This is a genomic window from Halorubrum kocurii JCM 14978 (assembly GCF_000337355.1).
Taxonomy (GTDB): Archaea; Halobacteriota; Halobacteria; order Halobacteriales; family Haloferacaceae; genus Halorubrum; species Halorubrum kocurii.
This window is the reverse complement of the sequence record NZ_AOJH01000061.1, coordinates 1-57671: the sequence shown is the minus strand read 5'-3', so window position 1 is coordinate 57671 and position 57671 is coordinate 1. Positions and strand designations below refer to the sequence as shown.

Sequence of the window (57671 nt, the reverse complement as noted above, 5' to 3'; positions counted from 1 at the left end):
ACGCCGGTTCGAGACGCAAACGGAATCGTGACAAACTACATCGGGGTTCAACACGATATTACCGAGCAACGACGGCGGATCAGAGAGCTCAGAGACCAGACTGAGCGGCTGGAGCTCGTCCTCAGCGGGACGGAGACGGGCATCGGTGAGTGGGACTTCAGCACCAACACAGTCACGTTGGACGCCACTTTACGAGAGACGGTCGGAGCGAGCCCGACGACGATAGACGAATGGCAAGCAGTAGTTTATTCGGTGGACCGCGAACGTGCCGCTGACGCCCTGCGGCGCCCGATCGAGACCGGTGACCCGGCTGCTGAGACGATACGAATCGGGACGGATGACAGCGAAGTCACGTGGATAGATCTACACACCGTTGTGAGTGATGCGGGTGATGGCTCTGCCAGTGTGCTGGCGATGGGGCGAGACGCGACGAAGCGCTCCGAGCGTGTGAAATGGGCGTCGAAACTGTTTGATCAGGGCCCGCTGCTGTTCGTTCAAACTCGGGCCGTTGGCGGCGAAGCAGTCATTGGGGCCTGTGACCGGTCGTTTTCCGACGCGCTGGGGTACGAGCGCGAAGCGGTGGTTGGACAGCCGCTCAGTGAGTTTTATGACGATAGCTCGACTGATTCACTCCAGTCAGACGGCTACGAACGCGCGCTTAGCGGTGATCTCACCGTCGCAGAACGCACGCTCGTGACGACGGACGGCGACACGGTCCCGTGTCTGTTACGGGCGATCCCACGCACCGTTGACGACGAAGTCGTCGGTACCGATGTGTTGTTTATTGATATCTCTGAACGCGAGAAGTACACTCGGCGACTGGAGGCTGTGTTTAACAGCCCACACCAGCTTACCGCGTTAGTCCGCCCCAATAAAACCGTGACTGACGTGAACGATACGCTGGTCGCACGCATCGGTGTTGATCGGTCGACAATTGTTGGTGAACCGATCGACAAATTCCCGTGGCTGAGCCTTGACCCGAACCACGGACTCACGGTTTCTGAGGCGGTCAACCGCGCGGGTGACGGTGAACTCGTCCAGACCGAAGGAGAACTACAGGGTCCAGATGGTCTCGCACGCATCGACGTGTCGTTCAAGCCAATTCGTAACGCCGCTGGTGAAATCACGCTGATCGCCGTTGAGGGGAAGGATATCACCGTGAAGACGCGACAGCGACAGCATTTACAGGTGTTCCAGCGGGTCGTCCGACACAACGTCCGTAACGATTTAAACAAGCTCGTGGGATGGACAACGATGCTCGCCGAGGAACCGGACGCTGACTGTCGTCACGATCACCTCCGCCGACTGACGCGTATATTCGACGGGTGGGAACGACTTACGAACAAAATGCAGGTGATCGATCGCGCGATACGGGAGATACCACACGACGAGTCAACCGTTAACATCGCTGAGGTCACTGAAAAGGCCGCGACGGCGGTACGGGATGACCACTCGGACGCAACGATCGCCGTCTCTGTCGACGCGACCGACGGGACTGTCTCACGATGGCTTACACACCCGCTTACCGAGGTGATAAAGAACGCGGTGGCCGCAGGAGACAGAGAAGACCCGCACGTCAACGTATCGGTGAGACAGGCAGACGACGGCTGGCTCCAGATCGTCGTGACTGACGACGGGCCTGGCATGCCAGATATCGAGCGGGGGGTACTCGTCACCGGCGAAGAGACGCCGTTACAGCACGGTTCCGCGCTCGGGATCTGGCTGATTCGTATGTTAGTTTCGATGCTTGGCGGGGAGGTCGACGTCGACGTGACCGACACAGGTACCGAGGTCGTGCTTCGCGTTCCGACAGCGTCAGCAAACCGCAACCCGGCTTCGGTCGAACCCAGCCGGATGTCCTAAAGAGCGTACTGTACAAACCGCGAGGAGTATGGGGTGGTCGACGAACAAAGCGCGGCCTCACGACGAAGATCAGCGAGCCGAAATCCAGCGAGCGAGGGCGGCTTGTGGCCCGGATTCGCCGGGTGCTATTCCGAGGTAGACTCGCCGCCACCTTCGTCGGCTGTCCCGGAGAGCTGTCGGTCCACCAACCGGACCGACGCCTCGCTATCCGGGCACGGCGCCGAGCCAACCACCTGCCATGTGGGAGCAACGTCCTGCTTCCCAGACACGCGCGCCTCGATCTGGCCATCGCCGGTTCGCATCTCGATGACGTAATCGAGGTGCGCCGCCCCGAACCGGTCGGCGCCGTCGACGTCGGTTGTCGGCGGCAGGTGGACGAGTCCGCCGACGCCCTGATTGCGCCACTGGCCGACCAGCTCGTGGAGGAACTTGTCGAGCGTGCGGGCGTCATGGTGCGCGAGCAGCTGCATCATCGTCGCGATCGCGAAGGTCCCGGGTCGGTCGTCCGTCGCGAGCCGCATCGTCGCGCGCTCGGCGGCGACCCCGAGCGACGTGAGGTCGCCGCACCGGACCGACCCCGCGTCGCTCGTCGCGATGTCGACGCCGCCGTCGGCCTCCGCGCCGGGCGTCGAGTCGATGACGAGCGGGTCCATCGCCGAGAGTCGGCCGTAGACCTCGTGACGCGGGTACTTCGTCGTCAACACCGCGCCCGTTTCCGCCATCGCCTCGTACACGGCGTAGAACAGGTCGTCGTACAGCTGGGAGCTCGGCGCCGCGAAGCCGACGACGTCGTCGTACTGAACGGCGGTGTCGGCGATAAAGGCCGGCGTGACCGTCTCCGGAGAGGGGTTCAACACGGCTTCAAACACCTCTCCGGGGCGTCGCTCGGCGGCGAGCAGCCTCTCGACCAGGTCGTCCCCCCGTTCGTCGACGGAGACGGAGGGGTGGACCCACGACGACCGGTCGTCGCCCGCCGCACTCGCGAGGGGGTCAGTAGAGCGGTTCAGGTACTCGTACACCAGCGTCGGCAACTCGGATCCGTCGGCGCTCACCGATCCTCACCCCCGGTCGACACTGCCCGTGTGAGGGGCGCCACAGGAGTTCGCACCGCGCCGTTTCGAGCGGGGTTCATACCTGCTATTGTCGTAGTATCGCCGATAGTTCTACGTCCGAAAATATGTGGCAGGCCGGGGTGATACCGAATATGTCCGTGTGAGTTGCCGCGGTCGGCTGGCGGCCGTCACTCGAAGAAGCCGCGCATGATCTTCGACTCCGCGGCGCGGAGGTGCTGGTGGAGCGTCGACGAGGACACGTCGAATCGGTTAGCGAGGTCGGTGCCGCTGATGCGGCGCGGATCGTCGTAGTACCCCTCTCGGAGCGCCGTCTCCGCGATCTCTCGCTGGCGGGTGGTCAGGTCCGGCTCCCCGGTCCACCCGTCGGGGCCCCCGGACGGCTCGGAGACGTGCCGCTTCGAGACGAGCCGACACGAGTCGGAGACGGGAACCAGCGCCGCCCGGACCCGCCCGATCACCGTCGGGTCCGTCGTCCGAAACGCCAAGACGTCGGCGTCCGGGCGGGAACGGACGCCGCGCAGCCGCGTGTCCGTCCCGGCGAGCACGTCGCGGACGGCGGCCAGCGAGCGGTCCGGCGTGTCCCGCATCCGCACGGCGACCTCGTGGGTGTCGCGGTCGACGGAGTCGACGCCGTCGAGTTCGATGCCCGGCGTCGCCGCGACGTAGTCGCGGAACGCCGTCTCGGTGTAGCCGTCGACGCGGCCGGTCAGGTGAAAGCTCTCGCCGCCGGTCATCGCGACGTGCTCGACGGCGATCGAGCCGTCCGCCGGGAGGCCGGGGAAGAGCGGCGACGGCCGCCGGCACTCCAGGGCGAAGGCGATAGGCGCGTTCGACGCGGTGGCGGACTCGAGCGTCGACAGGCGCATCCCGGCGGCGTCCGCGACCGCGCCGAGCGCCCGCCGCTCCGGCTCGGCGAAGCACTCGGCGTCCGTGCTGATGAACTCGGCGACGGCGTGGACGGTCCCGTAGTGGCTCACCGGAACCGCGAACGACTCCCGGTAGCCGAAGTGGAGCAGCCGGTTGATCCACTCGCCGTGACCGGCCGCGGTCGCCTGCCCGTCCACGGCGTGCTGCCGCTCGTCGCGCGTGGCGGCGACGACCGCGGGGAACGACTGCTCGTCGGCCTCGTACAGCTTCGCGGGTCCGCCCGGCTCGGTCACCTCGACCGGGTCGACCCGCTTTGCGGCCGGGTCGTACGTGCCGACGAACGCGTACTCCGCCACCCGACCGCCGACATCGACGATCGCTTCGCGCACCGCAGCCGGCGTCTCCGCCGTCGCGATGGTCTCGACGGCGTCGACGACGCCCTCCCGCAGGTCCCTGTGCCGGTTCGCCTGTCGCCGGGTGCTGGCGACGTCGTTCGAGAGGCCCGCTATCGACGTCTCCTGGCGGAGTTGGGTGAGCGCGGCCGAGACCTGCTGGCTCACCGCCCGGATGAACGACTCCAGCGACTCGTTCCGCTCGTCGACGACCACGCTCAGCAGGCTCGTGTCGCCGAGCTGCGTGGCGAGCGCCTGCTTCTCGGCCGCGTCGGCCGAGTCGACGACGGCGTCGGCCGGGAGCCAGCACGTCTCGGGCTCGCTGAACGCTCGCCAGAGGTCCGTCTCGCCCGGCTCGATGCGTCGGCGACTGGGCGGGGCGGCCTCGTCGCCCGCGGTCGCCAGCCGCACCAGCTCCCCCTCCGAGGTGTCGCGGTCGTATATCGCTAGCTCGTCCGCCGTCACCACGTCGGCGACCGCCTCGACGCAGGCGTCGAACGCGTCCTGCGGGTCCGTCGCCTGGAACACGCGGTTGCTCACGGCGTAGAGGTTCGTCAGCCGGCGCTGACGGTCGAGCTCGTCGCGCGCGTCGGTGAGGTCGGTGATGTCGTTGGCGACGCCGAGCACCGCGTCTCCCTCGCCGTCGACCGGAGAGAACGGGATCTTCCACGTCTCCAACACGCGTTCGTTGCCCGCGGCGTCGGTCAGGGCCTCCTCGGTGCGATGGAGCGGCTCGCCGGTCTCGATCACCCGCCTGTCGTCGGCGGCGAACGCGTCCGCCTCGTCCGGGTCGGTCGCGTAGTCGGCGTCGGTCGATCCGATCAGGTCCGAGACCGTGGTGCCGTACGCCTCGGCGACCGCCTCGTTCGCGAGTAGGAACTCGCCGTCGGTGTTCTTCGCGAATATCAGCTGCGGGACCGTGTTGATGACGCGTTCGAGCTGGTTGCGCTCGGCCTCGATGCGGTCGCGTGCGGCGCGCAGCTGTCGGCGCTGCGCGACGAGTTCGATCGCCGTCCGGAGGTACTGCGTGACGATCAGGATGAGCTCGCGCTCGTCCTCGTCGAGGGCGTCCGACTCCCGCGCCCCGACGATGAACACGCCGTCGTCGCCGACGGGGACGATGAACTCCGTGCTGATCGGCGTCGCCGGGTTGTGGACCCCGCGCTCCGCGGCGACGTCCGGATAGTACGCCGGCGTCCCGGCGTCGAACGCGTCCCACGCGAGCGACTCGCCCGGGCGGAATCGCGGCACGTCGTCGACGATCGACGCCCCCTCGTCGGAGACGGACACCGGGACGAGGGCGTCGTCGGGGGCGCTCGGCCCGGCGGAGTCCGTCTCGGCGGCGCCGTCCGCCCAGTAGCCGGAGAACGGTCGGTCGATGATCTCCGCGATCCCCTCGATCGCGGTGTCGATCACGTCCTCGTACTCGTCCGCGGTCATCAGCGTCTCGGCGAGCGACCGCGTCTCACCGAGGCGGCGGAGCCGGCGCTCCTGCTCGGTGAGGTCGAGGTTGACACAGGTGATCCCGCCGTCGGGGAGCTGCGCGAGCGACACGCGTTGCGTGATCGGCGTGCCGTCCCGCTTGACGCCGACCAGCTCCCCGTCCCACGATCCCGTCTCCGCGACGACCGGGAGGATCTCGCGTTCGATCCGCTCGATGACATCGTCCGCGTAGATCTGTCGCCACGTCCCGCCGAGCAGCTCGTCGGCGTCGTCGTAGCCGAACATCGTGACGTGGGCGTCGTTGAGGTACGTGTACGTGCCGTCCGCGTCCAGCAGCGCGATGCCGGATGTCGTGAGGTCCATCGCGGTCGCCTGCCGTTCGACCCGGGTGAGGTGCGCCACCCGCTCGCTCGCGTCCGTGAAGATGCCGAGCACGTACTCCGTGCCGGCGTGCGTGAACGGCGTCGACCGCACGTCGACGGGCACCGTCGACCCGTCCGCACGCAGGATCGTGACCGGCTCCGCCGCCTCGCCGGAAGCGCGTTCCCGTCCCGCGTCTCGGACCGCCTGAAACCCCTCGCGCACGTTCTGCTCGGCCTCCGGCGGGTGAAGCTCGGTCTGGTGCATGCCGACGAGCGACGAGCGGTCGCGACCGAACAGCTCGGTCGCAGCCTCGTTGACCGCGACGACCGTGCCGCTGTCGGCCTCCGCCGCGAGGATCGGAGAGGGAGCTTTTATCGCCAGCCGCGCCAGGAACGGGTCGGCCCCAGAGTCGGCCGAGATGCGATCCAAACTCATCTTGTTACGTAAATCAGTATTCCGAACTGACCTGAGTGTATCGGCTCGGGAGCGCTCCCGAGCGCTCGGTACCGATCACGTGACGTGGGGACGCATAGCACGAAAACCGTTAAGACCGGCTGTCGCTTACGAACGGGCATGAGCGCTGACCGGTCCGCCCTCCGGCGGGCCATCGAGCGCGGCGAGCGCGACGGCGGCGCGATCGAGTTCAAGGAGCGGCTGACTCGCGAGGTCCACTTGGCCGACGGGCGCATGGAGTCGCTCGTCGCCCAGCTCCGCCACCGCGTGCTCTCCGGCGACGGCGAGGCCACCTACGTCCTCGGGGTCACCGACGACGGCGGGTTGGCCGGCGTCTCGCCCGAGTCCTTCTCCGAGACGATGGACGTCCTCTCGCTTCTGGCCGACGAGGCGGACGCCCACATCGCCGACGTGGAGACGTGGAGCGCCGGCTCCGCGGGCAACGGCAGTTCCGAGGGGCTCGTCGGCCTCGCCACGCTCCGCGACGGCGGGATGTTCGAGACGGACGACGACCACCTCGTGATCGGGACGGCCGGCCACGTCGACCACGGGAAGTCGACGCTCGTCGGCACCCTCGTCACCGGCCGGGCCGACGACGGACAGGGCGGCACCCGCGGCTTCCTCGACGTCCAGCCCCACGAGGTCGAGCGGGGGCTCTCCGCCGACCTGTCGTACGCCGTCTACGGCTTCGAGGACGGCGGTGAGGAGCCGGTCCGGATGGACAATCCGCACCGCAAGTCCGACCGCGCGCGGATCGTCGAGGAGGCTGACCGGCTGGTCTCGTTCGTCGACACGGTCGGCCACGAGCCCTGGCTCCGGACGACGATCCGCGGGCTGGTCGGCCAGAAGCTCGACTACGGGCTCCTCGTCGTCGCCGCCGACGACGGCCCGACGAAGACGACCCGCGAGCACCTCGGCATCCTGCTGGCGACGGAGCTGCCGACGATCGTCGCGATCACGAAGGCCGACGCCGTGAGCGACGAACAGCTCGCCGAGGTCGAGCGCGAGGTGGAGTCGACGCTCCGGGACGCCGGCCAGACCCCGCTCCTCGTCGACCGCCACGGGATCGAGACGGCGGTCGCGGAGGTCGGCGACGGGGTCGTCCCGCTCCTCCGCACCAGCGCGGTGACGAAGGAGGGGATCGGGACGCTCGACCGGCTGTTCGAGACGCTCCCGAAGCGGGCGACCCCGGAGCGCGCGGAGTTCCGGCTGTACGTCGATCGGAGCTACAAGGTGACCGGCGTCGGCGCGGTGGCGTCCGGCACGGTCAACTCCGGCACGGTCGAGGCCGGCGACGAGCTCCTCTTGGGGCCGATGGCCGACGGCTCCTTTCGCGAGGTAGAGGTGCGCTCGATCGAGATGCACTACCACCGGGTCGACAAGGCGACCGCCGGTCGGATCGTCGGGATCGCGCTGAAGGGAGTCGACGAGTCGGAGATCGAACGCGGGATGGCCCTGGTGCCCCGCGAGGGCGATCCTGACCCGGTCCGCGAGTTCGAGGCCGAGGTGATGGTCCTGAACCACCCGACCCGGATCCAGGCTGTCTCTTATACACATCTCTGAGCGGGCTGGCANAGGGCGTCGGGACCGTGCGGTCGATCGGAGAGGCTGGCGAAGGCGGAACCGTCGGTCGCGAGGAGTGACGCGGTCGTTAGGCGTCGCCGTTGTCGGTCACGTCGCCGACGTCGGCCACGCCCGCGATCCCGTTCCCGTTCGGGGGCGCGACGAGCGGCTCGAACTCCTCGTACCGGAATCGACCGAGAATCTCGCCGGAGATGGTCTTGAAGTAGCTGTACAGCGCGCCCTCGTCGAGGGCGGACTTCGTCATCCCCTCCGACATCGTCATGTCGTACGTACACGGGACGAAGATCGACCGCTTCGCGTCCGGGTCGATGAGCTCGATGGCGACGTACATCACGCCGTCGATGGCGTCTCCGTACACGAGGTACTCGGTGTACGCCTCCTCATCGTACGCCTCGACGAACGTGTCGGCGTAGTTGTTCGGTACCACGTGCATCAGCCCGAACCGGTCGTGATCCTTCATGTCTCTGCTGACCGTGTCGGTGTGCGGGACCATGACGACGGCGGCGTCCCATCCGTCCTCGCGCCGGTCCTCCGCGAGCATGTCGGTCTCCTCGAGCGTCTGCTCCCACGCAGTGATATGCTCCTCGCCGAGCCGCTGTCGCTGACGGACGAAGGGGTCCTCGTCGGGGTCCATTGTTGTGTGCAACTGGTCGGGGGAGGAGGATAACTCTTTTCGAGGCCTCTCAGGCCACGCCGAAGGCGGCCTCCATCAACAGCGACCCCGCGAGCGTGACGACGCCGGCGAGGAACACTTTTGCGGCGACGCGGACCCGCTCTGGCGGCGCCGGGAGCCGAATCCAACGGATCGGCGGAACAGAACGGACGAGTCCCTCGAAGCGCGTGCCGCGCGCGCTCACCGACGGCCCCTCGAGATCGTCGACAGAAGAGGGCCATAACCGGACCGTGGCGTAGGCGACGAGGAGCCACCCGGCGACGAACGACAGGACCTTTCCTCGGACGAACCCTCCCCCCGTCGCGAGCCCGAGTGCCAGCGCGACGAGCGTCACGGCGGCCGCCACGGCGAGCGCGTAGGCCAGCGCGTCGGCCCACGCGCGGGCACGCAGCGAGACCGCCCGAGGAATGTCCATCGTCAGCTGCGGTCGTCGATTACGGTCGCCGTCTCTCGGTGTTCCTCGTCGTGGCGGTGACAGTAGCTCAGGCGGCCGCTGTCGCTTACCTCGTAGTACTCGGGCTCGATTTCGCCGGCGCCACCGTTGGGGTCGACGCCGTCACAGATGCTGCCGAACTCGGCGTTGAGTCGGTCGATGGCGTCCTGCTCGTCGTGTTCGGACGCGATGTCGGCGACGTCGGTGAGCACGCGATCGACCTCGTCGGGCACCGCGACATCGCCGAACAGCTCGTCGTACGTCTCGTCCATCGTGGCGAAGCGGGTCTCCATGCCGAACCGCTCGCGGACCCGCTCGCGGATCGAGCGGTCGGCTCGCATGCGCTCGCGGATGATCTCGCGGAACCCGTTGATCCCGTCCCAGAGCTCGTCGGACAGGTCCTCGTACTCGTCGGGGCGGATGCGGGCCGGACACCGCGTGCTGAACGGACAACCCGTCGGCGGGTACCGCGGGTTCGGCGGCGTGCCGTGGAGCGTGATCCGGTCGCGGCTCGCGGTTGGGTCCGGCTTGGGGATCGCCGAGAGGAGCGCGTGTGTGTACGGGTTCGCCGGGTCGGTGAACAGCTCCTCGGTCGGCCCGATCTCCATGATGTTGCCGAGGTACATCACCGCGACCCGGTCGCAGATGTGCCGGACCACGGAGAGGTCGTGTGCAATGAACAGGTACGTGAGGTCGAACTCGTCCTGGAGATCCTCGAGCAGGTTGATGATCTCGGCCTGCACCGAGACGTCGAGCGCGCTCACCGGCTCGTCGAGCACGATGAAATCGGGGTTCAACGAGAGCGTCCGAGCGATGCCGATCCGCTGGCGCTGACCGCCTGAGAACTGGTGCGGATACCGGTAGTAGTGCTCCGACGAGAGCCCGACCTCGTCCAACAGCGCCTTGACTCGCTCCCGGCGGTCGGCGGGCGTCTTCCAGTCGTGAACGTCGAGCGGCTCCCTGATTATCTCCCCGATCGTCATCCGGTCGTTCAGGCTCGAGTCGGGGTCCTGGAACACCATCTGGGCGTTCTGGCGCCACTCGTAGAGCTGATCGCCTCGCAGCGACGTGATGTCGGTGCCATCGAACAGGACCTCGCCGCCGGTGGCCGCTTCGAGCTGGATGAGCGTTCGGCCGAGGGTGGTCTTCCCGCAGCCGGACTCGCCGACGAGGCCGAGCGTCTCACCCCTGTAGATGTCGAAGCTGACGCCGTCGACCGCCTTGACGGGGCGGTCGTCGAAGAGCCCGCCGCTGTCGTAGTACGTCTTCAGGTCCCGCACCTTTACCATCGTGTCGGGCGCGGTCTCCGCCTCGGCGCCTGGCGTCGTCGAAACTGTGTTCTGGCTCATTCGCGATCACCTCGTCGGTCCCGCCCCTGATGGCGCGCGACGGCGTCCTCCGTCGAGACGTCGTCCGGGTACAGCAGGCACGCCGCCGTGTGGTCGTCGCTCTCCTCGTCGACGGGCGTCGGGACCGGGTGGACCGACTCGCACTCATCGAACGCCTTCGGACACCGCGGCGCGAACCGGCAGTACGTCGCCGGCTCGTTCGGGGTCGGGACGCTGCCGTCGATCGTCGACAGCTTGTCGCCGACCTGTCCGCCCGGGATCGAGTCGAGGAGCCCGTTAGTGTACGGGTGTTTCGGGTCCGCGAACAGCGGTCCCACGTCCGCGGACTCGACGATCTCGCCGGCGTACATCACGTTGACCCGGTCGGAGACGTCGGCGATCACGCCCATGTCGTGGGTGATGAACATCACGGCCACGTCTCGCGACTCCTGGATGTCCGCGATCAGGTCCAGGATCTGCGCCTGGATCGTCACGTCGAGCGCGGTGGTCGGCTCGTCGCAGATCAGCATATCGGGCTCGCACGCGAGCGCCATCGCGATGACCGCGCGCTGACGCATCCCGCCGGAGAACTGGTGCGGGTACTCGTTGACGCGGCGGCGCGCGTCCGGGATCCCGACCGCTTCGAGCAGGTCCGCGGCCTCCTGTGCGGCCGCTTTCCCGGAGAGGCCCTGATGGAGCTCCAACGCCTCTACGATCTGGTTGCCGACCGTGTAGACCGGATTGAGGCTGGTCAACGGGTCCTGGAACACCATCGCGATCCGGTTCCCGCGGATCTTACGCTGAGCCTTACCGGAGAGGCGAGTGACCTCGACGAACCCGTCACGGATCGATTCGGGCGAACCGCCGTCGCCGTCGAGGACGAAGACGCACTCGTCGCCGTCCGTGATTCCCGCCTCGTCGGTGTATCCCGCCGCGGCCACGTCGACCACGGGCACGTCTTCGGGGTCCGTGTACCCGAACTCCGCCGGGGTCGCGGCGGTCTGGCCGAACACCTCGGCGGGGTCGTACCGCGCGTCGAGGTCCTCGACCGCGACCGTCCGTTTCGGGAACGCGCGGGCGAACTCACGGACTGCGTCGAGGTCGCGATAGCGAACGCTGCTGCCCTGGAGCACGCGTCCGGGAGACTCGATCAGCCCCATCAGCGAGCGGGCCGTGACGCTTTTGCCACTCCCGCTCTCGCCGACGATGCCGACCGTCTGTCCGGAGTCGATCTGGAAGTCGATCCCGTCGACGGCGCGGATCGTCTCCTTGTCGGTGAAGAAGGCGGTCTGGAGGTTCCGAACGTCGATGAGCGGATCGTCGCTCCGACCCTCGTCGGTCGCCGCGGCCGCGTCCGTGGACGCGGACCGCTCCTCGGCGGCCATCACGCACCACCTCCGGTGGCGGCGGCCTCGCTTTCGTCCACGTCGGCCTCCGGATCGATCGCGTCCCGGATCGCGTCACCGAGCGCGTTGAACGCGATCACGACCAAGACGATCGCGATCCCGGGAACGGTCGCGACGTGCCAGGAGTCGGTCGAGACGTACGACTGCCCGCCGTCGATGAGTCGTCCCCACTCGGGGGTCGGTGGGTTGATGCCGAGCCCGAGGAAGGTCAGCGCGGCGGTCGAGATGATCACGCCGCCGATCAGAAGCGATCCGTAGATCAGGATGTACCCGGCGATGTAGGGTGCCATGTGTTTGCGCATCGTCTGTAAGGGCGTCTGGCCGTAGCTCTTCGCGGCGTCGACCCACTCCTGTTCGGAGACCTGTAGCGAGGGGCCACGTATCGAACGCCACATCCCCGGCCAGTAGGCGAACGCGAAGATCAGCGCCAACAGGAGCCCGCCGTCGAGCGGTTGGGCGATCGGGTGGTCCGCCTCTTGGAAGACGACGGAGACGAGCATGATCAGGAGCAGCGCCGGGACGGCCTGAATGGTGTCGCTCGCCATCACGGTCGCGATGTCGGTGACTCCCTTGTAGTACGACGACACGAGAGAGAGGACGACCGCGATGAGCGCCCCGAGGCCGATCGCCGTGATGCCGATCGTGAGCGAGGTCCGGGCGCCGTACGAGAGGTGCGTCATCATGTCTTGACCCCTGTTCGTCGTCCCGAGCGGTGCCCACCTGTCGTAGTCGTCGTAGCTCATCAGCCCGACCGTGTTCTGGCCGTCGGAGCGGCTCTGGAGGTTCGCGAACACGTGCGTGGTCGACGTGACCTCGCCGTTCTCAGTGAGGTACTCGAACTCGTGCGCGTTGGGCTCGTAGATGTTGTGCTGGGCCTCGACCGGGCTCACCGCCGGCGCCCACAGGGCCAACACGACGAACAGGAAGACGATCGCGAAGCCGAACAGCCCCCAGTAGTTGTTCCGGAACCGCCGGACCGTGTCGTCTCTCGGCGTCCAGTCGGCAGCCCGGTAGTGCGTCCGGTAGACGTTGAAACCGCGCCACAGCCAGACGATGAACGTCACGGCGTACGCGAACACGAGTCCAGTCCGGATCGCCCACGCGACCGCGGGCGAGAGGCCGAGGAACGTCCCCTCCCAGCCGCCTTCGGGGAGCCGGTGTCCGGTGTTCGGGATCAGATCGCGGCTCGTGATCGAGGGCAGAGAGGCGGTGAGTGCGTCGACGCCACCCGTGATCGCACCGATCAGCGCGGAGAACGCGCCGCCGACCGGAGTGTACGCGACGAGCCCGGCAGCGGCGACGAGAACGAACGTCAGCTCGACGCGCTTCGCCCAGCGGGTTCCCCGCCGCGAGAGGTCGAGTCCGAGGATGTCGACGGCGCTGTCGGGCAGGCTCGGGGAGACGGGGACCGTGAGCGCGAACGCCATCAGGACGGCCGTGACGGCCGTCGCGACGAACCCGGCCGCGCCGCCGAGCGTCCCGGCGACGTTGTCGCCGACGGAGACCGGGATACCGGCGAGGATCTCGACGACGAAGCCGACGATGCCGAACGCCTGACCGATTCCGGCGAACACGCGACCGATCTCGAGCAGAAGCAGGAACGCGAGCCCGGCGAGCCACACCATCGCCGGCCGCGGGTTCTCCCGGATGCGGTCCCGGAACAGCTTCTCGTCGTCCCGTTCGTCGAACTCGCCCGTGGAATCGCTCTGTCTCGTACTCATTGGTCGTACCCCACGCGGGGATCGATGACGGTGTACAGGAAGTCCTGGAGGATGTTGAGTCCCAGGATGATCACCGTGAAGATGAACAGCAAGGCCCCGGCCATCGGCAGGTCGCCCTGTGTGAGCGACTGGAAGAAGATCCGCCCGAGCCCGTTGATGTTGAAGATCTGTTCGACGATGACGGAGCCGCCGATGAGCAGGAACGCCTCGCTCGTGATGACCGGCAGCAGCGGGATCAGCGCGTTCCGGAAGATGTGCTTCCAGACGATCACGCGGTTGGAGAGGCCCTTCGCTTTCGCGGTCTCGACGAACTTCGAGTTAACCGTCTCCAGCATCGCAGTTCGCCCGATGCGTAGCTCCGCCGCCATCGACGCCGAGCCGAGGATGAGCGCCGGCGGGAGGATGAGCTTGATGTCGATGGCGAGCGCCGTCCAGTCGCTGATGTAGGGGACCGGGAGCATGAGGACGTCGGTGGTCGAGAACCACTCGAGTCGCGGCGTACCGGTGATACTGATGTCCCGGGCCGCGAAGTCCGGACCGAGCGTGTACCAGTTGATCCCGAGCAGCTCGCCGCCCTCACGGGTGCGCCGGAGCAGCGCCAGCGCCATCACGCTCAGCCAGAAGTTCGGGAGCGCCTGCCAGACGATGCCGCCGAGGGAGGCCGTGTAGTCGCCGAGGGTGTTGGGATTCAGTCCGGCGTAGAAGCCCAGGGGGATCCCGATGAAAAGCGGCAGCAGGATCGCCCACGCTCCCAGCCAGAGCGTCGCCGGCGCGGCGCTGACCGCGATGTCGAGGATGTCCCGCTCGGCCTGCACCACCCACGACTGGCCGAAGTTGAACGTGAGGAAGTCGGTGATGAAGTCGACGTACTGTTCCCACAGCGGGTCGTTGAGACCCAGCCGCTCCCGGATCGCCTCCCTGTCCGCCGCGCCCGCTTGGGGACCGAGCCGTGCGGCGACCGGGTCGATCGGCCCCGCCCGGAGCATGATGAACAGGAAGGTCAGGACGGAGAACAACACGGGGATCGTGAGGAGCAGTCGCTTGGCGAAGTACTCCCAGCGGCTCATGGTATCTTACAGTCTCTTGAGGTCGTGGTGGGCATGGATCGACTCGATATGAGAGGGTATCTCGTTCAGTAACTAAATGCTTCGATAATGGGAGGCCGAGCGGGTCTACTCGGCTTCTTCCTCGAGTTGGGTCTGCCAGTCGAGGTAGAACCCGTTGGTCTCGCTGGGCATGGTCGACGTGTCGGTGTTGAGCGGCTCGAGCTGGAACATCCCGTACGGGACGGCGGGCCAGCTCCAGATCCACCCGAGGCTGTACATCTCGAGATCGCCGTCCTCACCGCGGCTCTGCAGGGTGGAGAACTGCGCCGTCTCCAGCGACATGTTGATCCCGGTACCGGAGATCAGGTCGCGGATGAGCTCGCCGGCCGTCTGGAACACCTCGCTCTCGTAGGTGGTGAGCGTCAGGTCGACCGGGTCGTCGGACGTGATGTCGGCCTCTTGCAGGACCGACTGGGCGCCCTGAAGGTCGCTCTCGCCGAGGCTGTACGGGTACTCGTCGAGGAAGGTGTTGTAGCCGTCGTTTCCGGTCGGCCAGATCGCCGGCGGCAGGAAGCTGTATGCCGGCGTCCCGCGGCCGGCGAACACGTCTTGGACGATCTGCTCTTTGTTCATCACGTAGGCGATCGCCTGACGAACCGCCCGCTGCGTGTTCGAGACGTTGAAGCCGAAGTAGAACGTGCTGATCTCCGAGACGCCGAGGTAGTTGACTTCCTCGTTCAGCTCGCCTTCCGGACCGTACGTCCCGACTTCGCGGCCGCGGTCGTCAGTCTCGGCGTCGATCGCGTCCTGCTCGTACGCGAAGGTCGGCACGGCGAAGATGTCGGCGTTCTGTTCGAGGGCGTACGTCCACGCCGCCTGAGTGTCCTCGATGATCTCCCAGTTGACCTCCTCCACGTCGGCGACCTCGCCGTAGTAGTCGTCGTTGCGGACGACGGTGACGTCCTCGTCGACGTTGAACTCGCCGAGTTCGAACGGTCCGGTCCCGTTCGCGACCTCGGTCGAGAACTCCTGGTGGGACACCTCCCCGTCGTACCCGTCGATGTCGCCGACGTACCCCTCCGGAATCACGGCGAAGCTGGAGTACGCGATGACGTCGAGCACGTCGGGGTTCGGACCGGAGAGCTGGATCTCGATGGTGTAGTCGTCGATGACCTCAACCGCGAGCGAGTCAGAGACGACGTTGCCGTCGTCGTCCGTCTCGACGTCGATACCGAGCCCGACGGGCTGATTGGTGGTGAAGCTCGCGCGCTCGGAGTTCTCTGACTCGACGGTTCGGCGCCAGGAGTACTTCACGTCTTGGGCCGTCATCTCCGTGCCGTCGTGGAACTGGACGTCGTCGCGGAGCGTGAACGTCCACGTGGTGCCGTCCTCGGAGACCTCGTACTCCGACATGAGCTGGTTTTCGATCTCCGGGACCCCGTTGGGGAACGCCGTGAGGTTCTCGTAGATCTGCGTGATGACCGCCGACGACGCCGTGTCGGTGGACATGATAGGGTCGAGCTCGTCGAAGGTGCTGTTGACCAAGTTGAGGTCGGTGTCGCCCTCGACGGTCGTCGTGTTGTACTGCTGCCAGTGGGCGCCGAGCGCCCCGGAGAGCGGCACGTCGACGTAGTCGTACCAGAACCGTTCGGTGAGGCCGTGGTACAGGGGGATGAGGCCGGCGTCGTCGCGGAGCGCCTCCTCCATCTCGATGTACGCCTCCTGTCGGAGGTCCTCGTCCTCCGGGAGGGGGTTGCTAGTCGCGCGCTCCCAAGCGGCCTGCGCCTTGTCGGCGTTGGTCCGCTCGGGCTCGTCGCCACCGTCTTCACCGTCTTCACCGTCTTCGCCGTCCATTCCGTCTTCGCCGTCCGAGCCGTCGCTACCGTCGTCACCGTCGGAGGGCTCCTGATCGGAACAGCCGGCGAGGCTTACCGCCGCCCCGCCGCCAAGGAGGCCGAGTAGCCGTCGTCGCTTTGAGCTCTCAACTGCCTCTCCGTTTGCTGGATCGGGCATGGTACACTGATTTCGGTACAATATACTAAAGTCTTCCTCAAAGTTCCGTACAGTCCGGGAGGGAATTCGCGTGCGAGTGAACGCTTAGTTGATCGCGTCGTGTCGAGTGGTCCCGCCCGCCTCGTCGTCGGTCACCTCGACCAGTTCCATCAGCGGGTACCCGTCGTCCATCGCCATCCGGGTGCGAACCGTCACGCCCTCGCGTTCGATCCGCATCTCGACGTCCATCAGCGAGCCGGTCAGCTCGGTGTAACCGTTCTCGTGGTCGATGGCGTCCGCGACGCGGTCGTCGTGGATATCGACGGACACCGACTCGCAGAACGGCTGGTTCTCGATCGCCTCCGCCATCGCGGCCTCCAGGCTCCGCGTGCTCGACGGGCTGACGGGCGTGCCGGCGAACTGGTGGTACAGCGACCCGAACTTGATCCCCGCCTCGAAACACGCCTGTTGGGCGTCGGTTGGCATATGTGAACTCCGGCGGCGACGGGAAAAGAACGTTCGGGGACGAACCGGTCGCCGACGACCCGCGCGGCGCGCCACCGCCGAACGGAAGGCGTTAGGTCCGCCGGCCGGAACCGGAGCCCATGAACACGCTTCGCGTGACGGGCGGGCGGGTGCTCCGACCCGACGGCCGCGTGACCGAGTCGGACGTGACGATCGACCGCGACGCCGGGGCGATCGTCGCGGTGGGCGACGAGACCGCGAGCGGTGGCGGAACGGGCGGGAGCGACGCGGGCGCCGGCGAGACCCTCGACGCCGACGGCGGGCTCGTGATCCCCGGGCTCGTCAACGCCCACACGCACGCCGCGATGACGCTGCTCCGCGGGTACGCCGACGACAAGCCGCTCGACCCGTGGCTGCGCGAGGACATCTGGCCGGCCGAGGCCGAGCTCACGCCGGACGACATCGAGACGGGCGCCGAGCTCGGCGTCTTGGAGATGATCCGGTCGGGGACGACCGCGTTCGCGGACATGTACTTCGCGATGGACCGCGTCGCGGACGTGGTCGACCGCGCCGGCCTGCGCGCACGACTCGGGCACGGCGTGGTCACCGTTGGCAAAGACGACCGGGACGCCCGCGCCGACGTCGAGGAGAGCCTGCGGGTCGCCCGCGAGCTCGACGGCGCCGCAGACGGGCGGGTCCGAACGGCGTTCATGCCGCACTCGCTGACGACGGTCGGGGAGGAGTTCCTCCGCGAGGGCGTCGCGGCGGCGCGCGAGGCGGGCGTCCCGGTCCACCTCCACGCGAACGAGACGGCGGACGAGGTCGACCCGATCGTCGAAGAGCGCGGGGAGCGCCCGATCGCGTACGCGGAGGATCTCGACGCGCTCGGCCCGGACGACTTCTTCGCGCACGGGGTCCACGTCGACGACTCGGAGATCGGCCGGCTCGCCGACGCGGGGACCGCGGTCGTCCACTGCCCGGCCTCGAACATGAAGCTCGCCAGCGGGATGGCCCCGGTCCAGCGGCTCCGCGACGCGGGCGTGACGGTCGCGCTCGGCACCGACGGGGCGGCCTCGAACAACGACCTCGACGTGTTCGACGAGATGCGCGACGCCGCGATGCTCGGGAAGCTCGCCGCGGACGACGCGAGCGCGGTCCCCGCCGAAGCGGTCGTGGAGATGGCGACCGCCGGCGGGGCCGAGGCCCTCGGCCTGCCCGGCGGGCGGATCGAGCCGGGAGCGGCCGCCGACCTCGCGGTCGTCGACCTCGACGCGCCGCACCTGACCCCGGTCCACGACCCCGTTTCCCACCTCGCGTACGCGGCGCGCGGGAGCGACGTGCGACACACGGTCTGCGACGGCGAGGTGCTGATGCGCGACCGGGAAGTCCTGACGCTCGACGCCGACGCGGTTCAGGAGCGGGCCGCAGAAGCAGCGAGCGACCTCGTCGATCGGGTCGAGGAATAGGAATGAGGCGAATTCGGCGCTCGTGCTCGACAGCGGGAGTATGTGTGTCAATTCGATTGATCGGCTGTTTATAAGTGACGAGCGGTGTTGCTGGCGGCTATTTATATGACGACTACGCGCTGAAGATCTCCAAAGCCCCAGCAGCGAGGGCAGCGCACGCTCGCTGCTGCCCATTTGAATCCCGCCCGACCGCACAGCCCCGCACCTCACGCCTCCCCAGCCTCGTCGCTGGCACCCTCCGCTTCGCTTCGGGCACCAGCGACTCCCTCGCACGCGCACCANTCGTCGGTCGCCTGCGGCGACCGACTCCCTCGCACCGTCGGTGAGCGGCCTCGAGGCCGCTCACCGGGGCGCGCCACCGCCACGTTCATTTATAAGCGATCGTTGCCGTCGCTCACGGGTATTTAAATATCGTATCGCAGCCGCCGATCTGCAACACCCGCTCCCGATCTGGTTCGCTACCGACACCATCGATCGGTGATCGAACTGCGCCCGAGCCGCGGACCGACCCCATCCGACCAGAAACCGACGCCGGTCAGGGCCGATTAACCGCCGATCCCGCCGAAACACCGAAACAGTCGACAGCGAGCCGTTAACCCGGATACAATCCGGTTTAAACCGGCTTAACCGAGTTCCGTTTTTATACGGTAACAGCGTCACGACCCGAGTGGACATGAGCAAACGCACGATTCCCCTACTGTTGATCGCGGTCGTCGCGCTCGGCGCGATGACCGGCGTCGCGGCCGCCGAGGGCGACCTCGGCGTGGCCGTCGACGACGCGGACGAAGAACCGACGGTCACGGTGACCGAGAACGACACCGCGGTCGAAAACGCCTCGGTGAACGTGAGCGTCGTCGACCCCGCGAACGAGTCGTACGCGGGAACGGGCGAGTACGAGACGGACGCCAACGGCACCGTCGACCTCCCAGTCCCCGAGGAGGACGTGACGGTGAACGTGACGGCGAGTAGCGAGAACCGGACCGCCTCGACGACGGCCGACCTCGAGGCCCCCGACGGCCTCGAACTCGACGTCGAGGACACCGACGGCGAGCCCGTCGTGACGGTGACGGACGACGACACCGCGGTCGAGAACGCTTCGGTGAACGTCACCGCCGCCGACGAGAACGCCACGTACGTCGGCGCGGGCGACTATGAGACCGACGAGAACGGCACCGTCACCCTCGACGCCGCCGAGGAGGACGTGACGGTCGACGTGACCGCCGAGTACGAGAACGACTCCGTCACGGAGACGGTCGACCTCGAGACCCCCGAGGGGCTCGCGCTCGACGTGAGTGACGCCGACGGCGAGCCGGTCGTGACGGTCACCGACGACGGCGAGGCCGCGGAGAACGCTTCGGTGAACGTCACCGCCGCCGACGAGAACGCCACGTACGTCGGCGCGGGCGACTATGAGACCGACGAGAACGGCACCGTCACCCTCGACGCCGCCGAGGAGGACGTGACGGTCGACGTGACGGCCGAGTACGAGAACGACTCCGTCACGGAGACGGTCGACCTGGTCCCCGAGGCCGAGGAGCAGTCCTTCGGCCAGCTGATGCAGGACTTCATCGACCGCCTGCAGGACCGCGAGGGCGGCATCGGTGCCGCCGTCTCCGACTTCGCGACAGAGAATAACCCGGGGAACGCCCCGGACCACGCCGGGAGCCCGGGCGGCCCGGACGACGCGGGTAACGGAAGCGACGCGGGCAACGCGAGCGACGGCCCCGGTAACGCGCCCGACCACGCCGGTCAGGGCAACGGGAACGGCAGCGAGCAGGGACCGCCGAGCGACGCCGGCCCGGACGGTGACGACGGCGACGACGACAGCGACGACGAGGACGTCGAGAGCGACGAGGAAGACGATGACGACGACGCCGGGAACGGCCCGGGTAACGGCAACGGTCAGGGCAACGGCCCGCAGTAACTGACGGCGCGTCTCGCGCCGGTCCGCCGACGCACCGCCGCCGGTTCTTTTCCGAAACGCGCTCGGTGTCGGCAGGGTTTAGTGCGCCGTGAGCGAACCGAAGGGTATGAGCGAAACCGCGTATTCGCCGGTGTCACAGCATCTCTCGGACCTCGAGGCGGCCCGTGAGGAGGGGCGCCGGAAGATGGACTGGGCGCTCCAGCACATGCCGATCCTGAACGCGCTCCGCGAGGAGTTCGTCGACGAGCGGCCGCTCGAGGGCGAGACGATCGCGATGGCGATGCACGTCGAGGCGAAGACGGCGAACCTCGTCGAGCTCCTCGCCGACGGCGGCGCCGAGGTCGCGATCACCGGGTGTAATCCGCTCTCGACGCACGACGACGTGTCGGCCGCGCTCGACACCCACGAGTCGATCACCTCCTACGCGGTCCGGGGCGTCGACGACGGGGAGTACTACGACGCGATGCACGCCTGTATCGCGCACGAGCCCACCATCACCGTCGACGACGGGATGGACATGGTGAAGCTCGTCCACGAGGAGTACCCCGAGCTCGTCGACTCCATCGTCGGCGGCGCCGAGGAGACGACCACCGGCGTCGACCGCCTGCGCGCGATGGACGCCGACGGCGAGCTTCACTACCCCGTCTTCGCCGTGAACGACACGCCGATGAAGCAGCTGTTCGACAACGTCCACGGGACGGGCGAGTCGTCGCTCGCGACCATCGCGATGACGACGAACCTCTCGTGGGCCGGCAAGAACGTCGTCGTCGGCGGCTACGGTCAGTGCGGGAAGGGCGTCGCGAAGAAGGCGTCCGGGCAGAACGCGAACGTCATCGTCTGCGAGGTCGACCCGCGGAAGGCCCTCGAGGCCCACATGGAGGGGTACGAGGTGCTGCCGATGGTCGAGGCCGCGAAGAAGGGCGACGTGTTCATCACGACGACCGGGAACCGCGACGTGATCACCCGCGAGCACTTCGAGGAGATGCAGGACGGCGTGCTCCTCGCGAACGCCGGCCACTTCGACGTGGAGGTGAATCTCGAGCACCTGGACGACCTCGCCGTGGACCGCTACGAGGTCCGCGACGGCGTCGAGGGGTTCGAGATGCCCGACGGCCGCGTGCTGAACGTCATCGCGGAGGGCCGGCTCGTCAACCTCGCCGCGCCCATCGCCCTCGGCCACCCGGTCGAGGTGATGGACCAGAGCTTCGGCGTCCAGGCGGTCGTCGTGCGCGAGCTCGCGGCGAACGGCGAGCGCTACGAGGCCGGGGTCCACGACGTACCCGACGAGCTCGATCGGGAGGTCGCGGACATCAAACTCGCCGCCGAGGGCGTCGAGTACGACGACCTCAGCGACGAGCAGCGCGAGTACATGGGAAGCTGGGAGCACGGGACCTGAGCGGTCGGTGCCGACGGTCCGACCGGCTTTTGTGTAGGGCGGCCTTACCGGGGCTATGAACCTGACGGCGGTGCTTCACGGCGGATTCGGCGTTGCGATCGTGGCCAGCCTCCTCGTCTCGGACACGGCGCTGCGGGTCGGCGCTTTCGCGATCGGCGTGATCCTCTTCGTCGCCGGCATCGCGGTGTCGCGACGCGACGGCGGTGAGGCGTAACGCCGGCGGAAGCGTCGAGTCCCGTCCCGCGGCCGCGAGCCCTTTTTCAGCGACACCGACCTACACCTCGCAGTGACAGTCACGAGCGTCCACGACCCGAGCCACCGCGAGGCCCTCTGGGAGCTCGAGGACGCCTTCGAGCGCGGCGACCTCGTCAGCCTGTTCGGTCGCTGTACGGTCAGCTACGAGGGGCGCGCCGCCTCCGACCTCGGCGCCGGCGACCGGCTGGTCGTGTTGAAGCCCGACGGCGCCGCCCTCGTCCACACCGACGAGGGGCGCCAGCCCGTCAACTGGCAGCCGCCGGGGTCGGAACACCGCGCCGCCGTCCGCGAGGGGCGACTCCGAGTGCGCTCGACGAGGAGCAACCCCGACGAGACGCTCACCATCAGCTTCGACCGGGTCCACCAACTCTCCGCGATGGCCGTCACGGGCGGCCGCAACCTCACGCTCCACGGCAGCGAGGAGGACCTCCGAACTCGGGTCTTGGAACGGCCCGACCTCGTCGAGCCGGGGTTCGAGCCACGCGAGACCGAACGCCCGTCGAGCGCCGGCCCGATGGACGTGTTCGGCGTCGACGCCGACGGGAATCCGGTCGTCGTCGAGTTGAAACGCCGGCGGGTCGGCCCGGACGCGGTCGGCCAGTTGGCTCGGTACGTGCGCGCGCTCGAAGAGGAACTGGGAGCTGTGGGCGGCGACGCCTCCCCCGCGGTCCGCGGAATCCTCGTCGCTCCGTCGGTCACGGACCGGGCCGCCGATCGGCTCGCGGACCGCGGGTTCGACCACGTCGCGCTCGACCCGACGTCGGAGGAGTGATCGGGCGGCGGCGGGTGCGATAGACGTGTGTCAACACGACCCAATTCGCACCGGAGAGCCGTCACAGCGCCCGACGAGCCGGCGCCGGCGCCGTGGTATCGAAGGCTTTATCGCCGCAGCGCGGGCTACATCGGACAAGTAGCCATGTCTGACAAACCCGCCTCTATGTATCGGACGATCGACAAGCCGTCGTACACCCGCCGCGAGTACATCACGGGTATTCCCGGCTCGAAGATCGCTCAGCACAACATGGGCGACCTCTCCGCGGAGCCGGACGACTACCCCGTCCAGATCAGCCTCCGCGTCGAGGAGGAGCTCCAGATCCGACACGGCTCGCTCGAGAGCGCGCGCCTCTCGGCGAACCGCCACCTCATCAAGGAGCTCGGCGAGGGCAACTACAAGATGACCCTCCGCAAGTTTCCCCACCAGGTCATCCGGGAGAACAAGCAGGCGACCGGCGCCGGCGCGGACCGCGTCTCCGACGGGATGCGGCAGGCGTTCGGCAAGCCGGTCGGGACCGCCGCGCGGCTCAACAAGGACGACATCGTCTTCACGGCGTACTGCGACGCCGATCAGGCGTCCGTCGTGAAGGAAGCGTTCCGCCGCGCGTACAACAAGCTCTCGCCGCCGTGCCGGATCACGGTCGACCGCGGCGAGAAGCTGCTCGTCTCGTAACGACCCCGACGCTCCCCGTCCGTTCGAGGCGGGTCTTTTTCCGTGCGACCGCACCGCGTAGCCTCGCTGCCGCTCGCGCGGCCCCGGCGTCGCACGCCGAGCCGAACTCCTGAAATACCCCGCTCGCGTACCGAACGGCAGTGTCACAGCAGTTGGCCGAGGTCGAGACGCTGTTCCTCCACGAGGCGCGGAGCGATTACACCGTCGTCGCGAACCGAGACGGGAGTCGGGTGCTCCGCGGGCGGCTCGAGCTCAAGGAGACCTCCGCGGGGCCGCGCCCGGGCAAGTTCCGGGTGATCCGTGACGGCGAGGACCACCCCCGGCAGCCCGGAGAGTTCGTCGACCTCGCCCGCGCGGCCGGCCGGATCCGGATCTCCGAGCAGACGTCGCCGGAGAGCCGGACGCGCCTGAAGGCGATGCTCGACGGCTACCAACTGGAAGCGACCGCGGTGCGGACCTGCCGGCGCTGCGCGAACGACGGCCGGTACGGTCCCATCACGAGCGAGAGCGCGATCGAGCACAACGGCGAGCTGATCTGCCGCGACTGCGCCCGTCGGGAGCTGGAGCGGGAGCTCTCTTATAAAGGCGAGTTCACGGGCGCCGCCGAGGAGCGGCTGGAGGAGCTCCTCTACGAGTCGGGCGACCTCGACCGGATCGTCAACCTCCTGCAGGGCGGGCTCGACCCCGACCTCACGAAGTACGACGAGGTCTCCGCCAACGTCGACGACATCTCCCCGGTCCGGACCGAGGACCTCGACCTGCATCCGGATCTCTCCGCGCACCTGCAGGGCCGCTTCGAGGAGCTGCTGCCGGTCCAGAGTCTCTCCGTGCGGAACGGGCTGCTCGACGGCAAAGACCAGCTCGTCGTGAGCGCGACCGCGACCGGGAAAACCCTCGTCGGCGAGCTGACCGGGATCGACCGGGCGCTGAAAGGCGACGGGAAGCTCCTCTTTCTGGTCCCGCTCGTCGCGCTCGCCAACCAGAAGCACGAGGATTTCAAGGACCGCTACGGCGACCTGCTGAACGTCTCGATCCGCGTCGGCTCCTCGCGGGTGAACGACGACGGCAACCGCTTCGACCCGAACGCCGACGTGATCGTCGGGACCTACGAGGGGATCGACCACGCGCTCCGGACCGGCAAGGACCTGGGCGACGTGGGTACCGTCGTCATCGACGAGGTCCACACCCTGAAGGAGGGCGAGCGCGGCCACCGGCTCGACGGCCTCATCTCGCGGCTGAAGTACTACAGCGAGAACCGGATGGAGACGCACTCGGGGTACGGCGGGACCCAGTTCGTCTACCTCTCGGCGACGGTCGGGAACCCGGAGTGGCTCGCCGAGAAGCTCCGGGCGACGCTGATCGAGTACGAGGAGCGACCCGTCCCCATCGAGCGCCACGTCACCTTCGCGGACAGCCGCGAGAAGGCCGACATCGCCGACAAGCTCGTGAAACGCGAGTTCGACACGAAGTCGTCAAAGGGGTACCGCGGCCAGACGATCATCTTCACGAACTCCCGGCGGCGCTGCCACGAGATCAGCCGGAAGCTCCGGTACGACTCCGCGCCGTACCACGCCGGCCTCGACTACAAGCGCCGGAAGACGGTGGAACGCCAGTTCGGGAACCAGGACCTCTCGGCGGTCGTCACCACCGCGGCGCTCGCGGCCGGCGTCGACTTCCCCGCCTCGCAGGTGATCTTCGACTCGCTGGCGATGGGGATCGAGTGGCTCTCGGTGCAGGAGTTCTCCCAGATGCTCGGGCGGGCCGGGCGCCCGGACTACCACGACCGCGGCCGCGTCTACCTGCTCGTCGAGCCCGACGGCGTGTATCACAACTCCATGGACCGCACCGAGGACGAGGTCGCATTCACCCTGCTGAAAGGCGAGATGGAGGACGTGGCGACGCACTACGACGAGACCGCCGCGGTCGAGGAGACGCTGGCGAACGTCGTCGTCGCGGGCAAGAAGGCCAAGCGGCTCAACGACAGGATGATAGGCGAGGTGCCGACGAAGCACGCGGTCGGGAAGCTGCTGGAGTGGGAGTTCATCGACGGCTTCGAGCCGACGCCGCTCGGCCGCGGGATCACGCGGCACTTCCTCGCGCCCGACGAGGCGTTCTTCATGCTCGACGCGATCCGGAAGGGGACCGACCCGTACCAGGTCGTCGCCGACCTCCAACTGCGCGACGACGAGGAGTGAGAGTCCGCCGCGCAACGAAACGCTTTACCGGTCGATGCGGGTACGTATGAGTGCGGGACCGTGGGTTAGTGGTATACTCCGGGCCTTGGGTGCCCGTGACCCCGGTTCGAATCCGGGCGGTCCCACTTTCGCGACGCGAACAATATCGTGAGCGCCGCGCCCGCGAGCGGGTTCGAACCAGAGAGCGGGCGACGACGAGACCCGACGCGGTTCGCCGATCCGGTCGCCGCCTTTCGAAATCCTTTTGTCTTGAATCGGCGTTGGTCCGAGTGCGAGCCGCCTTAGCTCAGACTGGGAGAGCACTCGACTGAAGATCGAGCTGTCCCCCGTTCAAATCGGGGAGGCGGCATGGCTTTTCAGCGCGATCCGCATTCGTTAGCCTCGACTGAAGATCGAGCTGTCTCCCGTCCCCGCGAGCGAAGCGAGCGGGGAACAGTGAGACGACCGGAGGGAGTCTCACGCGTTTCAAATCGGGGAGGCGGCATTTTCCTGCGAACTCGTGAGGGAGCGGAGCGACCGAACCGGAGGTCACCCTGTCGCGTGCCCGCCACGCGACGGCGCTACCCGACGACCGCCTGCCGCGGGACCGCGACGCGTCCGCGTATCGACCCGTCTCGCCCCGACCGGGAGGAACGCTCATAAGCCGTCCGTCGCTACTCACCCGAGTGAACGACGACGCCGAAACGGACCCCGAGGATGCCGAAACGGACCTCGAGAACGCCGACGACGGACCGCTCGCCGGGCGGAAGCGCCGACTCCGGTACGTGATGAGCGCGGCCTACGTGATCGCGGGCGTCACGCACTTCTTGGCGCCGACGGCGTTCGCGCGCGTCGTCCCGCCGGGACTCCCCAAGCCCCGCGCCCTCGTGTACCTCTCCGGGATCGCGGAGGTCGGGCTGGGGCTCGGGGTCGCGTGCGACCGGACGCGGCGCGGGTCCGCGTGGGGGATCATGGCGCTGCTCGGCGCCGTCTTCCCCGCGAACGTGTACATGGCGACCGACGGCGTGGCGGCCGAGTTCGCTCCAGACCGCCTCTCGGGAGTCGCGCGCGCGGCGGCGTGGGCGCGACTCCCGCTGCAGGGCGTGTTGCTGCTGTGGGCGTGGTGGTACACCCGTCCCGACTCGACCGACGGCGAGCGTCAGCCGCCGGGCCGGAGCGGCGACGCGCAGCGGCGACAGTAGTCGAACGCGGCGTCGTTGTCCGCCCCGCACTGCGGACAGGTCGACACGCGGGTAGCGCCGTCGAGTGCGTCGTGGGCGTCGTCGTTGCCACCGCTCTCGGTCGAGTCCCGGGGGCTCCGATCGCCGTTCCCTCGTTCCGTGGACGACTCCGACCCTCCGGACCGACGCTTGCGACGGAACTCGCGCGCGTCGCCGACGATTCCCCAGAGGACCCGGACGCCGAGACCCAACGCGACGAGCAGGAGCGCGCCCACGACCGCGACGTAGACGAGTCTGGGGTCGACCATACGGGAGAGTAGGGACCGCAGCGGGAGATACTGTGGGGTGATCGCAAAGCCGCACGGGTTTGAGCGAGACCGCTCAGTAGCGGAGGGTGGCGTCGAGGATGCCGGCCGTCTGGCCCGCGCCGACGACCCCGAGCGCGACTGCGGTCCACGTCGCCGACGGCGCGGCCGCGACGCCGACCGCGCCGGCGACACAGCAGCCGACGCCGAGGTCGTATACCCACGCGCCCGCCTCGACGCGTCCCCGAGTGGACGCGAAGCCGGCCGCCGGGAGGAGCGCCCAGCCGTACAGCGACACCGCGAGCAGCGCGTCCGGGGGAAGATCGAGAGTCCCGCCGAGCGCCAGGAACCCGACGACGCCCGCGAGCGTGACGGGGGTGCCCGCGAGGATCACGAGCTTCCACGTCCGGAGCACGCCCGCGGACATGTCGCGCCACGACGCCACGACGAAGGCGACGAGCAGGACGCTCATGACGACGTGCGCGACGAACAGCGCGCGTGTCGAGACGACGTCGAGGACCGCCGCGACGACGACGAGCCACGCGGCCGGCACGAGCAGCGCCGGTCCGTTCTCGCGGAGGCGTCGGAACACGCGAGCCGATTCGACCCGGTCGAGCATAAGCGTCGGGGGGCGGCCGGGCGAGCGACGGGAGACGCCGGAAGCCGCGGCTATCCCTGAACGGGGAACCGCGGCTTCGTCGCGTGTGAGACTGAGAATCACCGGATCGCTGGGGAGTGCGGTACGAGTCCGCGTATACGGTCACCGATCGTCCGAATAGCTGACGAACACAAAACGAATGTCCGCATACAGTCGTGGTAACTGTACACTCGCAATCCTTATCACCTGAGCGGGCGTCCACCCAGATGCAATGGCGACCGGAAAGGTTGATTTCTTCAACGACACTGGCGGCTACGGATTTATTGAGACTGACGACGCTGACGACGACGTGTTCTTCCACATGGAAGACGTCGAAGGGCCGGACCTCGAAGAGGGGCAGGAGCTCGAGTTCGACATCGAGTCCTCGCCCAAGGGGCCCCGCGCGTCCAACGTCGTTCGGCAGTAAGCCGATCCGATACGGTGGGTCGGTCCGGCTGACGCCGAACGCGACTCTGACACGCGACAACGAGACTTCTGCCCGCCCCCGGATTCACGTCCGACGCGGGTGCTTATCACGACACCGAGCGTCGCCGCCGCCGATCGGTCCGCCCGTCGCGGGCCGGGCGACGACGAGCGGCGGCGCCGAGCGTGTTTTAATTTATAAACGGAGAGCGGTGCGACCGCCGGATCAGATGTGCTGGCCGAAGAGCCCGCGCCCCTTCGTCACCTCGACGTCGCCCTCCACTTTCGTCTGACAGGCGAGGCGGACGTCGTGACTCGGGTGGTGCGGTGGGAACCAGAGGCGGGTCTTCTCCTTTTTCCCCGGCTCGCTCACCTCACCGTCGACCTGGACCGCGCAGGAACCGCACGACCCCGCGCCTCGGCAGTTGAGCTGCTTCATCTTGCCGTTGTACACGGAGAGGCCGGCCTCCGCCAACACGTCGCGCAACACGTCGCCCTTCTCGCACTCGATCTCCTCGCCCTGGTAGGATACGGTAGGCATGTCGATGAAGGGTACAGCGGCGATCCACAAAGAGTCTGTGTCCGCGGCGCGGGGCCTCGCGCCCGCGGCTCGGGACGGCCGGAGCCGGGGCCGTCGCCCGCGTCGCCCGCGTCGCCCGCGAAAGAGTCGTGCGCCAGGCGTCCGACGACGGACAGGGCGTTTTTTACCCTCGGACCCGCAGGTGAAGCGTAATGGGACTCAGGTGTCTGCTCGGGCACGATTTCGGCGAGCCCGAACTACGGCGCGAGCGCGAGGAGGACGGGAACGAGGTCGTCACCACCGTCACCGAGGTGAAGACCTGCGCTCGCTGCGGCGAGACGCAGGTGGTCAGCGAGAACACCGAGGTCACGACGATGGAGCAGCTGACCGACGAGGCCACCGTCGCGGGCGACGAGCCGATCGGACCCGACGCCGACCCGGAGCACGGGGCGAGCGCCGATGCGGTCGGTGCCGACGGCGTGGAGAGCGGGACCGGCTCGGGGATCGCAGGCGCCGATACCGCCGGGCTCGGCGGCGACATCGACAGCGACGACGCCGTGATCATCGACGACGGGTCCGACGCCGAGATGGCGGGCGACGGCGAGCCGGGTCCCGGCGCGGTCGACGCCGAGGCCGCGGGCGCGGAGCCCGGCAAGCCGGGCGCGCCGACTGCTGACGCGGGAGCGGGCGTAGACGGGGAGACGGAAGCGGCCGACGACAACGGCGGCGCGGAGCTGATCGACGACGGGCCGTCGATCGCGGACGACGAGGGCAGCGCCGAGCGCGGCCTCGGCGACGACGGCGACGGCCTCGAACGCGACGAGGGCGAGTACGCGGCGTACCCGGAGGCGGAGACGGCGGAGACCCCCGCCGACGAGGAGCGCGCCGAGACCGACGACGGCGTGATCCTCGACGAGACGGAAGCGCCGGAGGACGACCGCGAGCGCGGCGCGTGGCCCGACGTGGACGAATCGGAGGCGGGAGACGGGGAGCCGACTCCGTGGCCCGAACACGGCGGTGAGGACGAGGGGTTCAGCGCCGAGGTCGGCGAAGGCGGCGCTGACGACGTGGAGTTCGGCGGCGGCCTCACGCCCGAGGCCGCGGACCCGCCGGCCGACGGCGAGGACGCGGAGTACGTCGAGGCGCCCGCGCCCGGAACCGAGGCGGGCGGCGCGAGCGGGGCCGGGAGCGCGGCCGACGAGGGCGTCGGGATCACGCGCGGCGACAGCCCGGACCTCGAGACGTCGACCTCCGAGGTGACGACGGAGTACTACTGTCCCGAGTGCGAGATGACCCGCGCCGCCGACGGCAACTCCATGCGCGCGGGCGACATCTGTCCGGAGTGCAAGCGCGGGTACGTCGACGAGCGGCCCGTTTGAACGCCGGCAATCGTCCCGTCTGAACGCGGGCGGACGGCTCGCCCGAGCGTGGACTCGCCGCGGCGTCGCCCGAGTGATCGCCCGACCGCCGATCCGGAACCGGCGGCGAACCGGACGGAGACCCCGTGACGAAACTGGTTTACGGCCCCCTGTCGAACGAACGCGGCATGAAGGAGTACAAGATGCGCCGCGGCGAGCATCTGGACGACCGCATGCCCGACTTGAAGGGATCCATCGAGGAGTACTTCGGCGAAGTCACCGGCACCGAGGAGTGGCAGGGCCACGAGCTGTACGTCGTCGAGGACCCTGACAACCCCGTGTTCGACCGCATCGTCGCCGGCGCCGCCGAGTACGGCGGCAAGAAGGACAAGCTCGCGGTCCACTTCGAGGAGCGTCCCGCCGAGGACGTCATCGCGGAGGGCAACGCCGACGCCGCCGCAGACGCGGTCGACGCGAAAAACGAGTTCTTACTGGAGGCCACCGGCCGCGACGCGAAGTCCCGGCGCGACTCGCTGAAACGCGAAGTCGAAGACGACGCGCCCGACTACTGAACGGCGAGTTCGCTTTCGGCGAGTTCACTTTTCGACCGCATCGACGCTTCGAGAGCGGCTGTGCCGTCGATCCGCGGTGCACGGACCAATTGGGGCAAAAGTTTATTCAAAATCGAGTTAATAGTTCGACGGCTTTAAGTGATCAGGGAGCGTACGAGTCGTATGAGCATCGAGACAGTCATGTTAGCGGTCGGGACGGAAGACGAAGACCGAGCCGAGCAGCTCGCAGCGGAGACCATCGCGGTGGCCAAACCCGCGGGCGCGGAGGTCGTCTTGACTCACGTGTTCAGCGACGAGGAGTTCGAGGAAGTCAGGTCCCGGCTGCGCGTCAACGAGACGAGCGAGAGCTCGACCCCCGACGCCGTAGCGGGGCGGCACACGACCACGCGGGCGATCTCGAAGTCCCTCACCGAGGCCGACGTGTCGCACACGGTCCGCGGCGCCGTCGGCGACCACGCCGACGAGGTCGTCGAAGCGGCGTCCGAAGTCGGCGCCGACCGAATCGTCGTCGGCGGACGCAGCCGGTCGCCGACCGGAAAGGCCGTCTTCGGGAGCGTCGCGCAGGAGATCATGCTCTCAGCCCCGTGCCCGGTGACGTTCGTGCGGGATATCGACGACTGAGGCGCCGAAACGCGCACAGGAGGTTCGATGGTGAGCCGTCGCCGGTCGCCGCGGACCCCCGCCGTCGCGCCCCGGTCGCGGCGAACCGTCTGGGGAAGCGCCCTGCTTAAGTAACACCGGTTCGCGGGTTTACCCGATGTACTACGTGGGCGTCGACCTCGGAGCGACGAACGTTCGCGCGGTCGTCGGTGACGAGACCGCGACCGTCCTCGGATCCGACGCGCGGGGCACTCCGCGCGGGCCGAACGGAATCGCTGTCACCGAGGCCGTTCTCGGCGTGGTCCGCGGCGCGTGCGAGGACGCCGGAATCGATCCGACCGCGGCCGTCGCGGCCGGGATCGGATCGATAGGGCCCCTTGACTTGGCCGCGGGGGTCGTGCAAGGGCCGGCGAACCTCCCGGACACGGTCGAACGGATCCCGCTCGTCGGTCCGGTCTCACAGTTGTTAGACACCGACGAGGTCCACCTCCACAACGACACCATCGCGGGCGTCATCGGCGAGCGGTTTCACTCCGAGCGTAACCCCGACGACATGGTGTACCTCACCATCTCCTCGGGGATCGGCGCGGGCGTCGCCGTCGACGGCAACGTGCTCTCCGGGTGGGACGGCAACGCCGGCGAGGTCGGCCACATGACCGTCGACCCGCACGGCTTCATGACCTGCGGCTGCGGCCTCGACGGCCACTGGGAGGGGTACTGCTCCGGCAACAACATCCCGAAGTACGCCCGCGAACTGCACGAGGAGGACCCGGTCGAGACCGTCCTCCCGATCGAGGACCCCGACTTCTCCGCGGTCGACGTGTTCGAGGCGGCCGGCGAGGACACCTTCGCCGACCACGTGATCGATCAGGTCGCCCACTGGAACGCCATGGGGGTCGCCAACGTCATCCACGCGTACGCCCCGCTGGTCGTGAGCGTCGGGGGCGCGGTCGCGCTCAACAACCCCGAGCGGGTGCTCGACCCGATCCGCGAGAAGCTCGCCGACATGGTGTTCATCAACGTCCCCGAGGTCAGACTCACCGAGCTCGGCGACGAGGTGGTGGTGAAGGGTGCGCTCGCGAGCGCGCTCACCGGCGGCACGGGAGACCGGTCGCGGGTGGAGTCGCCGCCGGGGTGAGCGGCGGGTCGGTGGACCGGAGAGACGGGTCGGTGGACCGGAGAGACGGGTCGGTGGACCGGAGAGACGGGCCGACGACGGCCCGGATTAGTCCTCGAACTCGGTCATTTCGGGCTTGAGGGCGGGATCGACCGCGTCGCGCGTCTCGAGGTACGCGTCCCGGTACCGGCGGATCTTCCGCAGGAGGACGTACCCGAACGCCCCCTGAAACAGGATCACGAAGACGAACAGCGAGACGAGCTGCGGCAGCCCGGTCGCCAGCGAGAGCACCGTCGTCACCGGCCCGACCAGCGAGTTGTACAGCGCGTGGATCGCGGCAGCGATGACGAGCCCCTTCACGACGATCGGCCCGCGGTTTCCCGGGTTGAACTTGGCGAGCCCGAGGTAGTACCCCGCGAACGCGGAGTAGATGACGTGTCCCGGGCCGGCCAGCGCGCGCAGCGCGGCGATCCCGTCGCCCGCACCGAGCGTGGCGATACTGAGCGATAGTTCCCCCAGCTCGACGGTCTGAGCGATGTACACCAGGTTCTCGATGACGACGAATCCGAGCCCGGCGATGGCGCCGTACACCGCGCCGTCGATGACCGCGTCGAACCGGTCGTCGGTGTAGGCGTACAGCCGGACCGCGAGCAGCTTCACCGACTCCTCGATCGGCCCGACGATCACGAAAAAGAAGAGGACGAGTCCGAGGAAGCCGAACGGGTCGAAGAACGGCTGCGCGTAGCTGTTGAGGACCGCCGCGAACGTCGCGGTCAGGATCGACAGCAGGAACGTCGCCACGAGCAGCGAGAGCGGTTCGCCGGTGGTCACGTCGGAGACGTACACGTACGCGGCGAGCCCGAACGCGGGGACCGCGGAGAGCCCGACGAGCATCGCGATGGCCGGATCGAACACGAGTCCGAGCCCGAAGGAGCCGAGGATCGCGAGGAGCCCGAGGAGCGCGACGAAGACGACGAGCGCCTTCGCCGACCGGGTGATGAGCCAGTGTAACGCGACGGAGAGCCCGTCGAGGGAGGTGCGTTCCTCCCACGTGGCGATGTCGTAGAGGTCGCGGTCGTCGTCGGCGCGCGACTCGACCGGGTCCGACCGAGATGGCATGTCACCGAATTCGGTCTGGGTCGACTTAAGCCGTGGCCGGTTTGGGGTGCGGTCGGACCGGGGTCGGTCCGCCGTCGAGCGGGACGCGACGGACCCGACAGTGTTGAAACCGCCGCGGTCGAAGGGGTGGTATGCACTTCGACGCACGGACCCAGCGGGCCCTCCGCGAGGCGGGGCTCGACGCGGACGCGATCGCGACGGTGTCCGACCGGGTCGCCGAGCTGGTCGCCGAGGACGCCGACCGCCTCCGGGAGTTCTTCGAGCCGGCGGGACCCTACTACTCCGACATGGAAATGGCACACAGCACCGCCGAGAGACAGGAGCACGCGACGGCCGACGTGGACCTGTTCACCCACGGGAGCGACCTCCGCGGCTACCTGTCGCTCGACGGCTGGGGCGTCCCGGTCGAGGGCGGGCGGGTGTTGCGGACCGCGGAGACGGTGAGCGAGGAGGGGGACGACGAGACTCCCGTCCTCGTCGAGCTCTCGCTCGGCGCGACCGTCCACGACCGCGTCCGGTTCGCGCGCGACCCCGGCGAGCTATGAACGCCCGCGTGCGCGGCATCTACGCGACGGCGCTCACGGAGGCCCTGCTGGACGCGGGCCACGAGGTCGTCGACGCCTCGGCGCCGATCCGGCGACGCTTCGACGCCGAGTTCGAGACGGCGCCGCCGGACGCGCGGGTCTCGACGACGGCGGACCGGCAGGGCGTCGGCGCGCACGGCGACCCGGACACGGTGGGGGCTCTCAGAGCGCTCCTGACCGACGTCGGTCTCGACGCGCTGGCGTGGGCCGACCCGACTCCGCCCGGAACCGTCCTCGACGGGACGGTGACGGAGACGCTCGGCGGCGGGGGGGTCGTCCGGCTTCGCGTCGGGGACGAACGCGGGGGCGGCGACGACGCCACCGCCGAGGGGTACCTTCCCTACGGGAGCGTCGAGGACCGGATCGAGACGGGCGATCCGGTCCGGGTGCAGGTCCGCGAGTCCGCGGCGCCGTGGACGGACCGCCGCCCGGAACTGGACGGGTCGCTGCGGGCGGGCGGCGGGCTGGTCGCGCTCGAGCCGGGCTCCGGCACGCGCGTCGACGTGCGGAACGACGAGGCCGCTCGGGAGCTGTCGGGGATGCTCGACCTGCTCGGGCTGGAGCCGCCGGAGGGGTGGCGCGCGGTCTGGAAGCCCCCCGCGGTCGACGCCGGGACCGAGGAGCTGCGAGCAGAGCTCGACCGGGCAGTCGCGGCCGCCGAGGGGCTCGGCGACGCCGTCGACACGGCCGGGGGCGCCGGCGTCCTCGACGACTCGGACCTCGTGCGCGAGGTGCCGCTCGCGCGGCCCAACGCCGGCGTCTGGGTGTGGTTCGGCCGCGAGAGCCGGTTCGCGCTCGACGACCGGCGGCGGAAGGCGACCGCGACGATGCCGGGCCACCACCGCGTGAAGGCAGGGTCTGCGGACGCGTCCGCCGGCGTCGACCTCGCGGAGGCGCTGTGCGAGCCCGACGCCGACGCCGCGTTCCCGTTCGGGGTCGTGGCGGACGCGTTCGGTCCGGCCGAGGGCGACGCGCTCCGGCTCGAACACGGCAAGCCCGACGGCCGGCTGATCACGCTGGGCGAGGCGACGGTGACGGCCGTCGGCGCCGACGGCTCGGTCACGGTCGAGCGCGAGATGACCGGCGGTGGCACCTATGACGGGCTGGACGTGCCCCGCGAGGCCGGCGACGTGGCCGAGACCAGCCTGAAGGAGGGACGGTGGTGGTACCCGACGACGTACCGCGGCCGCGACGGGGCGGTGCGCGGGACCTACGTCAACGTCTGCACGCCGGTCGAGGTGTTCCCGGACGCCGCCCGCTACGTGGACCTCCACGTCGACGTGATGAAACACACCGACGGGACCGTCGAGCGCGTCGACGACGACGAGCTGCGGGACGCGGAGGCAGCCGGCGAGGTTCCGGAGCCGCTGGCGGAGAAGGCGCGGACCGTCGCGTCCGCGCTGGAGAACGCTTTATAAGCGAACGGGTCGACGCCGCCCCGCGGTCGACGCCGCTCGACCCCGATTACGCACCGAATCGCCCCGTCCCCGCGTATTTTTAACTCGGATACGAACGGATGAAACACCTCTCGTTCGTTACAATAACATTATAAATCACCGTATTCATGGCAAACGCACAATGGACGAAAAAGAATCACAGCACGAATTTCGAGAGACGACACGCCGGGGGTTCCTCGGCGGCGTGGGGGCGCTGGTGGCCGCGGCCGCGTACTCGCGGGACGTCTCGGCCGCGGACGCCGAGACGGTCGCGAACGACGCGGACGACCCTGTCCAGACGGTCGAGTCGCCTGACGGGTCGATCGCCGTGACGGTCGACGTCGCCGACGGGGTCCCGACGTACGAGGTCGCCCGCGGCGGGACGACGTACGTCGAGCCGTCGCCGCTCGGGTTCGACTTCCGGAACCAGGCGTCGTTCGGCGCGTCGAGCGCGACGGACGGAGGCACCGTCCCCCTGACCGTCACGGGGACCGAGCGCGGGGCGGACACCGAGCGGTGGGAGCCGGTGTGGGGCGCCGTCGACGAGGCGGCGGCCGACTACAACGCCCTGCGCGTCGGGCTCACCGACGGGGACGTGGAAGGCAGTGCGGCGGTCGGCGGGGCCGACGCGGTGGACGGGCGGAGCGCCGTCCTCGAGGTCCGGGTCTTCGACGACGGGATCGGCCTCCGCGTCGTGCTCGGCGAGGGCTTCGCGAGCAACGCCGAGCGGGCGGTGATCGAGGCGGAGAACACGGGCGTCGCGTTCGCGGACGACTACGACGCCTGGTGGATCGGAAACGAGGTGACCAACCCGCGCTTCGAGCAGGAGTACGCGGAGACGCCGCTCTCGGAGATCCCGGGAGGGACCCGTCGGACCCGACCGACGGACACGCCGATCCGCGAGGGCGCGCACACGCCGCTGACGGTCGACGCCGGCGACGCGTACCTGAGCGTCCACGAGGCGAACCTCGACGACTACGCGGCGGCGACGCTCGCCCCGCGTGACGGCGGCAGCACCGCGTTCCGCACGGCGCTCACCCCGCTGCCCGACGGGACGAAGGCGTCGCTCGAGCTCCCCGCGACGACCCCGTGGCGGACGATACAGCTCGTCGACCGGCCGGGCGGGCTGATCGAGTCGCAGCTCGTCCCCCTGCTCTCCGACCCGCTGGACGAGTCGGCGCTCCCGACCGTCGGCGGCGCGCCCGACACCGACTGGATCGAGCCTCGGACGTACGTCGGCATCTGGTGGACGATGATCGCCGGGTCGGCCAACTGGGAGTACAAGTCCGACGACGCGATCGCGGCCGAGGGCGGGAACCCCGCCGCCTACACCCACGGCGCCCGGACCGAGCGGATGAAGCGGTACATGCGGTTCGCGAGCGAGAACGGCATCGACAGCGTCCTCGTCGAGGGGTGGAACGAGGGGTGGGACACCTACCCCGGCGACGGCTCGGGGCTCGCGTTCGGCGTCGACGACTCCACCCCCGACTTCGACGTGCGGGAGGCGACCGAGTTCGGCGCGTCGCTGCCGGAGCCGGTCGAGATGACGATCCACAACGAGACCGCCGGGAACCTCCCGAACTACGAGGACTCGGTCCTCGACGAGGACGTGTTCGCGGCGTACGACGAGCAGGGGATCAACTCGATCAAGAACGGCTACGTCTCCGACCCGGGCCTCGGCATCGACGGCGACGGGTCCGAGCCGACCCACAATCAGCACAACCAGCTCGCGGTGAACCACCACCGGCTGGTGATCCGCGAGGCGGCCGCGAACCGCCAGCTGCTGGAGATTCACGAGGGGATCAAGCCGACCGGCGAGATCCGCACCTACCCGAACGTGGCGAACCGCGAGGTCGTCAAGGCCCAGGAGTACGACGGGTTCGGCCAGCTCGGCTCGAACGTCGGCCGCGACCACCACGTCACGCTCCCGTTCACGCGGAACCTCGCGGGGCCGGTGAGCTACCAGCCGGGCATCTTCGATATCACCTTCACCGACGACCGCGGCGGCCGGGTCCAGACGACGCGGGCGAAACAGCTCGCGATGTACCCGACGTACCTGAGCGGGCTCCAGATGGCCGCCGACCGCGTCGAGGCGTACGTCGACGAAACGTTCGAGGTCGGCGAGGCGCTCCAGGCCGCCGCGGGCGACGTCGACGGATTCGTCACCGACGACTCGTGGCGGAACGCGTTCGGCACCAACTTCGTCGCCGTCGATCCCAACCGCGCGCCGAACGGGTCGTCGGTCTCGTTCACGGTCCGCGACGTCCCCGCGGCCGGGACGTACGACCTCCGCCTGCGATACGCGAGCGCCCCCGAGGAGAACGCCGGCCGAGTGATCGACGCCGGCGGCCCGCGGGCGACCCTCCGCGTCAACGGCGAGCGCGAGACGATCGAGCCCGGGTTCACCGACTACTGGGACGACTGGGACCTGTTCACGACCGCGGTCGACCTCGACGCGGGCGACAACGAGGTCGCGATCGAGGTCGAGTACGCGGAGGGCGACGAGGGGTTCACCGGCGACGTCGGCGGGTTCAACCTCAACGCGGTCGCCGTCACCGAGGCCGGCGAGCCGTCGCCGGTCCCCGCCGAGTACGAGGGGTACGTCCCGGAGAACGAGAACTTCGACGCGGAGCCCGAGTTCGGCTTCATCGAGTCGGTGCCGGCGGCCGGCTGGGACGAGACCCGCGTCGTCGGCTCGGCGATCGGCGACTACCTCTCGATCGCTCGCAGACACGGCGACGAGTGGTACGTCGGCGCCATGACCGACGGCGACGGACGGGCGGTCGACGTGCCGCTCGAGTTCCTCGCGCCCGGGAACTCGGGCGGGAAGGGGAACCGCGGCGGCGGGGACGACAGCACCGGCGACGGAAACGGCCGCGGCGGCCCGAAGTACGTGGCCGAGATTCACTCGGACGCCGTCGGCGCCGGGGTGGACGCCGACCCGACGGGCGTCCGCGTCGACGAGGCGGTCGTCGACCCCGAGACGACCCTGCTCGCGTCGATGGCGACGAGCGGCGGGACGGCCGTCAGGCTGCGCCCGGCGCGGGGCGGCGAGATAACCAGCCTTCCGGAGTACGAGCGGCCGGAACAGACGTTCTCGGTGTCTATCGCCGACGAGGCCGGCCTCGGCGAGTCGTTCGTCACCGCGACCGGCTCCAACGACGCCGGGTTCGTGGGCGGGACGACCGTGGAGGTCCTCGTCGACGGCGAGTTCGAGGCGGTCGGCAACGTTCGGCTCCCGCCGAACGCGACGGACGAAACGGTCGACCTCGGGTTCGACATCTCGCGGATCGGCACGTTCGAGGTGGTCGTCCGCGAGGCCGACGGCGGGGCCGAACTGGCGACGGAGACCGTCACGGTCGCGCCCGGCGACGTGGTGGCGGAGCTCACCGATCCGCGGGGCGACGACGACGGGCCCGGCGAGTACGCCTATCCGACGGCCGACGCGTTCCAAGCGGGAGCGTTCGACTTGCGCTCGTTCCGCGTGCTGGAGACCGAAGGGGAGTACCGGTTCGCCTTCGAGGTCGAGAACCTGTACACCGGGTTCGGCGGGGACTTCTCGCCGCACTACTTCGTCGTCTACCTGCGCGACCCGGAGCACGACGGCGGGCGGACGACCGAGATCGGCGACCTGAACGTCACCGCCGAATTTGCCGACCCGTGGCAGTACCGGGTCAGTTCGGACGGGTTCGGCGGCGGTACCGTCGTCGACGACGAGAACGCCGAACTCGGCTCGCCGGAGCGGTTCGCCGCTCTCGACTCGAACGTCGCCGTCGTCTCGGTCCCGAAGGCGACGCTCGGCGGGGCCGACATCGCCGACTGGGAGGTCTGTCCGGTCGTCGGATCCGCCGACTACGGCGCGTTCCGCGACGTGCAGGTCGACGCCGGCGGGTACGTCTTCGGCGGCGCGCGCGAGGACGCCGTCGACAACACCCCGAGCGTCATCGACCTGGTGACGCCGGAGGGAACGAGCCAGTCCGCGGCGCTCGACTACGGCCCCGACTCGCTAGCGACGCTGCCGTTCACGTCGCTGTAGGGGGTCAAAGTGCCGGGACGAGAGCCGAGAAAGCCGGGTCGGCCGCCGGGTCTTTGCGAGAGCGGGCCGTTCGACCACGCTCACCTGCGGGAGGATCGTCCGACACCGATCGCCGAAGCCGACGCGAAGCGGAATAAAAGTGGCCACTCATTTATAAATTTGGTCGAGTCCTAAATGAATACAAAGTATTTGAGGAGTATAGAACGAGACCTGCATAAGGATTATTAGTTCGCTGTGAAGATCCAGTGCTGTGCTAACATATATCACATCTGCCACACCGATTCGAGCGAGCGAGCGGGAGGGAACCGACGACCGGGCAGAGGGACCGTGAGCGACGCTGCCGGAGCGGACGAGTCGGACGGTGGATCGGCCGGCAGTCCCGGGCCGATGCGGCGCAGCGTCGAGGTCGAGTACTGGGTGATCGACGGCGACGGGCGGCTCACCGACCCGGGCGAGCTCGTCGACGCGTCCGCCGGGGTCGAACGCGAGTTCGTCAGTCCGCTCCTCGAGATCAAGACGACGCCGTGCGAGTCGACGGCGGAGCTCCGCGACGAGCTGTTCGACCGCGTCGGTCGGGTCTCGCGGCGGGCCGACGAGCTCGACAAGGCGCTCGTCCCGTTGGCGACGCCGCTCCACGACGGCGAGATCGCCGACCTCGAGAGCGAGCGGACGCGCATTCAGGACCGCGTAGTCGGGGACCGCTTCGAGTACGTTCGGCACTGTGCCGGCACGCACGTCCACGTCGAACAGCAGCCAGGCCACGCGGTCGACCAGCTGAACGCCCTCACCGGGCTCGACCCGGCGTTAGCGCTCGTCAACTCCTCACCGTACTTCGAAGGGGAGCCGCTGGCCGCCAGCGCGCGGTCGGTGCTCTACCGCCGGCTGGCGTACGAACACCTCCCCAGGCAGGGCGAGCTGTGGCCGTATGTCGAAGACACCGAGGAGTGGGCGAGGCGGCTCGAGCGTCGGTACGAGGCGTTCGTTACCGAGGCAGTCACCGCCGGCTGCGACAGGGAGACCGTCGAGGCCTGCTTCACGCCGGAGGACGCGGTGTGGGTTCCCGTCAAGCTCCGAGCGGCGTTCTCGACGGTCGAGTGGCGTTCGCCGGACGCCGCGCTCCCGAGCCAGGTCGTTCGGCTGGCGGACGACCTCGTCGACGTCGTCGACCGGGCCGTGACAACGGGGGTGCAGATCGGAGGCGACGAGGGACGCGTGACGGACGACGCCGTCGTGCTGCCGTCGTTCGACGCGGTCGAAGCGCGCGTCGAGGCCGCCGTCCGCGACGGGCTCGAGGCGGACGAGGTTCGGTCGTACCTCGAGCGGATGGGGTTCGACGTGGACGCGTACGAGCCCCTCTCGGGGGAGCTGCAAGACGGCGGGTCGCTCTCGACGGCGGAGGCGAGACAGACGCGGCTCGACTACGCTGACCGGTTGAAACGCGACATCCGCCGCCGACGACCGGCGCGGTGATCGCGGTCGCTCTCAGAAGTGGTTCGCGGACTCGGTCTCGTGTTTTAGCTCGCCGCCGCGGCCGCCCTCGACGGTGGAGGCGCCCTGATCGCCGGAGGAGGCGGACCGCACTGTCACGTTCTCCACCTCGTCGAAGTCCATGATCAGGTCGCGGCGGATGTTGTCCGCGGTGATGTTCGAGATGCCGCACCCCGAGCAGGTGCCGCCGAGCTCGACGACGACCTCGCCGGTCTCGGCGTCCGCCTCGCGCACGACGCTCGTGCCGCCGTGCATCTGGATGATCGGCATCTGTCCGACCATCCACTCTTCGACCCGGTCCGCGAGGCTCTCGTCGCTCATTACCTCCACTTCGCGGTCAAGGTTATGGAAGCTTGCGGTTTGAGAGCACGGCAGAAGCGAGAAAGGAACTGTGTCATCGTCGATCCGCCCGGAACTGGAAGGGGCCGGTCACTCGTCCGACCGGTCCGCGTCCTCCCCGTCGCTCGGGAGCCGCGTCGGGTCGGCCGGGTCGTCGCCGTGCAGCGAGTCGTCGCGTTCGAGGAGGTACAGGAGCGGTCCGAGCGCGGCCAACACGAGCACGCCGGGAAGCGGCGCGTCGGGGACGAGGAGGGCGGTGACCGCCGCGGCGCCGGACGTGACGACGACGAAGGCGGCCCACAGGGGCGGCGACCCGAGGTCGACGCCGACCCGACCGGCGTCGCGGTAGACGGCTGCGGCCGCGACCGCGACGAGGAGCGCGGCGATCCCGGCGCCGAGGACCGTGCTGAGAGACATACCGATCGTTCGGTCGAGAGGTGAAAAAGGGTGTCGCGAGCGGGCGAGCGATCCGCGGTGAAGCGGGAGCGAGGAGCGAAAAGCCGGCAGCGCGACGCCTACGGCGCCTCGCCGGTCTCGATGCTGAAGGAGTCGCGGGGGTACGCGACGCAGGTCAGGGTGTAGCCGTCGTCGATCTCGGCCTCCTCGAGCATCTGCTGGTTGTCGTGCTCGACGAAGTCCTCCGAGGGGCCGTCGGCGATCCGACCGGCACAGGAGACGCACTGGCCCTGGCGGCAGGCGTACGGGAGGTCCCACCCCTCGTCTTCGCCCTGGTCTAAGATCGGCTGGTCGTTCGAGAGCTCGACGGTCTCGCCCTGCTTCACGAACTCGATCTCGAAGTACTCGACCTCGTCTTCCGGGATGTCGCCGGGCCCGGAACCGCCGGCCTCACCGTCCTCCAGCTCGCCCTCCTCGCCCTCGCCGCCGGCGGGGATCGCGCCGCCGCCGCCACCGCCGCCGACCGAGCGGTTCCCCGGCTCGGGGAACTCGGTCTCGGGCACGGCCGAGGCGCGCCGTTGGAGTACCTCGTCAGAGATGTCCGTCGCGGGCTCCCAACCCGTGCCCTTCAACGAACTGATGAGGACGACGAGCAGCGTCGCAACCACCGCGAGGACGATCGCGGGGGCGTTCGCGACGTTCGCGATAAGCGGAGTGAGCATACAAGCGGATATGAAGAGGTGGTTTAAGGCCGTTTTGATCGGTCCAACTGCATGAGAGGGCTCTGCGCCGGGGCGTCGAGGCGTCGGACCCGGGCGAGCGCTCGCGGAGCGGTCCATTTATCGGCCGAGCGGCCGACTGGGCGCGCATGGAAGTGAAATCGCGGCACCACCTCCGGAGCGACGACATCACGACGATCCGCGAGGCGGTCGCCGACCACCTCGGCGTCGACATCGACGGCGACACCTTCGAGTTCGTCGAGTTCGTGAACGCGAACTACGAGCTCGTGTTGGTCGACGGCGACCCGGCCGTCTTCTACGTCGACGACGACGAGCCGTTCCTCACCGTTCGGGGCGCGAACGGCTACGAGCCCGAGACGGGCGTCGTCACGGTCGACGCGGGCGCGATCTCGTTCGTCTCCGACGGCGCCGACGTGATGCGCCCCGGCATCGTCGAGGCCGACCCGGAGATCCGCGGGGGCGACCTCGTCGTCGTCGCCGAGGAGACGCACGGGAAGGTGCTCGCGGTCGGCCGCGCGCTGGTCGACGGCGACGACATGGTCGGCGACAGCGGCAAGGTCGTCGAGTCGATCCACCACGTCGGCGACGAGCTGTACGAGTTCTCGGCGTGAGCGGGCGGGAGCAGGGGTTTAAGCGGGCGGAATCAGGGGTTCAGTTATAATCGGCGTGAGCGATCGCGACGATCGCTTATAACCGAGCGGCTGGAGCGTCGACACGAGACCCCGTTAACACCGCAACCGTCGAACTCGCGACCGCTCCGCGCCTTTTAATCGCCTCGCCCGTGACCCCCAGCGTAATGACCGCGATTCGGGTGCTGAGCTACAACGTCCGCTACGCCAACCGCGGCGACCACCACGACGCGTGGCACGAGCGCCGGGACGCCGTCGGGCGGCTCGTCCAGTTCCATCGCCCGGACGTCGCCGGGTTTCAGGAGCCGCTGCCCGACCAGCGACGCGACCTCCGCGAGCGGCTCCCGGAGTACGAGTTCGTCGGGCGCGGGCGCGGAATCGACGGCAAGGGTGAGGGGTGCCCGATTGCGGTCCGCGCCGATCGCTGGGAGGTCGTCGACGACGGCACCTTCTGGCTCTCCGAGACGCCGGACGAGCAGTCGACCGGCTGGGACGCCGACTACCCGCGGATCGCGACGTGGGCGCGGGTCCGCGGGACCCGCGACGACGCCGCGCTCCTCGTCGTCAACACGCACTTCGACCACGTGAGCGCGCACGCGCGCCGCGAGTCGGCACGGCTGCTCCGTGAGCGGCTCCCCGCGATAGCGGGCGACGCGGCGGGGACAGCGGGCGGTCCCGACTCGACGCCCCCGGTCGTGCTCGTCGGCGACCTCAACTGCACGCCGGGGTCGGAGCCCCACCGGATCCTCGTCGGCGACGGCTCGGAGGCGAACGCGAACGCCGCGGCGGACGGCGCCGGGCTCGCGCTCAGCGACGCGGCCGCGACCGCCGACCTCCGGCACGGCCCGGAGACGAGCCTCACCGACTTCGCGCGGCTGATCGACGGTCGGCGGATCGACCACGCGCTCGTCTCGCGGGGGGTCGACGTGGACGCGTTCGCGACGCTCACCGACCGCGACGACCGAGGGCGATACCCCTCGGACCACCTGCCGGTCCTCGCGCGACTGGAGCTGTAAGCGACGCTCGAACGCGCCGCTCCCGGAGCGCGCTACTCCTCGTCCGCGTACTTCTCCATCACCGCCTCGTAGCCGCGCTTGGCCGTCTCGTACGTCTCGCGGAGGTCGGCGACCGGCGTCTCGGTCGCGTCGACGCGGAGGTCGTTGTAGTACGGGTCGTCGACCGCGTCCGCCGTGGTGCACACCTGCAGCGCCGCGGACTGGACCGCCAGGTCCTCCCGCTTGTCGCCGCCGGCGGCGTGACCCGCCGCGAGCGCGTCGATCAGCCGCTCGGCGAGCGGGGCGTCGCCGTGGGCGTCGGACTCGTAGGCGGCGGCGGTGTCGTCGATCACGTCCTCGCCCGTCAGGAGGTTGCCCGCGACCGTGTAGTTCTCGCCGACAACGTGGCCGTACCAGTCGTTGCACTCCTCGCCGGAGAACGCGAACGTCCCGTCGGCGTCGACGCCGTGAAGCTGGCGCTGCGGCTTCCCATCGTCCGCATTTAAAAGGGCCTCGAGAGCGTCGTCGACCGCGAGCCCGTCGCCCAGATACTCGATCCCCTTCCGGCCCAGTTCGACGTTGACGAGCGACTGGGTCGCCACCGCGCCGTCCGCCGACGCGAACGGACACAGCGTCCCGACGCCCGGCAGGCGCGTGGTCACCGCCACGCCGTACCGGATCCGGTCGGCGCCGTCGTCGTCCGTGTACCGCTCGCGGACGCAGATGCTGAACGTCACACCGGACGGTCGGCGCGGCGACCGCAAAAGGGTACGCTCCGGGGGCGACGTTTCCGGTTTCGACCGCCGCGAACGCAGCGGCGATGCGACCGGGCGGACGCCAGTTCGACTCACGGGCCGGAGCGGCGCGGAGACAGACGAAAACTCGAGAAGCGTCCGTTCACGGCCGCTAAGGGGGGCGTAACCGCCGGCACCGAACGGGATCGCCGCGTCATGAACGATGCCAACGGGCGACACACTTATGCGTGCGAATCCCTCCCATACATATAGCCTCGGTTACGGGCGAACAGCGGTCCGGCGCGGGTCGCACCCGATGACGGCAGCGTTCGCGGCTCGATGAGCCGCGGTCTCAGGCACGCAGAGCCGCGCCGCCGCGCGTCGAGGGCGCTCGCAGCGGATCGCTGCCCGTCCGAGCGACCAGAGACTAGATACAATGGCAAACCGACACACGCTCGAACGCCTCAGCGAGGAGTACCGGACGAACGTCCCGGACGACCTCCGGCAGCCCCGCTCGTTCGACTGGTACCTCGACGCGCTGTACGAGGAGCCGCGGATCGCGCGGAACGCCCACCAGCGCGTCGCGGACATGTTCGACCACTACGGCACCCGGTACGACGAGGAGCACGGGGTCGTCGAGTACGCGCTCGCCGCGGACGACCCCCTCCACGACGGCGAGAACGTCTTCTACGGCCGAGAGGTCCACGAGGCGATCCACGAGTTCGTCAACAAGGTGAAGTCCGGCGCCCGTCGCCTCGGCCCCGAGAAACGGATCAAGCTCCTGCTCGGCCCCGTCGGCTCCGGGAAGTCGCACTTCGACTGGCTGGTCCGTCGATACTTCGAGGAGTACACCCGCGAGGAGGCCGGCCGGATGTACACCTTCCGCTGGGTCGACCTCTGCTCGGTGATCGACGACCAGGACCCCGGGGACGACACCGTGCGCTCGCCGATGAATCAGGACCCGCTCGTGCTCATCCCCCGCCCCCAGCGCGAGGGCGTGATCGACGAGATCAACGAGCGGCTCGACGCTCCCTACACCCTCCGAAACGACCAGCATCCGGACCCGGCCTCGGAGTTCTACCTGAACGAGCTGCTCGCCCACTACGACGACGACCTGCAGCGGGTCCTCGACGAACACGTCGAGGTCGTCCGCCTCGTCGCCGACGAGAACCGCCGGGAGTGCATCGAGACGTTCGAGCCGAAGGACAAGAAAAACCAGGACGAGACGGAGCTCACGGGCGACGTCAACTACGCGAAGCTCGCCGTCTACGGCGAGTCCGACCCGCGGGCGTTCGACTACGCCGGCGCGTTCTGTAACGCGAACCGCGGACTGTTCTCCGGCGAGGAGCTGTTAAAGCTCCAGCGGGAGTTCCTCTACGACTTCCTGCACGCCTCACAGGAGTCGACGATCAAGCCGAAGAACAACCCGCGGATCGACATCGATCAGGTGATCGTCGGTCGGACGAACATGCCGGAGTACCGCGAGAAGACGGGCGACGAGAAGATGGAGGCGTTCAACGACCGCACCAAGCGGATCGACTACCCCTACGTGTTGGAGTACGAGAGCGAGGCGAAGATCTACGAGAAGATGCTCGACAACGCCGACGTGCCCAACGTCCACGTCGAGCCGCACGCGCTGGAGATGGCCGGCCTCTTCGGCGTGCTCACCCGCTTGGAGGCGCCAACCGACGAGACCGTGAGCCTCCTCGACAAGGCGAAGGTGTACAACGGCGAGCTGGAGGACGAGGAGATCGACCGCCGGAAGCTCCGCGAGGACGCCGCCGAGTCCGCGGACGTGGGCGAGGGGATGGACGGCATCTCCGCCCGGTTCGTCGGCGACGAGATCGCCGAGGCGATCATGGACGCCACCCACCGCGACCGCACCTACCTCTCGCCGCTGTCCGTCTTCGACCACTTCGAGGCGAACCTCGGCGGCCACGGGTCGATCGCGGAGGGAGACCTCGACCGCTACGAACGGCTCTTAGAGACCGTCCGCGAGGAGTACCGCGAGCGCGCCATCGAAGACGTGCGCCACGCGTTGGCGTACGACGTGGACGAGCTCCGCCGGCAGGGCGAGAAGTACATGGACCACGTGATGGCGTACATCGACGACGCCACCGTCGACGACGAGCTGACCGGAAGGGAGACCGAGCCGGACGAGACATTCCTGCGCGCGGTCGAAGAGCAGCTCGACGTGCCCTCCGACCGCAAGGACGACTTCCGGCAGGAGGTGTCGAACTGGGTCTCCCGGCGCGCCCGCGAAGGGCGGGGGTTCGACCCGCGGGAGAACGACCGACTCCGGCGGGCCCTGGAGCGCAAGCTGTGGGAGGACAAGAAGCACAACATCAACTTCTCGGCGCTGGTCTCCGCGACCGACCTCGACGACGAGGAGCGCAGCGCGTGGGTCGACGCCTTGGTCGACCGCGGCTACTCGGAGGACGGCGCCGCGGAAGTGCTGGAGTACGCGGGCGCCGCCGTCGCCCGCTCCGAGATCGAAGACGGCGGGGACTGAGATGACCGAACGCGACACGCCGGACGGGGACGCGTTCGTCCGCGACGCGGACGAGACCCTCCGCGGGGCGTACGACCCGCCGATGAGCCTCGACGAGTACGTCGACCGGGTGTTGGCCGACCCGACCGCGGCCGCCTCCGGCGCGCGGTACCTCCTCGCGGCCGTCGAGTCGCAGGGGACCCGCGAGGTCCGCGAGCGCGGCGATCGGGTGGAGCGGTACCGGTTCTTCGACGACCCGTTCAACGACGGGGAACACGCCGTGTTGGGCAACACCGCGGCGCTCAACGCGTTCGTCGACGACATCCGCACCGCGGCCGCGGGGCGCGGCAACGACGAGACGATCGTCTGGATCGACGGCCCCACGGCGACCGGGAAGTCGGAGTTCAAGCGGTGTCTGGTGAACGGCCTCCGGGAGTTCTCGAAGACCGACGCCGGGCGGCGGTACACCGTCGAGTGGAACGTCACCGGGGCGGGAGCCGGCGTCGGGAGCGGGGGCGGCGCGGGCGCCGCGTCGCTCTCGTACGGCGACGGCGGTGACGCCGGGGCCTGGTACCGGAGCCCCGTCCAGACCCATCCCCTCTCGGTGTTCCCGGAGCCGGTCCGGGAGTCGATCGCCGACGCCGTCGACGACGAGGCCTACCCCATCGCGGCCGACGTCGACCTCGACCCGTTCAGCCGCGAGGCGTACAACCACCTCGAATCGGTGTACCGCGACGAGGGGCGCCGAGACCTGTTCTCGGCGATCACCGACCGCGACCACCTCCGCGTGACGAGCTACGTCGTCGACGTCGGCGAGGGGATCGGCGTGCTCCACGCCGAGGACGACGGGAGCCCGAAAGAGCGGCTCGTCGGCTCGTGGATGGGCGGGATGCTCCGCGAGCTCGACTCGCGCGGGCGGAAGAACCCGCAGGCGTTCAGCTACGACGGCGTGCTCTCGCAGGGGAACGGGGTCGCGACCATTGTCGAGGACGCCAGCCAGCACGCCGACCTCCTCCGCCGGCTCCTCAACGTCCCCGACGAGCGGCGCGTGAAGCTCGACAAGGGGATCGGGATGGATCTGGACACCCAGCTCATCGTCATCTCGAACCCCGACCTCGACGCCGAGCTCGACCGCCACGCCGAGCGCGAGGGGGCGGACCCGCTGAAGGCGCTGAAGCGCCGCCTCACCCGCCACGAGTTCCGCTACCTCACGAACCGGCGGCTGGAGGCGGAGCTCCTGCGCCGCGAGGTCGGCGGCCCCCGAGGCGTACCGACGGTCGACGGGATCGAGAGCGACGACGACCCCCTTCGGGATCCGGCGAGCGAGCCCGGCGCCGCCGCGCTCACCGTCGGCGTCCGCGACGGCGACGGGGGAGTCACGGAGCGCGAGCTCGCCCCCCACGCGGTCGGGGCGGCCGCGCTGTACGCGGTCGTCACGCGGCTCGACACCGACGACCTCCCGGCGAGGTTGGACCTCGTCGAGAAGGCGGAGCTGTACGAGACCGGCGAGATACGGCGCGACCAGAGCAGCGAGGGCGAGCGGATCACCGTCGACGAGGTCGAGTTCGGCGACGGCGACGGCCGGAACGGCGTTCCCGTCACCTACACCCGCGACGTCGTCGCGGAGCTGCTCGGGTCGGACGCCGACCGCAGCCACCCGGAACTGCCGGTCGAGCGGGTGGTCACGCCGACGGACGTGCTCGACGCGATGGCCGAGGGGCTCTCCGCCGCGCCGGTGTTCTCGCGGGCAGAGACCGCCGAGTTCGAGAGCCGGAAGGCGCCCGTCGCCGAACGCGTGCGCGAGCGTCAGCGGGCCGACGTGGTCGACGCGATCCTCGCGGCTGAGACCGTCCCGGAGGCGACGGTGGCCGAGTACGTCGAACACGTGTACGCGTGGGACGCCGACGAGCCCGTCGAGACCGAGCGCGGCCCGGAGGAACCGGACGCGCTCGCGATGAAGGTGTTCGAGACGGAGACGCTCGGCCGGTTCGACGAGAGCGACTACCGCGGGACCGACCCCAGCGAGTCGGTCGCGGCGTTCCGCCGCGACCGCGTGATCCGCGCGCTCACCCGGTACGCGTGGCGGAACCGCGGCGACGCGTTCAGCGTCGACGACGTCGACCTCGGGGAGATCCCGGAACTGAAGGCGGTGTTGGAGTCGAACGACCTCGCCGACGTGAAACGGCGGTTCCCGGATCTGGACCCGGCCGAGTGGGCCGACCCGCCCGCCGACACCGAGACGGAGCGCGCGAAGGCGGCGACGATAGACCGGCTCGTCGAACAGGGGTACAGCCCCGCGTCCGCCGAGCTGACGAGCCGAGCCGTGATGCGGAGCGTCCGCGACGAGTGGGCGGGCCTGACCGCCGACGGCGACGGTTCGGACCGCCCGGACGACGACCGCGGCGGCCGGAACGGGGGTGGACAGACGTGGGACTGACCGAAGACCGCGAGCGGTTCCGCGAGGTGGGCGAGGAGCGCCGCGAAGACCTCTCAGAGTTCATCAGCCACGGCGACCTGGGCGGCTCCGACCCCGACCGGGTCCGGATCCCGGTGAAGATCGTCGACCTCCCCCAGTTCGAGTACGATCAGCGGGAGGCCGGCGGCGTCGGACAGGGACAGGGCGGCCAGCCGCAGCCCGGCCAGCCGGTCGACCCCCAGCCCGGCGACGGCGACGAGGAGGGCGACCCGGGCGAGGAGGGCGGCGAACACGAGTACTACGAGATGGACCCGGCGGAGTTCGCGCGCGAACTCGACGAGGAGCTGGGGCTCGACCTGGAACCGAAGGGGAAACGCGTGGTCGAGGAGGTGGAGGGCGACTTCACCGACACCGCCCGCGCCGGCCCCCGGGGAACGCTCGACGTCGACGAGTTCTTCAAACGCGGGCTGAAGCGCCACCTCGCGACCGACTTCGACGAGGCGTACGTCCGCGAGGGGCTGTTCGTCGCCGACGCGGACGTCGACGACGTGTTCGCGTGGGCCCGCGACCAAGGGGTCCCCGTCTCCCGGGCGTGGATCGCCGACGCCGCGGCGACCCTCTCCGAGGAGCGCGGCGAGCCCGTGGCGTCGCTCGACCGATGGGAGAGCTTCGACGCGCTCGACGAGGAGATCGACCGCGAGCCCGCGACCCACCGGATCCGGCGGGAGGGGCTCGATAGCGTCCCCTTCCGGCGGGAGGACGAGCGGTTCCGCCACCCGGAAGTGGTCGAGAAGCGCGAGCGCAACGTCGTCGTGGTGAACGTCCGGGACGCGTCCGGCTCGATGCGCGAGACGAAACGCGAGCTGGTCGAGCGGGTGTTCACCCCGATGGACTGGTACCTGACCGGGAAGTACGACGCCGCAGAGTTCCGCTACGTCGTCCACGACGCGGAGGCGTGGGAGGTCGACCGCGAGGAGTTCTTCGGGATCCAGTCGGGCGGGGGAACCCGCATCTCCAGCGCGTACGAGCTGGTCGCGGAGATCCTCGAGGAGTACCCGTACAGCGAGTGGAACCGCTACGTGTTCGCCGCCGGCGACTCCGAGAACGCCGGCAGCGACACGACCGAGTCGGTGATCCCGCTGATGGAGTCGATCGACGCCAACCTCCACGCGTACGTGGAGACCCAGCCGGGCGGCGCCGCGCCGAACGCGCGCCACGCCGACGAGGTGGAAACCGCCTTCGGCGACGCCGACGACGTCGCCGTCGCGCGGGTGGCTGACCCCGACGACGTCACCGACGCCATCTACGAGATCCTCAGCACCGAGGCGGAAGGCGACGGAAACGCGCCCGCCGGTGAGGCGGCGAAGGGACGGACCGACGGGGGTGATCGACGGTGAGAGACGAGCGCGTCGAGGCGAAACGCGAGGCGGAGTCGCTCGACGAGCCCGCCGCGGAAGCCCGCGAACTCGCCGAACGGCTCGGGTTAGCGCCGTACCCGGTGCGGTACTGGGTCGTCGACCACGACGAGATGAACGAGCTGATCGCGTACGGCGGCTTCCAGCGGCGGTACCCCCACTGGCGGTGGGGGATGAACTACGAGCGGCAGTCGAAGTTGGACCGCCACGGCCTCGGGAAGGCGTTCGAGATCGTCAACAACGACGACCCGAGTCACGCGTTCCTCCAGGAGTCGAACTCGGCGGCCGACCAGAAGGCGGTGATCACCCACGTCGAGGCGCACGCGGACTTCTTCGCGAACAACCGGTGGTTCGGGCTGTACGCCGACCGCGGCGAAGACGGACCGAACGCCGCGGCGCGGCTGGAGCGCAACGCCGACCGGATCACGGCGATCGCCGACCGACCGGCGGTCGACCGCGACGAGGTCGAGCGCCTGATCGACGCCGTGAGCGCGCTGGAGGACGCGATCGACCAGCACAGCCCGGTCGACGCGGCCCGATCGGTCGACGAACCCGGGGTCGCCGAGGACGTGAACGACTCGGGCGACGACGCGCTCGCGGCGATCGAAGACCGAATCGCGGAGCTTGACCTCTCCGAAGAGGTGCGCCGCGACGTGTTCGACGACGAGTGGCTCGAAGCCAGAGGCGAGGGCGTCGAGCCAGAGGAGCCGCGCCCGGACGTGCTCGCGTTCCTCCGCGACCACGGGAAGCGGTACGACCCCGACAGCGGGAAGGCCGTCGACCGCGAGCCGTGGGAGACGACTGTCATCGACGCGCTCCGCGAGGAGGCCTACTACTTCGCGGGCCAGAAACAGACGAAGGTGATGAACGAGGGGTGGGCGACGTACTGGGAGTCCGTCATGATGGGCGGCGAGGGGTTCGCCGGCCCCGACGAGTTCCTCACGTACGCGGACCACATGTCCCGCGTGCTCGGGTCGCCTGGGCTCAACCCCTACAAGCTCGGGTTCGAGCTGTGGACCCACGTTGAGCTGCTGGCCGCCCGGCGCGACGTGATCGACAAGCTGCTCCGCGTCGAGGGAGTGACCCCCGAGAACTTCCACGCGCAGGTGGACCTCGACGAGGTCGCCGACGCGCTGGACCCGCATCCCGCGATCGCCGGGGCGGGGCCGGCGACGCTCGCCGACCTGGCCGACCTCGCGGCCGACGGGGACTCGCGCGTCGACGCCGAGGCGGTCGACCGGGCGCTGTCGGCGCGAGGGGACGACGAAGCGGGCGATCCCGCCCCGGATCCGGACATCGGGCGGTACCCGTGGAAGCTGCTCACGCGCGAGGGACTCGCGGAGCGCCACTACGTCCTCTCGCGGCCGGAGCACCGGAACGCCCTCCGGAACGTCTCGCGGGAGACGCTGGCCGAGCGAGCGCGGTACATGTTCGACGTCGACCGGTACGCGACCGTCGACGAGGCGCTCGCCGACGTGGATCGCGCGGCCGGCTGGGACCGGATGCTCGAGATCCGCGAGAGCCACAACGACGTGACGTTCATCGACGCGTTCCTCACCGACGAGTTCGTCCGCGAGGGGAACTACTTCACCTACGAGTACAGCCGGGCGACCGACCAACATCACGTCGCCAGCGTCGACGCCGACGACGTGCGGAAGAAGCTCCTGTTGCGCTTCACGAACTTCGGGAAGCCGACCGTCGTCGTCCTCGACGGGAACTTCCGGAATCGGGGCGAGCTCCTCTTGGGCCACCGGTACAACGGGGTGGCGCTCGACGAGGAGTCGGCGACGGAGACGCTGAAGCGCGTCTTCGAGCTGTGGGGGCGACCCGTGAACATCGCGACGATCCGCGTCGAGTACTCCGACGAGGCGATCCGCCGCGCCAAGCGGCGAGGCACCGAGCCGGAGGGCGAGGAGGTCGGCGTGCGCTTCCAGTACGACGGCGGCGAGGTGACGGAACACGACCTCGACCCGGAGATCCGCGAGCGGATCGCGGCCGACGAGGTCGACTACGACACGAAGCCGGACGACTGGCTGGCGTGACGAGCGAGCCGAAAACGGCGCGACCGGTCGCGAATTGCCGCGCCCCTACGTCAGCTCCGCGACCAGCGCGGCAACGGCGTCGGTCTCCTCCGCGTTGATCCCGTGACCCATCCCCTCGTAGATCCGGGCGTCGACGTCGCCGCCGAGCGCTTCGAGTACCGCCGCCGTCTCGTGGACCCGCTCCTCGGGGATGTGGGGGTCGGCGTCGCTACACCCGAGGAACGCCGGCGTTCCCCCGAGCGCGTCGGCGGCGTCTCCGTCGACCTCGTCGGCCGCGTCCGAAACATAGTCGGCGACGGCGACGGACTCACCGATGAGCCCGCCGCTCAGGACCGCGAGCCCGCCGTAGCGTCTCGGGGTCCGCGCGACGTACTCGCTCGCGAGACAGGCGCCCTGCGAAAAGCCGCCGAGGAGGACGCGTTCGGGCGGGATCCCCGCGTCCGCCGCGGTCTGGACGGCGCGGCCGACGGTACGCAGCCCGGAGCTCCGACCGGGCTCGTTGTCCGCGACCGGCGCGAGGAAGGAGTTCGGATACCACGTGTTCGCCGCCGCCTGCGGCGCGAGTAGTGAGAGACTAGAGGTCCCCTTTACAGCCGGCGGCTCCGCCGCCGGCGAGAGCGCGGTGTCGCTGTCACCCGCGATCTCTTCCCCGAACTCGACGATGCTGCGCGCCGTCGCGCCGCGGCCGTGCACGAGGACGACGGCGGCGTCCGCCGACTCGATCGGAGCACCGGCCGTCACCAGCGGCTCGCCGGCGTGCGGATCGTCGTTGACGTGCGGCGATCCGCGACTCATACGCCGACGCCGGCGTCGGCGTCGGGCAGGTCGTACTTGTTCACCGGGAGGCCGAGCTCCTCCAAGGCGGCCTCCATGTGGCGGTCCTGCGCGAAGTCGGCGCCGTCTTCTTCACGGAGGCGCTGGGCGGTGGCGAGCACCTCGCCCTTGCGATCGTCCGGAATCTCGTACTTGTCCGACGAGAGCTCGATGACGAGTCCGTTGTTGTCCTGCGTGTAGATCGAGTGGAAGATCCCCCGGTCGAACACGTTGTACCCCTTCCCTGCCTCCTCTAGGGCCGCCATGATGTCCTCGTATTCGTCGGGGTCGACGCTGAAACAGAGGTGGTGAACGGCGCCGGTTCCGGCGCGCTGACCGCGCGCAGACGGCCGGTCGTCGCTCACGAAGAACGTCAGGATTCGGCCGTCGCCGGTGTCGAAAAACAGGTGTGTCTGCGAGGGGTCGTCGAGGTTGGGCTGACGCAACACGAGAGGCATGCCGAGCAGATCGCGGTAGAACGCGATCGTGTCGGCCTCGTTGCTGCCCCAGACGGTGATGTGGTCGGTACCAGTGGTGTGAAACGGCGCGTCCGGACGCTCGGGCGTGACCGGAGCCTGAATATCGTTGCTCATACGTCAGATAGGCAGGCGATACGTATAAACTCGAAAGGGATCACCGAGCCACCGGCTGACATCGATGTTATCCGGTCGAGCGCCGGGGAGCCGACCGCAGCGCGGACCACGCACCCGGAGCGTCGTCGACGCCGAAACGAACCTCTTAATTCGCCCAGCGCGAACCGAAACGCATGGATATACTGCTACACTCCGGCCTCGAACACCCGAACACCCTGTGGATCGCGATCGCCGCGGTCCTCTCGTTCGCTCTCGGCGCCGCTTCGATCACCTACGGCCGACGACTCACGGCTCCGTTCCGGGACTCAACGGAGGAGTGACCGCAGGCGACCAAACCGGACCGAAACCCGTCGGGCCGAGAGACTAAGACCGCTGCCAGACCGGGGGTGCGACACCGAGGGCTCGGACGACGACCGGATAGCCGAACGCGACGACGAACACGAGAAGCAGCGATGGGAGGAGCGAGAGCCGCCCGACGACACTCTCGACGAGCGCTAACACGACGAACATCACGACGAACATGACGCCCCAGTGAGGGGCGAGCTGGCGGATTTTCTCCGTGGTATCGGTCATGTGCCCCATAACGAGCCCGACAGATATAGCTTATCGGTCACTCGCGCACACAGCGGGTGCGCGATGACGCCTCGAAACAGAGGCGGGAGTCGAACGAAAACCGCGAACCGCGAGAACCGACTGAAACCGGGGTTAGTACCGCGAGGGGATGAACGCCGCCGAGAGCAGGAGGACGACCGAGAACAGCGCGAGGACGACCACGCGCGTCAGCCCGGAGTTGTACTGCTCAAACCGGTCGATCTGGGCGACCTGCGCCTCGTATCCCTCGACGTCGGTCGACAGCGTCATGGTGGACGCGTCGGGGAAGTGCGCGATGAACTCCGTCTCGCCGATCGTGACCGTGGCGTCCTGTTCGACCTCGATCGTGTTCGTCTGCGTTCCCTCCCAGACGACCACGGCCTGATCAGCGGTGACCTCGTCGACGGTCACGGTCTTCCCGTCATACTCCACGGTGTCGCCCGTGGCGAAGGAGCGCTCTTCGGGGGCCGGGAAGTACTCGTCCGCCGGGACGAGAGTCGTCTCACCGTCTTCGGTGACCGCGACGTACTCGCCGTCGTCGCGCTCGACGGTCTCGTTGTCCGCGGCGTCGTCCGACTCGAGGATCGCCTGCCGGTCGAGCACCTCAACGAGCGTGAACTCGGACGGATCGTCGCCGGTGATCTCAACGGTCCACTCGCGGTCATCGATCGTGACCGTCGACTCGTTCGCCCAGGCCTCCGAGAGCTCCGTCGTCTCCTCCTGTTCGAGCGTCCCGATCGGCGCCGAGTCCCCCTCCGAAATCCCGGCGACGGTGTACGTCTCACCGTCGACCTCGACCGGGTCACCTTCTGAGACCTCGAAGTCTGGGTTCTCGAGTGCTATTTCCGGGCTCTCAGCCGTCGCGGTGAGCACACCAGCCACGCCCGCAACGAGAAGGAAGAGCGCGGCGTACACGGCCACAGCGCGTCGTTGCATAGTTCCAGCATGGGTCACCCGGTGTATAACGGTTACTAAGCCGTTCTCTCGAACCCCGAACCGAATCGGCGAACGCCTCGGCGCGGGACCTCCAAACACGGCGGGCGAGCGTTCGGTCGACCGACGCCGTGGTCTCCGCGAGATACGCAAGTAGAGACGCATCGCGGACGATCGACCTGCTCCGAGGAAACAGGAGTTTCACCGGGGTCGTCGGATAGACGGAACCCCCGCAGTGACGGTCGGTCTCTGCAACAGTACTTTAATTGCGCGCCGCAGAACACGGGCAATGACGGATCCCGACAGGGCGGCACCACCAGAGGTCCTCGACAGCAAGCGCGACGCGACGCGGTATCAAGTCCTCGTGGAGATCGCCGCTCGACAGCCCGCAGTGAGCCAGACGGAGATCGCCGATGCGATAGGCGTGACGTCGCAGGCCGTCAGCGATTACGTCAGGGATCTCGTTGAACACGACTACGTCGAGAAGGAGGGCCGGGGACGGTACGCGGTGACGAAAGAGGGCGTCGACTGGCTGATCTCTCGAACCGATAGCCTCGAGGCGTACCTCGACCGGGTCAGTTCCGACGTGCTCGGCAGCGTCGACGTCGACGCCGCGATCGCGATGACCGATGTCGACGAAGGAAGCGACGTCGGACTCGTCATGCGTAACGGCGTCCTCCATGCGAATCCCGCAGGCGGAACGGCGACAGCGGTCACCGTCACCGCCGCTACGGCGGGCGAAGCCGTCGGTGTCGCCGACTTCGAAGGCGTGGTCGACTACGAGACCGGATACGTCACAGTGCTCCCCGTCCCGGCCGTCACAGACACGGCGTCGGTAGATCCCGACGTGCTTAGCACAACCCGTCCGTCCGAGAGCCTCCTCGCCGTCGCTGGAACGGAAGCGTACGCGCTCGCGACGGGAGCGGACGCGCGTCCGGACATCAGGTTCGGCACGGTCGACGCCGTCGCCGAGGCCGCAGTGCGCGGGTTGGACGTGTTCTTGGTCGTTACAGCCGACCAACTTCCCAAACACACCGCGCGGCTTCGCGACGAGAACATCCCGCACGAAGTGCTCGACGCGGGCGACTTCTGATTCGCAAAGCGACCGCCTCGGCGAAGGCGCCGCTCTCGAAAGAGTAGAAAAGCCAAGGGCCGGATTTGAACCGGCGTTGGGCGGCTCTGCAGGCCGCTGCGTCTGACCAGACTCTGCCACCTTGGCGCTATCGGACGTACCGCAGTCGAGCGTTTAAGCCTAGCGGTCGCGCGTGCCTCCCGGCACTTCCGCTCGCGATACATGAACACAGCCCACGGATATCGCGTCCGTGGGCTGTGTGTGGGAGTATGCTCCCGTATGAATGGGCAGGCGGCGAACCGCGGTTCCCAGAGGATCGCTCACTCCAGTAC

The 57671-nt window shown here is 68.9% G+C and carries 49 protein-coding genes and 3 tRNA genes (1 of these 52 running past the window's edge); 29 read left to right on the top strand and 23 right to left on the bottom strand.

The window, feature by feature from the left end:
• Positions 1-1863, top strand: the 3' portion of a protein-coding gene (locus tag C468_RS09445; protein WP_049912161.1) for a sensor histidine kinase. The gene continues 1197 nt to the left of window position 1, outside the view; 1863 of the gene's 3060 nt are visible here — the last part of the coding sequence; its start codon lies beyond the left edge, outside the window; it ends in the stop codon at positions 1861-1863.
• A 125-nt stretch (positions 1864-1988) separates the two neighbouring features.
• Here C468_RS09445 and C468_RS09440 read toward each other — a convergent pair whose 3' ends face one another.
• Together C468_RS09440 and C468_RS09435 are read right to left on the bottom strand one after the other, a co-directional pair.
• Positions 1989-2915 (bottom strand): DUF7504 family protein, encoded by a 927-nt coding sequence (locus C468_RS09440; protein ID WP_008848656.1) that lies wholly within the window; start codon positions 2913-2915, stop codon positions 1989-1991.
• Between the two features lie 188 nt (positions 2916-3103).
• Positions 3104-6436 (bottom strand): PAS domain-containing protein, encoded by a 3333-nt coding sequence (locus C468_RS09435; protein ID WP_008848655.1) that lies wholly within the window; start codon positions 6434-6436, stop codon positions 3104-3106.
• Positions 6437-6574: 138 nt separating this feature from the next.
• Here C468_RS09435 and C468_RS09430 point away from each other — a divergent pair, with 138 nt between their 5' ends.
• Positions 6575-8017: a GTPBP1 family GTP-binding protein gene (locus tag C468_RS09430; protein ID WP_008848654.1), complete on the top strand. Its 1443-nt coding sequence runs from the start codon at positions 6575-6577 to the stop codon at positions 8015-8017.
• A gap of 88 nt (positions 8018-8105) precedes the next feature.
• Here the strand turns inward: C468_RS09430 and C468_RS09425 are convergent, their stop codons facing one another.
• From C468_RS09425 to C468_RS09390, 8 genes are all read right to left on the bottom strand, one after another.
• The gene (locus C468_RS09425; RefSeq protein ID WP_008848653.1) at positions 8106-8672 is read right to left on the bottom strand and encodes a DUF7529 family protein; all 567 of its coding nucleotides are present in this window, start codon (positions 8670-8672) and stop codon (positions 8106-8108) included.
• Between the two features lie 49 nt (positions 8673-8721).
• On the bottom strand, positions 8722-9126 hold the full coding sequence (locus C468_RS09420) for a DUF7555 family protein (RefSeq protein ID WP_008848652.1): 405 nt from the start codon (positions 9124-9126) through the stop codon (positions 8722-8724).
• A gap of 2 nt (positions 9127-9128) precedes the next feature.
• Positions 9129-10493 (bottom strand): ABC transporter ATP-binding protein, encoded by a 1365-nt coding sequence (locus tag C468_RS09415; protein WP_008848651.1) that lies wholly within the window; start codon positions 10491-10493, stop codon positions 9129-9131.
• Entirely contained in the window at positions 10490-11857 is a 1368-nt protein-coding gene (locus C468_RS09410) for an ABC transporter ATP-binding protein (protein WP_008848650.1), read from the bottom strand. Before C468_RS09410 ends, C468_RS09415 begins: the two co-directional genes overlap by 4 nt.
• Entirely contained in the window at positions 11857-13599 is a 1743-nt protein-coding gene (locus C468_RS09405; RefSeq protein ID WP_008848649.1) for an ABC transporter permease, read from the bottom strand. The genes C468_RS09410 and C468_RS09405 overlap by 1 nt, the downstream gene beginning before the upstream one ends.
• Complete coding sequence (locus tag C468_RS09400) at positions 13596-14666, bottom strand: ABC transporter permease (protein WP_008848648.1); 1071 nt, start codon at positions 14664-14666, stop codon at positions 13596-13598. Before C468_RS09400 ends, C468_RS09405 begins: the two co-directional genes overlap by 4 nt.
• A 105-nt stretch (positions 14667-14771) precedes the next feature.
• On the bottom strand, positions 14772-16658 hold the full coding sequence (locus tag C468_RS09395) for an ABC transporter substrate-binding protein (protein ID WP_080510627.1): 1887 nt from the start codon (positions 16656-16658) through the stop codon (positions 14772-14774).
• An 84-nt stretch (positions 16659-16742) separates the two neighbouring features.
• Positions 16743-17123: a dihydroneopterin aldolase family protein gene (locus C468_RS09390; RefSeq protein WP_008848646.1), complete on the bottom strand. Its 381-nt coding sequence runs from the start codon at positions 17121-17123 to the stop codon at positions 16743-16745.
• A gap of 119 nt (positions 17124-17242) precedes the next feature.
• Here C468_RS09390 and C468_RS09385 point away from each other — a divergent pair, with 119 nt between their 5' ends.
• From C468_RS09385 to C468_RS09345, 10 genes are all read left to right on the top strand, one after another.
• The gene (locus C468_RS09385; protein WP_008848645.1) at positions 17243-18568 is read left to right on the top strand and encodes an amidohydrolase; all 1326 of its coding nucleotides are present in this window, start codon (positions 17243-17245) and stop codon (positions 18566-18568) included.
• Positions 18569-19241: 673 nt separating this feature from the next.
• Positions 19242-20492 carry a hypothetical protein gene (locus C468_RS09380; protein ID WP_008848644.1) on the top strand — a complete coding sequence of 417 codons (1251 nt, stop codon included), beginning with the start codon at positions 19242-19244 and terminating at the stop codon, positions 20490-20492.
• A gap of 106 nt (positions 20493-20598) precedes the next feature.
• Positions 20599-21888 (top strand): adenosylhomocysteinase, encoded by a 1290-nt coding sequence (locus C468_RS09375; protein WP_008848643.1) that lies wholly within the window; start codon positions 20599-20601, stop codon positions 21886-21888.
• 55 nt (positions 21889-21943) lie between these two features.
• Entirely contained in the window at positions 21944-22102 is a 159-nt protein-coding gene (locus C468_RS18595) for a hypothetical protein (protein ID WP_169330902.1), read from the top strand.
• A 72-nt stretch (positions 22103-22174) separates the two neighbouring features.
• Positions 22175-22915: an endonuclease NucS gene (gene nucS / locus C468_RS09370; protein WP_008848642.1), complete on the top strand. Its 741-nt coding sequence runs from the start codon at positions 22175-22177 to the stop codon at positions 22913-22915.
• Between the two features lie 144 nt (positions 22916-23059).
• Positions 23060-23590 (top strand): 50S ribosomal protein L16, encoded by a 531-nt coding sequence (locus C468_RS09365; RefSeq protein WP_008848641.1) that lies wholly within the window; start codon positions 23060-23062, stop codon positions 23588-23590.
• A 140-nt stretch (positions 23591-23730) separates the two neighbouring features.
• Complete coding sequence (locus tag C468_RS09360; protein ID WP_008848640.1) at positions 23731-25785, top strand: DEAD/DEAH box helicase; 2055 nt, start codon at positions 23731-23733, stop codon at positions 25783-25785.
• Positions 25786-25839: 54 nt separating this feature from the next.
• Positions 25840-25910, top strand: a tRNA-Pro gene (locus tag C468_RS09355).
• A gap of 150 nt (positions 25911-26060) precedes the next feature.
• A tRNA-Phe gene (locus tag C468_RS09350) sits at positions 26061-26134 on the top strand.
• A gap of 316 nt (positions 26135-26450) precedes the next feature.
• Positions 26451-26966 (top strand): DoxX family protein, encoded by a 516-nt coding sequence (locus C468_RS09345; RefSeq protein ID WP_008848639.1) that lies wholly within the window; start codon positions 26451-26453, stop codon positions 26964-26966.
• Here C468_RS09345 and C468_RS09340 read toward each other — a convergent pair.
• Both C468_RS09340 and C468_RS09335 read right to left on the bottom strand, forming a co-directional pair.
• Complete coding sequence (locus tag C468_RS09340; protein WP_008848638.1) at positions 26924-27253, bottom strand: zinc ribbon domain-containing protein; 330 nt, start codon at positions 27251-27253, stop codon at positions 26924-26926. The genes C468_RS09345 and C468_RS09340 overlap by 43 nt on opposite strands.
• A 73-nt stretch (positions 27254-27326) precedes the next feature.
• Entirely contained in the window at positions 27327-27869 is a 543-nt protein-coding gene (locus tag C468_RS09335) for a hypothetical protein (RefSeq protein ID WP_008848637.1), read from the bottom strand.
• A gap of 250 nt (positions 27870-28119) precedes the next feature.
• Between C468_RS09335 and C468_RS09330 the strand changes: the two genes are divergently transcribed.
• Positions 28120-28314 carry a cold-shock protein gene (locus tag C468_RS09330; protein WP_004048101.1) on the top strand — a complete coding sequence of 65 codons (195 nt, stop codon included), beginning with the start codon at positions 28120-28122 and terminating at the stop codon, positions 28312-28314.
• Between the two features lie 222 nt (positions 28315-28536).
• On the opposite strand, the gene C468_RS09325 is transcribed toward C468_RS09330, so the two are convergent.
• Positions 28537-28851, bottom strand: a complete 315-nt coding sequence (locus C468_RS09325; RefSeq protein WP_008848636.1) for a 2Fe-2S iron-sulfur cluster-binding protein — start codon at positions 28849-28851, stop codon at positions 28537-28539.
• 191 nt (positions 28852-29042) lie between these two features.
• Here C468_RS09325 and C468_RS09320 point away from each other — a divergent pair, with 191 nt between their 5' ends.
• From C468_RS09320 to C468_RS09305, 4 genes are all read left to right on the top strand, one after another.
• Positions 29043-30209 carry a DUF7093 family protein gene (locus C468_RS09320; RefSeq protein WP_008848635.1) on the top strand — a complete coding sequence of 389 codons (1167 nt, stop codon included), beginning with the start codon at positions 29043-29045 and terminating at the stop codon, positions 30207-30209.
• Between the two features lie 167 nt (positions 30210-30376).
• Positions 30377-30760 carry a DUF5611 family protein gene (locus tag C468_RS09315; protein ID WP_008848634.1) on the top strand — a complete coding sequence of 128 codons (384 nt, stop codon included), beginning with the start codon at positions 30377-30379 and terminating at the stop codon, positions 30758-30760.
• Between the two features lie 162 nt (positions 30761-30922).
• Positions 30923-31381 carry a universal stress protein gene (locus C468_RS09310; RefSeq protein ID WP_008848633.1) on the top strand — a complete coding sequence of 153 codons (459 nt, stop codon included), beginning with the start codon at positions 30923-30925 and terminating at the stop codon, positions 31379-31381.
• Positions 31382-31517: 136 nt separating this feature from the next.
• On the top strand, positions 31518-32498 hold the full coding sequence (locus C468_RS09305) for an ROK family protein (RefSeq protein ID WP_008848632.1): 981 nt from the start codon (positions 31518-31520) through the stop codon (positions 32496-32498).
• An 87-nt stretch (positions 32499-32585) separates the two neighbouring features.
• On the opposite strand, the gene C468_RS09300 is transcribed toward C468_RS09305, so the two are convergent.
• Positions 32586-33596: a PrsW family intramembrane metalloprotease gene (locus tag C468_RS09300; RefSeq protein WP_008848631.1), complete on the bottom strand. Its 1011-nt coding sequence runs from the start codon at positions 33594-33596 to the stop codon at positions 32586-32588.
• 131 nt (positions 33597-33727) lie between these two features.
• On the opposite strand from C468_RS09300, the gene C468_RS09295 reads away from it, so the two are divergent.
• From C468_RS09295 to C468_RS09280, 4 genes are all read left to right on the top strand, one after another.
• On the top strand, positions 33728-34141 hold the full coding sequence (locus C468_RS09295; RefSeq protein ID WP_008848630.1) for a DUF7532 family protein: 414 nt from the start codon (positions 33728-33730) through the stop codon (positions 34139-34141).
• The gene (locus C468_RS09290; RefSeq protein WP_008848629.1) at positions 34138-35598 is read left to right on the top strand and encodes a DUF402 domain-containing protein; all 1461 of its coding nucleotides are present in this window, start codon (positions 34138-34140) and stop codon (positions 35596-35598) included. Before C468_RS09295 ends, C468_RS09290 begins: the two co-directional genes overlap by 4 nt.
• Before the next feature lie 160 nt (positions 35599-35758).
• The gene (locus C468_RS09285) at positions 35759-39652 is read left to right on the top strand and encodes a glycoside hydrolase family 97 catalytic domain-containing protein (protein WP_008848628.1); all 3894 of its coding nucleotides are present in this window, start codon (positions 35759-35761) and stop codon (positions 39650-39652) included.
• Positions 39653-39979: 327 nt separating this feature from the next.
• The gene (locus C468_RS09280) at positions 39980-41122 is read left to right on the top strand and encodes a glutamate-cysteine ligase family protein (RefSeq protein ID WP_008848627.1); all 1143 of its coding nucleotides are present in this window, start codon (positions 39980-39982) and stop codon (positions 41120-41122) included.
• Positions 41123-41134: 12 nt separating this feature from the next.
• Here C468_RS09280 and C468_RS09275 read toward each other — a convergent pair whose 3' ends face one another.
• From C468_RS09275 to C468_RS09265, 3 genes are all read right to left on the bottom strand, one after another.
• Entirely contained in the window at positions 41135-41461 is a 327-nt protein-coding gene (locus C468_RS09275) for a NifU family protein (protein WP_008005609.1), read from the bottom strand.
• A 108-nt stretch (positions 41462-41569) separates the two neighbouring features.
• Positions 41570-41896 carry a hypothetical protein gene (locus C468_RS09270; protein ID WP_008848626.1) on the bottom strand — a complete coding sequence of 109 codons (327 nt, stop codon included), beginning with the start codon at positions 41894-41896 and terminating at the stop codon, positions 41570-41572.
• Positions 41897-41994: 98 nt separating this feature from the next.
• Positions 41995-42597 (bottom strand): 2Fe-2S iron-sulfur cluster-binding protein, encoded by a 603-nt coding sequence (locus C468_RS09265; RefSeq protein WP_008848625.1) that lies wholly within the window; start codon positions 42595-42597, stop codon positions 41995-41997.
• 146 nt (positions 42598-42743) lie between these two features.
• Here C468_RS09265 and C468_RS09260 point away from each other — a divergent pair, with 146 nt between their 5' ends.
• Both C468_RS09260 and C468_RS09255 read left to right on the top strand, forming a co-directional pair.
• Complete coding sequence (locus C468_RS09260; protein ID WP_008848624.1) at positions 42744-43226, top strand: RNA-binding protein; 483 nt, start codon at positions 42744-42746, stop codon at positions 43224-43226.
• A 185-nt stretch (positions 43227-43411) separates the two neighbouring features.
• On the top strand, positions 43412-44260 hold the full coding sequence (locus C468_RS09255; RefSeq protein WP_008848623.1) for an endonuclease/exonuclease/phosphatase family protein: 849 nt from the start codon (positions 43412-43414) through the stop codon (positions 44258-44260).
• A gap of 32 nt (positions 44261-44292) precedes the next feature.
• On the opposite strand, the gene C468_RS09250 is transcribed toward C468_RS09255, so the two are convergent.
• Positions 44293-44976, bottom strand: coding sequence for a DUF1028 domain-containing protein (locus C468_RS09250; protein ID WP_008848622.1), 684 nt, complete (start codon positions 44974-44976; stop codon positions 44293-44295).
• Between the two features lie 433 nt (positions 44977-45409).
• Here C468_RS09250 and C468_RS09245 point away from each other — a divergent pair, with 433 nt between their 5' ends.
• From C468_RS09245 to C468_RS09230, 4 genes are read left to right on the top strand one after another with little or no spacing between them, the layout of a single operon-like run.
• Positions 45410-47485 carry a PrkA family serine protein kinase gene (locus C468_RS09245; RefSeq protein ID WP_008848621.1) on the top strand — a complete coding sequence of 692 codons (2076 nt, stop codon included), beginning with the start codon at positions 45410-45412 and terminating at the stop codon, positions 47483-47485.
• A 1-nt stretch (position 47486) separates the two neighbouring features.
• The gene (locus C468_RS09240) at positions 47487-49901 is read left to right on the top strand and encodes a PrkA family serine protein kinase (protein ID WP_008848620.1); all 2415 of its coding nucleotides are present in this window, start codon (positions 47487-47489) and stop codon (positions 49899-49901) included.
• Positions 49892-51277: a DUF444 family protein gene (locus tag C468_RS09235; RefSeq protein ID WP_008848619.1), complete on the top strand. Its 1386-nt coding sequence runs from the start codon at positions 49892-49894 to the stop codon at positions 51275-51277. The genes C468_RS09240 and C468_RS09235 overlap by 10 nt, the downstream gene beginning before the upstream one ends.
• The gene (locus C468_RS09230; RefSeq protein ID WP_008848618.1) at positions 51274-53337 is read left to right on the top strand and encodes a SpoVR family protein; all 2064 of its coding nucleotides are present in this window, start codon (positions 51274-51276) and stop codon (positions 53335-53337) included. Before C468_RS09235 ends, C468_RS09230 begins: the two co-directional genes overlap by 4 nt.
• A 45-nt stretch (positions 53338-53382) precedes the next feature.
• Here C468_RS09230 and C468_RS09225 read toward each other — a convergent pair whose 3' ends face one another.
• Together C468_RS09225 and C468_RS09220 are read right to left on the bottom strand one after the other, a co-directional pair.
• Entirely contained in the window at positions 53383-54132 is a 750-nt protein-coding gene (locus C468_RS09225) for an alpha/beta hydrolase (RefSeq protein ID WP_008848617.1), read from the bottom strand.
• Positions 54129-54743, bottom strand: coding sequence for a VOC family protein (locus tag C468_RS09220; protein WP_008848616.1), 615 nt, complete (start codon positions 54741-54743; stop codon positions 54129-54131). The genes C468_RS09225 and C468_RS09220 overlap by 4 nt, the downstream gene beginning before the upstream one ends.
• Positions 54744-54916: 173 nt before the next feature.
• Between C468_RS09220 and C468_RS18590 the strand changes: the two genes are divergently transcribed.
• Positions 54917-55063: a hypothetical protein gene (locus C468_RS18590; protein WP_008848615.1), complete on the top strand. Its 147-nt coding sequence runs from the start codon at positions 54917-54919 to the stop codon at positions 55061-55063.
• A 43-nt stretch (positions 55064-55106) separates the two neighbouring features.
• Here the strand turns inward: C468_RS18590 and C468_RS09215 are convergent, their stop codons facing one another.
• The gene (locus tag C468_RS09215; RefSeq protein WP_008848614.1) at positions 55107-55316 is read right to left on the bottom strand and encodes a hypothetical protein; all 210 of its coding nucleotides are present in this window, start codon (positions 55314-55316) and stop codon (positions 55107-55109) included.
• Positions 55317-55448: 132 nt separating this feature from the next.
• Positions 55449-56255 carry a hypothetical protein gene (locus C468_RS09210; protein ID WP_008848613.1) on the bottom strand — a complete coding sequence of 269 codons (807 nt, stop codon included), beginning with the start codon at positions 56253-56255 and terminating at the stop codon, positions 55449-55451.
• A 301-nt stretch (positions 56256-56556) separates the two neighbouring features.
• On the opposite strand from C468_RS09210, the gene C468_RS09205 reads away from it, so the two are divergent.
• The gene (locus tag C468_RS09205; protein WP_008848612.1) at positions 56557-57360 is read left to right on the top strand and encodes a DUF7839 domain-containing protein; all 804 of its coding nucleotides are present in this window, start codon (positions 56557-56559) and stop codon (positions 57358-57360) included.
• 50 nt (positions 57361-57410) lie between these two features.
• Here C468_RS09205 and C468_RS09200 read toward each other — a convergent pair.
• A tRNA-Cys gene (locus C468_RS09200) sits at positions 57411-57486 on the bottom strand.
• Positions 57487-57671 lie beyond the last annotated feature (185 nt).

Coding starts and splice junctions, on each gene's coding strand:
- C468_RS09435 (WP_008848655.1), bottom strand. CDS start 6,436: ATGAGTTTGGATCGCATCTCGGCCGACTCTGGGGCCGACCCGTTCCTG.
- C468_RS09430 (WP_008848654.1), top strand. CDS start 6,575: ATGAGCGCTGACCGGTCCGCCCTCCGGCGGGCCATCGAGCGCGGCGAG.
- C468_RS09425 (WP_008848653.1), bottom strand. CDS start 8,672: ATGGACCCCGACGAGGACCCCTTCGTCCGTCAGCGACAGCGGCTCGGC.
- C468_RS09420 (WP_008848652.1), bottom strand. CDS start 9,126: ATGGACATTCCTCGGGCGGTCTCGCTGCGTGCCCGCGCGTGGGCCGAC.
- C468_RS09415 (WP_008848651.1), bottom strand. CDS start 10,493: ATGAGCCAGAACACAGTTTCGACGACGCCAGGCGCCGAGGCGGAGACC.
- C468_RS09410 (WP_008848650.1), bottom strand. CDS start 11,857: ATGGCCGCCGAGGAGCGGTCCGCGTCCACGGACGCGGCCGCGGCGACC.
- C468_RS09405 (WP_008848649.1), bottom strand. CDS start 13,599: ATGAGTACGAGACAGAGCGATTCCACGGGCGAGTTCGACGAACGGGAC.
- C468_RS09400 (WP_008848648.1), bottom strand. CDS start 14,666: ATGAGCCGCTGGGAGTACTTCGCCAAGCGACTGCTCCTCACGATCCCC.
- C468_RS09395 (WP_080510627.1), bottom strand. CDS start 16,658: ATGCCCGATCCAGCAAACGGAGAGGCAGTTGAGAGCTCAAAGCGACGA.
- C468_RS09390 (WP_008848646.1), bottom strand. CDS start 17,123: ATGCCAACCGACGCCCAACAGGCGTGTTTCGAGGCGGGGATCAAGTTC.
- C468_RS09385 (WP_008848645.1), top strand. CDS start 17,243: ATGAACACGCTTCGCGTGACGGGCGGGCGGGTGCTCCGACCCGACGGC.
- C468_RS09380 (WP_008848644.1), top strand. CDS start 19,242: ATGAGCAAACGCACGATTCCCCTACTGTTGATCGCGGTCGTCGCGCTC.
- C468_RS09375 (WP_008848643.1), top strand. CDS start 20,599: ATGAGCGAAACCGCGTATTCGCCGGTGTCACAGCATCTCTCGGACCTC.
- C468_RS18595 (WP_169330902.1), top strand. CDS start 21,944: ATGAACCTGACGGCGGTGCTTCACGGCGGATTCGGCGTTGCGATCGTG.
- C468_RS09365 (WP_008848641.1), top strand. CDS start 23,060: ATGTCTGACAAACCCGCCTCTATGTATCGGACGATCGACAAGCCGTCG.
- C468_RS09340 (WP_008848638.1), bottom strand. CDS start 27,253: ATGGTCGACCCCAGACTCGTCTACGTCGCGGTCGTGGGCGCGCTCCTG.
- C468_RS09335 (WP_008848637.1), bottom strand. CDS start 27,869: ATGCTCGACCGGGTCGAATCGGCTCGCGTGTTCCGACGCCTCCGCGAG.
- C468_RS09330 (WP_004048101.1), top strand. CDS start 28,120: ATGGCGACCGGAAAGGTTGATTTCTTCAACGACACTGGCGGCTACGGA.
- C468_RS09325 (WP_008848636.1), bottom strand. CDS start 28,851: ATGCCTACCGTATCCTACCAGGGCGAGGAGATCGAGTGCGAGAAGGGC.
- C468_RS09320 (WP_008848635.1), top strand. CDS start 29,043: ATGGGACTCAGGTGTCTGCTCGGGCACGATTTCGGCGAGCCCGAACTA.
- C468_RS09315 (WP_008848634.1), top strand. CDS start 30,377: ATGAAGGAGTACAAGATGCGCCGCGGCGAGCATCTGGACGACCGCATG.
- C468_RS09310 (WP_008848633.1), top strand. CDS start 30,923: ATGAGCATCGAGACAGTCATGTTAGCGGTCGGGACGGAAGACGAAGAC.
- C468_RS09305 (WP_008848632.1), top strand. CDS start 31,518: ATGTACTACGTGGGCGTCGACCTCGGAGCGACGAACGTTCGCGCGGTC.
- C468_RS09300 (WP_008848631.1), bottom strand. CDS start 33,596: ATGCCATCTCGGTCGGACCCGGTCGAGTCGCGCGCCGACGACGACCGC.
- C468_RS09295 (WP_008848630.1), top strand. CDS start 33,728: ATGCACTTCGACGCACGGACCCAGCGGGCCCTCCGCGAGGCGGGGCTC.
- C468_RS09290 (WP_008848629.1), top strand. CDS start 34,138: ATGAACGCCCGCGTGCGCGGCATCTACGCGACGGCGCTCACGGAGGCC.
- C468_RS09285 (WP_008848628.1), top strand. CDS start 35,759: ATGGACGAAAAAGAATCACAGCACGAATTTCGAGAGACGACACGCCGG.
- C468_RS09275 (WP_008005609.1), bottom strand. CDS start 41,461: ATGAGCGACGAGAGCCTCGCGGACCGGGTCGAAGAGTGGATGGTCGGA.
- C468_RS09270 (WP_008848626.1), bottom strand. CDS start 41,896: ATGTCTCTCAGCACGGTCCTCGGCGCCGGGATCGCCGCGCTCCTCGTC.
- C468_RS09265 (WP_008848625.1), bottom strand. CDS start 42,597: ATGCTCACTCCGCTTATCGCGAACGTCGCGAACGCCCCCGCGATCGTC.
- C468_RS09260 (WP_008848624.1), top strand. CDS start 42,744: ATGGAAGTGAAATCGCGGCACCACCTCCGGAGCGACGACATCACGACG.
- C468_RS09255 (WP_008848623.1), top strand. CDS start 43,412: ATGACCGCGATTCGGGTGCTGAGCTACAACGTCCGCTACGCCAACCGC.
- C468_RS09245 (WP_008848621.1), top strand. CDS start 45,410: ATGGCAAACCGACACACGCTCGAACGCCTCAGCGAGGAGTACCGGACG.
- C468_RS09240 (WP_008848620.1), top strand. CDS start 47,487: ATGACCGAACGCGACACGCCGGACGGGGACGCGTTCGTCCGCGACGCG.
- C468_RS09225 (WP_008848617.1), bottom strand. CDS start 54,132: ATGAGTCGCGGATCGCCGCACGTCAACGACGATCCGCACGCCGGCGAG.
- C468_RS09220 (WP_008848616.1), bottom strand. CDS start 54,743: ATGAGCAACGATATTCAGGCTCCGGTCACGCCCGAGCGTCCGGACGCG.
- C468_RS18590 (WP_008848615.1), top strand. CDS start 54,917: ATGGATATACTGCTACACTCCGGCCTCGAACACCCGAACACCCTGTGG.
- C468_RS09215 (WP_008848614.1), bottom strand. CDS start 55,316: ATGACCGATACCACGGAGAAAATCCGCCAGCTCGCCCCTCACTGGGGC.
- C468_RS09205 (WP_008848612.1), top strand. CDS start 56,557: ATGACGGATCCCGACAGGGCGGCACCACCAGAGGTCCTCGACAGCAAG.